The sequence below is a fragment of the Falsiroseomonas sp. genome (assembly GCF_051860665.1).
In the GTDB taxonomy this organism is placed as follows: Bacteria; Pseudomonadota; Alphaproteobacteria; order Acetobacterales; family Acetobacteraceae; genus Falsiroseomonas.
The window spans coordinates 1-54,504 of sequence record NZ_JBHYDM010000002.1 but is presented as its reverse complement, the minus strand read 5'-3'; the positions used below and the strand labels follow the sequence as shown (position 1 = coordinate 54,504).

At 70.6% G+C, this 54,504-nt stretch carries 57 protein-coding genes (1 of these 57 only partly in view); 27 read left to right on the top strand and 30 right to left on the bottom strand.

The genetic code is table 11. From position 1 onward, the window contains the following. From ACTIF1_RS02075 to ACTIF1_RS02065, 3 genes are all read left to right on the top strand, one after another. A protein-coding gene (locus ACTIF1_RS02075) for a GNAT family N-acetyltransferase (RefSeq protein ID WP_439594713.1) crosses the window boundary here: on the top strand, positions 1–234 show its 3' portion. The gene continues 198 nt to the left of window position 1, outside the view; 234 of the gene's 432 nt are visible here — the last part of the coding sequence; its start codon lies beyond the left edge, outside the window; it ends in the stop codon at positions 232–234. Continuing rightward, the gene (locus tag ACTIF1_RS02070; RefSeq protein ID WP_439594712.1) at positions 231–1,556 is read left to right on the top strand and encodes a tetratricopeptide repeat protein; all 1,326 of its coding nucleotides are present in this window, start codon (positions 231–233) and stop codon (positions 1,554–1,556) included. The genes ACTIF1_RS02075 and ACTIF1_RS02070 overlap by 4 nt, the downstream gene beginning before the upstream one ends. 71 nt (positions 1,557–1,627) lie before the next feature. Further along, on the top strand, positions 1,628–1,765 hold the full coding sequence (locus ACTIF1_RS02065) for a hypothetical protein (RefSeq protein ID WP_439594711.1): 138 nt from the start codon (positions 1,628–1,630) through the stop codon (positions 1,763–1,765). Here ACTIF1_RS02065 and ACTIF1_RS02060 read toward each other — a convergent pair. Together ACTIF1_RS02060 and ACTIF1_RS02055 are read right to left on the bottom strand one after the other, a co-directional pair. After that, a complete protein-coding gene (locus ACTIF1_RS02060) occupies positions 1,731–2,237 on the bottom strand; it encodes a MaoC family dehydratase (protein WP_439594710.1) in 507 nt (168 codons plus the stop codon). The genes ACTIF1_RS02065 and ACTIF1_RS02060 overlap by 35 nt on opposite strands. Before the next feature lie 5 nt (positions 2,238–2,242). Further along, the gene (locus ACTIF1_RS02055; RefSeq protein WP_439594709.1) at positions 2,243–3,163 is read right to left on the bottom strand and encodes a DMT family transporter; all 921 of its coding nucleotides are present in this window, start codon (positions 3,161–3,163) and stop codon (positions 2,243–2,245) included. Between the two features lie 37 nt (positions 3,164–3,200). Here ACTIF1_RS02055 and ACTIF1_RS02050 point away from each other — a divergent pair, with 37 nt between their 5' ends. From ACTIF1_RS02050 to metC, 4 genes are read left to right on the top strand one after another with little or no spacing between them, the layout of a single operon-like run. Further along, the gene (locus tag ACTIF1_RS02050) at positions 3,201–3,869 is read left to right on the top strand and encodes an NUDIX domain-containing protein (RefSeq protein ID WP_439594708.1); all 669 of its coding nucleotides are present in this window, start codon (positions 3,201–3,203) and stop codon (positions 3,867–3,869) included. Next, the gene (locus tag ACTIF1_RS02045) at positions 3,869–4,588 is read left to right on the top strand and encodes an alanyl-tRNA editing protein (protein ID WP_439594707.1); all 720 of its coding nucleotides are present in this window, start codon (positions 3,869–3,871) and stop codon (positions 4,586–4,588) included. Before ACTIF1_RS02050 ends, ACTIF1_RS02045 begins: the two co-directional genes overlap by 1 nt. A 5-nt stretch (positions 4,589–4,593) precedes the next feature. Then, positions 4,594–5,439, top strand: a complete 846-nt coding sequence (locus tag ACTIF1_RS02040; RefSeq protein ID WP_439594706.1) for a sulfurtransferase — start codon at positions 4,594–4,596, stop codon at positions 5,437–5,439. Further along, positions 5,439–6,641, top strand: coding sequence for a cystathionine beta-lyase (metC, locus tag ACTIF1_RS02035; RefSeq protein ID WP_439594705.1), 1,203 nt, complete (start codon positions 5,439–5,441; stop codon positions 6,639–6,641). Before ACTIF1_RS02040 ends, metC begins: the two co-directional genes overlap by 1 nt. Before the next feature lie 24 nt (positions 6,642–6,665). Here metC and ACTIF1_RS02030 read toward each other — a convergent pair whose 3' ends face one another. Both ACTIF1_RS02030 and ACTIF1_RS02025 read right to left on the bottom strand, forming a co-directional pair. Further along, the gene (locus ACTIF1_RS02030; RefSeq protein WP_439594704.1) at positions 6,666–7,025 is read right to left on the bottom strand and encodes a hypothetical protein; all 360 of its coding nucleotides are present in this window, start codon (positions 7,023–7,025) and stop codon (positions 6,666–6,668) included. 95 nt (positions 7,026–7,120) lie between these two features. Next, positions 7,121–7,651 (bottom strand): Fur family transcriptional regulator, encoded by a 531-nt coding sequence (locus ACTIF1_RS02025; RefSeq protein WP_439594703.1) that lies wholly within the window; start codon positions 7,649–7,651, stop codon positions 7,121–7,123. Positions 7,652–7,692: 41 nt separating this feature from the next. On the opposite strand from ACTIF1_RS02025, the gene hisI reads away from it, so the two are divergent. From hisI to ACTIF1_RS02000, 5 genes are all read left to right on the top strand, one after another. Then, positions 7,693–8,145, top strand: a complete 453-nt coding sequence (gene hisI, locus ACTIF1_RS02020) for a phosphoribosyl-AMP cyclohydrolase (protein WP_439594702.1) — start codon at positions 7,693–7,695, stop codon at positions 8,143–8,145. Then, positions 8,142–9,185: a CobW family GTP-binding protein gene (locus tag ACTIF1_RS02015; RefSeq protein ID WP_439594701.1), complete on the top strand. Its 1,044-nt coding sequence runs from the start codon at positions 8,142–8,144 to the stop codon at positions 9,183–9,185. The genes hisI and ACTIF1_RS02015 overlap by 4 nt, the downstream gene beginning before the upstream one ends. Before the next feature lie 97 nt (positions 9,186–9,282). Next, positions 9,283–9,933: a GOLPH3/VPS74 family protein gene (locus ACTIF1_RS02010; protein ID WP_439594700.1), complete on the top strand. Its 651-nt coding sequence runs from the start codon at positions 9,283–9,285 to the stop codon at positions 9,931–9,933. Between the two features lie 41 nt (positions 9,934–9,974). Beyond that, positions 9,975–10,307, top strand: coding sequence for an STAS domain-containing protein (locus ACTIF1_RS02005; RefSeq protein WP_439594699.1), 333 nt, complete (start codon positions 9,975–9,977; stop codon positions 10,305–10,307). Between the two features lie 98 nt (positions 10,308–10,405). Then, positions 10,406–10,930, top strand: a complete 525-nt coding sequence (locus tag ACTIF1_RS02000) for a GNAT family N-acetyltransferase (RefSeq protein ID WP_439594698.1) — start codon at positions 10,406–10,408, stop codon at positions 10,928–10,930. 44 nt (positions 10,931–10,974) lie between these two features. Here the strand turns inward: ACTIF1_RS02000 and ACTIF1_RS01995 are convergent, their stop codons facing one another. Further along, a complete protein-coding gene (locus tag ACTIF1_RS01995) occupies positions 10,975–11,226 on the bottom strand; it encodes a SemiSWEET family sugar transporter (protein ID WP_439594976.1) in 252 nt (83 codons plus the stop codon). A 51-nt stretch (positions 11,227–11,277) separates the two neighbouring features. On the opposite strand from ACTIF1_RS01995, the gene ACTIF1_RS01990 reads away from it, so the two are divergent. Genes ACTIF1_RS01990 through ACTIF1_RS01975 form a run of 4 tightly spaced genes read left to right on the top strand, consistent with a single transcriptional unit; the run spans position 11,278 to position 14,328 of the window. After that, positions 11,278–11,874 carry a GNAT family N-acetyltransferase gene (locus ACTIF1_RS01990; protein WP_439594697.1) on the top strand — a complete coding sequence of 199 codons (597 nt, stop codon included), beginning with the start codon at positions 11,278–11,280 and terminating at the stop codon, positions 11,872–11,874. Then, positions 11,871–12,767 carry a carbon-nitrogen hydrolase family protein gene (locus ACTIF1_RS01985; RefSeq protein WP_439594696.1) on the top strand — a complete coding sequence of 299 codons (897 nt, stop codon included), beginning with the start codon at positions 11,871–11,873 and terminating at the stop codon, positions 12,765–12,767. The genes ACTIF1_RS01990 and ACTIF1_RS01985 overlap by 4 nt, the downstream gene beginning before the upstream one ends. Further along, positions 12,764–13,915 (top strand): lipid-A-disaccharide synthase, encoded by a 1,152-nt coding sequence (gene lpxB, locus ACTIF1_RS01980; protein ID WP_439594695.1) that lies wholly within the window; start codon positions 12,764–12,766, stop codon positions 13,913–13,915. The genes ACTIF1_RS01985 and lpxB overlap by 4 nt, the downstream gene beginning before the upstream one ends. Continuing rightward, on the top strand, positions 13,912–14,328 hold the full coding sequence (locus tag ACTIF1_RS01975) for a GNAT family N-acetyltransferase (protein ID WP_439594694.1): 417 nt from the start codon (positions 13,912–13,914) through the stop codon (positions 14,326–14,328). Before lpxB ends, ACTIF1_RS01975 begins: the two co-directional genes overlap by 4 nt. Before the next feature lie 56 nt (positions 14,329–14,384). Here ACTIF1_RS01975 and ACTIF1_RS01970 read toward each other — a convergent pair whose 3' ends face one another. Further along, on the bottom strand, positions 14,385–15,323 hold the full coding sequence (locus ACTIF1_RS01970) for a Gfo/Idh/MocA family protein (RefSeq protein ID WP_439594693.1): 939 nt from the start codon (positions 15,321–15,323) through the stop codon (positions 14,385–14,387). 153 nt (positions 15,324–15,476) lie between these two features. Here ACTIF1_RS01970 and secD point away from each other — a divergent pair, with 153 nt between their 5' ends. From secD to ACTIF1_RS01950, 4 genes are all read left to right on the top strand, one after another. Then, a complete protein-coding gene (gene secD / locus ACTIF1_RS01965; protein ID WP_439594692.1) occupies positions 15,477–17,060 on the top strand; it encodes a protein translocase subunit SecD in 1,584 nt (527 codons plus the stop codon). A 22-nt stretch (positions 17,061–17,082) separates the two neighbouring features. Next, positions 17,083–18,033: a protein translocase subunit SecF gene (gene secF / locus ACTIF1_RS01960; protein WP_439594975.1), complete on the top strand. Its 951-nt coding sequence runs from the start codon at positions 17,083–17,085 to the stop codon at positions 18,031–18,033. Further along, complete coding sequence (locus ACTIF1_RS01955; protein ID WP_439594691.1) at positions 18,030–19,022, top strand: tripartite tricarboxylate transporter substrate-binding protein; 993 nt, start codon at positions 18,030–18,032, stop codon at positions 19,020–19,022. Before secF ends, ACTIF1_RS01955 begins: the two co-directional genes overlap by 4 nt. 209 nt (positions 19,023–19,231) lie before the next feature. Beyond that, positions 19,232–20,392 carry an EAL domain-containing protein gene (locus ACTIF1_RS01950; RefSeq protein WP_439594690.1) on the top strand — a complete coding sequence of 387 codons (1,161 nt, stop codon included), beginning with the start codon at positions 19,232–19,234 and terminating at the stop codon, positions 20,390–20,392. Here the strand turns inward: ACTIF1_RS01950 and ACTIF1_RS01945 are convergent. The 9 genes from ACTIF1_RS01945 to ACTIF1_RS01905 are packed head-to-tail and all read right to left on the bottom strand — an operon-like array spanning position 20,380 to position 30,739. Continuing rightward, entirely contained in the window at positions 20,380–21,549 is a 1,170-nt protein-coding gene (locus ACTIF1_RS01945) for an iron-containing alcohol dehydrogenase (RefSeq protein ID WP_439594689.1), read from the bottom strand. The genes ACTIF1_RS01950 and ACTIF1_RS01945 overlap by 13 nt on opposite strands. A gap of 53 nt (positions 21,550–21,602) precedes the next feature. Beyond that, a complete protein-coding gene (locus ACTIF1_RS01940; RefSeq protein ID WP_439594688.1) occupies positions 21,603–22,670 on the bottom strand; it encodes an ABC transporter ATP-binding protein in 1,068 nt (355 codons plus the stop codon). Further along, a complete protein-coding gene (locus ACTIF1_RS01935; protein ID WP_439594687.1) occupies positions 22,667–23,659 on the bottom strand; it encodes an ABC transporter ATP-binding protein in 993 nt (330 codons plus the stop codon). The genes ACTIF1_RS01940 and ACTIF1_RS01935 overlap by 4 nt, the downstream gene beginning before the upstream one ends. Then, positions 23,656–25,086, bottom strand: a complete 1,431-nt coding sequence (locus tag ACTIF1_RS01930) for an amidohydrolase family protein (RefSeq protein ID WP_439594686.1) — start codon at positions 25,084–25,086, stop codon at positions 23,656–23,658. Before ACTIF1_RS01930 ends, ACTIF1_RS01935 begins: the two co-directional genes overlap by 4 nt. Before the next feature lie 14 nt (positions 25,087–25,100). After that, positions 25,101–25,712, bottom strand: coding sequence for a LysE family translocator (locus ACTIF1_RS01925; protein WP_439594685.1), 612 nt, complete (start codon positions 25,710–25,712; stop codon positions 25,101–25,103). Between the two features lie 4 nt (positions 25,713–25,716). Continuing rightward, positions 25,717–27,306: an ABC transporter substrate-binding protein gene (locus ACTIF1_RS01920; RefSeq protein ID WP_439594684.1), complete on the bottom strand. Its 1,590-nt coding sequence runs from the start codon at positions 27,304–27,306 to the stop codon at positions 25,717–25,719. A gap of 18 nt (positions 27,307–27,324) precedes the next feature. Further along, the gene (locus ACTIF1_RS01915; protein ID WP_439594683.1) at positions 27,325–28,176 is read right to left on the bottom strand and encodes an ABC transporter permease; all 852 of its coding nucleotides are present in this window, start codon (positions 28,174–28,176) and stop codon (positions 27,325–27,327) included. 8 nt (positions 28,177–28,184) lie between these two features. After that, positions 28,185–29,126, bottom strand: coding sequence for an ABC transporter permease (locus tag ACTIF1_RS01910; protein WP_439594682.1), 942 nt, complete (start codon positions 29,124–29,126; stop codon positions 28,185–28,187). Continuing rightward, positions 29,120–30,739, bottom strand: a complete 1,620-nt coding sequence (locus ACTIF1_RS01905) for an amidohydrolase (protein ID WP_439594974.1) — start codon at positions 30,737–30,739, stop codon at positions 29,120–29,122. Before ACTIF1_RS01905 ends, ACTIF1_RS01910 begins: the two co-directional genes overlap by 7 nt. A 160-nt stretch (positions 30,740–30,899) precedes the next feature. Here ACTIF1_RS01905 and ACTIF1_RS01900 point away from each other — a divergent pair, with 160 nt between their 5' ends. Further along, complete coding sequence (locus ACTIF1_RS01900) at positions 30,900–32,471, top strand: ABC transporter substrate-binding protein (RefSeq protein ID WP_439594681.1); 1,572 nt, start codon at positions 30,900–30,902, stop codon at positions 32,469–32,471. Between the two features lie 3 nt (positions 32,472–32,474). Here the strand turns inward: ACTIF1_RS01900 and hflX are convergent, their stop codons facing one another. The 10 genes from hflX to ACTIF1_RS01850 all read right to left on the bottom strand — a co-directional run bounded on the left by hflX (position 32,475) and on the right by ACTIF1_RS01850 (position 41,400). Then, a complete protein-coding gene (gene hflX / locus ACTIF1_RS01895; RefSeq protein ID WP_439594680.1) occupies positions 32,475–33,824 on the bottom strand; it encodes a GTPase HflX in 1,350 nt (449 codons plus the stop codon). A 41-nt stretch (positions 33,825–33,865) separates the two neighbouring features. Next, the gene (locus ACTIF1_RS01890) at positions 33,866–34,228 is read right to left on the bottom strand and encodes a DoxX family protein (protein WP_439594679.1); all 363 of its coding nucleotides are present in this window, start codon (positions 34,226–34,228) and stop codon (positions 33,866–33,868) included. A gap of 11 nt (positions 34,229–34,239) precedes the next feature. Continuing rightward, on the bottom strand, positions 34,240–34,716 hold the full coding sequence (locus ACTIF1_RS01885; RefSeq protein WP_439594678.1) for a cupin domain-containing protein: 477 nt from the start codon (positions 34,714–34,716) through the stop codon (positions 34,240–34,242). A 103-nt stretch (positions 34,717–34,819) separates the two neighbouring features. Continuing rightward, entirely contained in the window at positions 34,820–35,725 is a 906-nt protein-coding gene (locus ACTIF1_RS01880; RefSeq protein WP_439594677.1) for a helix-turn-helix domain-containing protein, read from the bottom strand. A gap of 85 nt (positions 35,726–35,810) precedes the next feature. Beyond that, on the bottom strand, positions 35,811–36,596 hold the full coding sequence (locus ACTIF1_RS01875; RefSeq protein WP_439594676.1) for an ABC transporter permease: 786 nt from the start codon (positions 36,594–36,596) through the stop codon (positions 35,811–35,813). Further along, positions 36,593–37,435, bottom strand: coding sequence for an ABC transporter permease (locus tag ACTIF1_RS01870; RefSeq protein ID WP_439594675.1), 843 nt, complete (start codon positions 37,433–37,435; stop codon positions 36,593–36,595). Before ACTIF1_RS01870 ends, ACTIF1_RS01875 begins: the two co-directional genes overlap by 4 nt. Then, a complete protein-coding gene (locus ACTIF1_RS01865; RefSeq protein WP_439594674.1) occupies positions 37,432–38,523 on the bottom strand; it encodes an ABC transporter ATP-binding protein in 1,092 nt (363 codons plus the stop codon). The genes ACTIF1_RS01870 and ACTIF1_RS01865 overlap by 4 nt, the downstream gene beginning before the upstream one ends. After that, positions 38,523–39,293: a class II aldolase/adducin family protein gene (locus tag ACTIF1_RS01860; RefSeq protein ID WP_439594673.1), complete on the bottom strand. Its 771-nt coding sequence runs from the start codon at positions 39,291–39,293 to the stop codon at positions 38,523–38,525. The genes ACTIF1_RS01865 and ACTIF1_RS01860 overlap by 1 nt, the downstream gene beginning before the upstream one ends. Then, positions 39,294–40,235 carry a 2-hydroxyacid dehydrogenase gene (locus ACTIF1_RS01855; RefSeq protein WP_439594672.1) on the bottom strand — a complete coding sequence of 314 codons (942 nt, stop codon included), beginning with the start codon at positions 40,233–40,235 and terminating at the stop codon, positions 39,294–39,296. It lies immediately after the preceding gene. A gap of 58 nt (positions 40,236–40,293) precedes the next feature. Next, positions 40,294–41,400 carry an extracellular solute-binding protein gene (locus ACTIF1_RS01850; protein WP_439594671.1) on the bottom strand — a complete coding sequence of 369 codons (1,107 nt, stop codon included), beginning with the start codon at positions 41,398–41,400 and terminating at the stop codon, positions 40,294–40,296. Between the two features lie 106 nt (positions 41,401–41,506). Here ACTIF1_RS01850 and ACTIF1_RS01845 point away from each other — a divergent pair, with 106 nt between their 5' ends. The 4 genes from ACTIF1_RS01845 to ACTIF1_RS01830 are packed head-to-tail and all read left to right on the top strand — an operon-like array spanning position 41,507 to position 47,158. After that, positions 41,507–42,829, top strand: coding sequence for an NAD(P)/FAD-dependent oxidoreductase (locus tag ACTIF1_RS01845; RefSeq protein ID WP_439594670.1), 1,323 nt, complete (start codon positions 41,507–41,509; stop codon positions 42,827–42,829). Next, complete coding sequence (locus ACTIF1_RS01840) at positions 42,826–44,433, top strand: amidohydrolase (RefSeq protein WP_439594669.1); 1,608 nt, start codon at positions 42,826–42,828, stop codon at positions 44,431–44,433. Before ACTIF1_RS01845 ends, ACTIF1_RS01840 begins: the two co-directional genes overlap by 4 nt. Next, positions 44,430–45,296: a DMT family transporter gene (locus ACTIF1_RS01835; RefSeq protein WP_439594668.1), complete on the top strand. Its 867-nt coding sequence runs from the start codon at positions 44,430–44,432 to the stop codon at positions 45,294–45,296. Before ACTIF1_RS01840 ends, ACTIF1_RS01835 begins: the two co-directional genes overlap by 4 nt. Then, positions 45,293–47,158, top strand: coding sequence for an ABC transporter ATP-binding protein (locus ACTIF1_RS01830; protein WP_439594667.1), 1,866 nt, complete (start codon positions 45,293–45,295; stop codon positions 47,156–47,158). Before ACTIF1_RS01835 ends, ACTIF1_RS01830 begins: the two co-directional genes overlap by 4 nt. A 47-nt stretch (positions 47,159–47,205) precedes the next feature. Here ACTIF1_RS01830 and ACTIF1_RS01825 read toward each other — a convergent pair whose 3' ends face one another. The 3 genes from ACTIF1_RS01825 to ACTIF1_RS01815 are packed head-to-tail and all read right to left on the bottom strand — an operon-like array spanning position 47,206 to position 48,748. Then, the gene (locus ACTIF1_RS01825; RefSeq protein ID WP_439594666.1) at positions 47,206–47,649 is read right to left on the bottom strand and encodes an acyl-CoA thioesterase; all 444 of its coding nucleotides are present in this window, start codon (positions 47,647–47,649) and stop codon (positions 47,206–47,208) included. Between the two features lie 2 nt (positions 47,650–47,651). Further along, positions 47,652–48,044, bottom strand: a complete 393-nt coding sequence (locus tag ACTIF1_RS01820) for a hypothetical protein (protein WP_439594665.1) — start codon at positions 48,042–48,044, stop codon at positions 47,652–47,654. After that, positions 48,041–48,748, bottom strand: coding sequence for an RraA family protein (locus ACTIF1_RS01815; RefSeq protein ID WP_439594664.1), 708 nt, complete (start codon positions 48,746–48,748; stop codon positions 48,041–48,043). Before ACTIF1_RS01815 ends, ACTIF1_RS01820 begins: the two co-directional genes overlap by 4 nt. A 193-nt stretch (positions 48,749–48,941) precedes the next feature. Between ACTIF1_RS01815 and ACTIF1_RS01810 the strand changes: the two genes are divergently transcribed. Then, a complete protein-coding gene (locus ACTIF1_RS01810; protein ID WP_439594663.1) occupies positions 48,942–50,585 on the top strand; it encodes a methyl-accepting chemotaxis protein in 1,644 nt (547 codons plus the stop codon). Next, complete coding sequence (locus ACTIF1_RS01805; protein WP_439594662.1) at positions 50,582–51,763, top strand: PP2C family protein-serine/threonine phosphatase; 1,182 nt, start codon at positions 50,582–50,584, stop codon at positions 51,761–51,763. The genes ACTIF1_RS01810 and ACTIF1_RS01805 overlap by 4 nt, the downstream gene beginning before the upstream one ends. A gap of 49 nt (positions 51,764–51,812) precedes the next feature. Here ACTIF1_RS01805 and ACTIF1_RS01800 read toward each other — a convergent pair whose 3' ends face one another. Together ACTIF1_RS01800 and ACTIF1_RS01795 are read right to left on the bottom strand one after the other, a co-directional pair. Further along, the gene (locus ACTIF1_RS01800) at positions 51,813–52,382 is read right to left on the bottom strand and encodes a fasciclin domain-containing protein (protein WP_439594661.1); all 570 of its coding nucleotides are present in this window, start codon (positions 52,380–52,382) and stop codon (positions 51,813–51,815) included. A gap of 131 nt (positions 52,383–52,513) precedes the next feature. Then, the coding region (locus ACTIF1_RS01795) for a chemotaxis protein CheA (protein WP_439594660.1) at positions 52,514–54,504 on the bottom strand (1,991 nt) is incomplete at its 5' end.

The window sequence follows — 54,504 nt, the reverse complement described above, 5'->3', positions numbered from 1 at the left end:
CTTTTCGTGGATTGGCTCTGGCTGTCGCGCGACCTGCGCGGCAAGGGCGTGGGCTCCGAACTGCTGCTCCGCGCCGAGGCCATTGCGCGGGAGCGCGGCTGCGCCCAGGCCTATACCGATACCTTCAGCTTCCAGGCGCCGGATTTCTGGCTGCGCAACGGCTACACGGAATTCGGCCGGCTGGAGGGCATGCCCGCCGGCCATGCCCGCATCTGGTTCAAGAAGACGCTGTGACCGCCGCGAAACCCGAATTCATCGTCCATATCGGCCAGTCGAAGACCGGCACCTCCTCCATCCAGCGGGTGCTGGGCGGGCAGCGGAAGGCGCTGGAGCAGCTCGGCATCTGCTATCCGCTGAGCCCCGGCTGGGCCAATCACGGCATGCTGCCGGCCTCCCTGGTGCCGCTGTCGCGCCTCGGCCATTTCAACCCGGCGCTCTGGGACGGAATCGGGGCGGAGGCGCGGCTGGCGCAGTTCCGGCGGGAATTCGCCGCCGAGATGGCGGCGCTGCCCGCCGGCACGCGGCTGGTGATCCTCTCGGCGGAGCAATGCGGCGGGCTGCTGGGCAACCAGGCGGAGATCGCGCGGCTGCGCGACCTGCTGGCGCCGCATGCCAGCCGCATCCGCATCGCCATCTATCTGCGCCGGCAGGACCAGCACGCGGCCAGCGGCTATACCCAGGGCCTGCGCGTCGCCGGCATCCGCCCGCCCGAATTGCCGAAGCTGGGGCCGGACCGGCTGCCGCAATACGATTATGCGAAGCTGCTGGACGACTGGGCCGCGGTCTTCGGCGCGGATGCCATGATGATCCGCATCTTCGAACGCGCCGAGATGGTGCATGGCGATGCGGTGGACGATTTCCTCGACCTCTGCGGCGTGCCGCTCGCGGTGCCGGCGGATCACCCGGACCGCCAGAGCAACCTCTCCCTCACGCCCGCCGCCATCGACCTGGCCCGCAGCATGGGGGAACGGATGAAGGCGCGGCCGGAGGGGCTGAGCGCCGCCTCCCTGCCCTGGCGCCGCTTCATGGCCGCGCTCTCCGACGCCCTGCCCGGCCGCGGCTGGAAGCCGCATCCGGCGGAGGCCGCCGCCTTCCTGGCCCGCTACGCCGAGGTGAACGAGGCGGTGCGCCGCCGCTGGTTTCCGGACCGCCCAAGTCTCTTCGCGCCGCTCGAGCCCGCCGCCGTCGACCCCTCGCAGGGACCCCCCCCTGGCCCGCCGCCGATCGACCGCGGCGCGGCGCTGGAGGCGGCGATGGACCTGCTGGAGGACCAGCTCGGCCGCGCTGCGCAGCGGGAGGCGGACCAGCATGTGCTGGCCGGGCGGCTGCATGAACGTCTGGGCGAACAGGGCCCCGCCCGGAACGCCTTCCGCGCCGCGCTGCGCGCCGTGCCGGACCATCCGCTGGCGCAGCAGCACCTGGCGGAAGCGGCGCTGCGGGAGGGCAACCGCACGGCGGCGGAGGCGCATCTGGCGGTGCTGCGCCGTGCCCATCCGGCGCATGCGGCGACGCAGCGGATCGAGCGGCTGATGGCGGCGCCGAAACCCGGCGGATGAAGGCGGAACGGCCCTGAACCCCGGGGGGGTCGCGCAGGGCGTTCCGGACGGGTTCAGGAGGAGACGCCAGAATGGCCCGCCCGATCCATCCGCGGACCGCTCAGGAGCTGGAGCGCCTGGGCCACCCCTATGTCGTCCCGGCCCTGGCCGGCACCGCCATCGCGCGGGTGCCGCTCACGACCCTGCTGCAGAAGGCGCTGGGGAGCTGACCGGCCGCTTGCGGATCAGGTAGCGGTGGCGGCCCTCCATCACCAGCACCCCGCGCTGGTTGTGCACGGTGCTGCGCAGCCCCACCACGCCGGTGCTGCGGTTGGGCGCCAGCTCATCGACCTCCAGGCAGGGATAGACCGTGTCGCCGAGGAAGACGGGCGCCAGGAAGCGACTGGACTGTTCGAGAAAAGCCTTGAGCGAATGCTCGACCAGGTGCGGGAAGATGCCCGCCCCGGCGGCGGTCTGGATCGCCACCTGGAAGCCATGCGCCAGCATCCCGGGCAGGCCGCGGGCGCGGCAATGCTCCTGGTCGTAGTGGATCGGGTGGTTGTCGCCGCTGGCGGCCTGGAAGGCGGCGAAGATGCCGCTGGTCATGGTGCGGCTGGGCAGCGGGAAACGCTCGCCGAGGCGGAAATCCTCGAACCAGCGCTGCTCGGCCAGCATGCGATGCGCGGCGGGGTCGAAGGGCATTCCGGTCATTTCCGCGCCTGCGCCGCGCGCATGACCTCGCGCCGCCAGATATAGAGGCCGGCGCCGACCAGCACGCCGAAGCCCACCAGCTCATAGGCATCCGGCCATTCGGACCAGATCAGGATGCCGACGAACATGGTCCAGATCAGGCCGGAATACTCGAAGGGCGCCAGCAGCGTGGTCTCGCCCCGGCGATAGGCCGCGGTCATCAGCAGCTGCGCCACGGCGGAGACGCAGCCGATGCCCGCCAGCAACAGCCATTCCCGCGGCGATGGCGTGACCCAGAACGGGATGGTGCCGATCCCCGCCAGGGTGGCGGAGGCGACGGCGAACCAGAAGACGATGGAAACGCCCGGCTCCCCGGCCTCCCCCATGCGGCGGATGCTCATCATCGCCATGGCCCAGCCGAAGGCGCCCAGCAGCACCAGGCCGACGCTGAAGACCGGCAGCGCGGCGCCGCCGAAGCCGGGACGGACCATGATGAGCACGCCCGCAAACCCCACCACCACCGCCGACCAGCGCCGCCAGCCCACCTGTTCGCGGTTCAGCACCACCGACAGGGCGGTGAGGAACAGCGGCATGGTGAAGCCGAGCGCCGTCGCGGTGGCCAGCGGCAGGTGCACGAAGCCATGGAAGGCGCCGACCATGCCGCACATGCCCCAGAAGGTGCGCTCCGCATGGCGCCAGGGCAGGCGCGTGCGCAAAAGATGGAAACCGCCTGCCTGCACCACCATCACCAGCAGCAGCGGCAGGGCGAAGAAGTTGCGGAAGAGGATGATCTGCGGCAGCGGAATCGCCGGCCCGATCGATTTGACCAGCGCGGCCGAGACGACGAAGGCGGCGGAGGCCCCCAGCACGAGAAGGATGGCGCGGCGCCGTGCGGCAATGACCGCGGGAGGGGGTGAGCTGGCCGAGGTGGGGGACATGGACGTTCCTGGTGCCCAAGGGTAGGGTCCGCCGGGCATGAGCGCCAGCCCGCCCCCCGCCGAAGAAGCCGCCCCCCGCCATCCCAAGGCCCCACCCATCCCCCCCTGGCCAGGGCTGGAGGTGCTGGAGGATGAGGTGGTCTGGGGCCAGCGCTTCGCCCTGCAGCGGGTGCGCTTCCGCTACGCCCGCTTCGATGGCACGCCGTCCGGTATCCTCACCTGGGAATTGTGGCGGCGCGGCCAGGGCGTGGTGATCCTGCCCTATGACCCCGTCACCGATCGCATCGCGCTGATCGAGCAGTTCCGGCTGCCGGCGCTGGCCGCCGGCCTGCCGCCGGTGATGACCGAATGCCCCGCCGGGCTGCTGGAGGAGTCCGAGGATCCGGAGGCCTCCGCCGCCCGCGAACTGGCGGAGGAAACCGGTCTCTCGGCGCGCGCCATGCAAAGGATCGGCGCCTTCCTGCTGATGCAGGGTGGCTGCGACGAGCGGGTGCATTTCCTCTGCGCCTGCGTGGATCTCTCGGAGACCGGCGCCACCACGCATGGCCTGGACACCGAGAACGAGGAAACCCGCGTGCTGGTGCTGCCGGCCGAGGAGGTCTTCGCCATGGTGGCCGACAACCGCATCCAGAACGCGCCGGCCGCGCTCGCCCTGCTCTGGCTGCAGGTGAACCGCGCGCGGCTGCGAGACGAATGGACCCGATGATGACGACCGAAACCCTGTTCACCGAGGATGCCTATCGCCGGGAGGTGACGGCCCGCGTACTCGCCGCCGATGAGCGCGGCGTGGTGCTGGACCGCACCGTCTTCTACGCCCGCAGCGGCGGCCAACCCGGCGATGCCGGCACGCTGCGCTGGGACGGCGGGGAGGCTGCCGTCCTGGAAGCGACCAAGGGCGAAGCCGGCGCCATCCTGCATACCCTGGCGCCCGGCGCCGCCCTGCCGCCGCCCGGTGCGGAGGTGGAGGCGACGCTGGACTGGGCGCGACGCCACCGCCACATGCGCATGCACACCACGCTGCACCTGCTGTGCAGCGTCCTGCCGGGCATCTACGCCACCGGCAACCAGATCGGCGCGGAAAAATCGCGACTGGACTTCGACCTGCCGGACCCGCCGGCCAAGGAATGGTTCACCGAGCGGCTGGCCGAGCTGGTGGCCGCCGACCACCCGGTCGGCATGTCCTGGATCACCGAGGCGGAGCTGGACGCCAATCCGCAGATGGTGCGCACGCTCTCCGTCCAGCCGCCGCGCGGCGCGGGGCGCATCCGCCTGGTCCGCATCGGGCCGGAGACTGCGCCGGTGGATCTGCAGCCCTGCGGCGGCACCCATGTCTGCAGCACCGGCGAGATCGGCCGCGTCGAGGTGGTGAAGCTGGAGAACAAGGGCCGGCAGAATCGCCGCATCCATATCGTGCTGGGGGATTGAAGAAGATGGACCTGCTGGTCTCCACCGAATGGCTGGCCGCGGAGCTGGGCAAGCCGGATCTCGTGGTGCTGGACTGCACCACCTATCTGCCGACCGAGCAGGGCAATGCGCCGGACGGTTTCCGCGCCGCCCATATCCCGGGCGCGCGGCTGTTCAACATCGACCAGGTGGCGGACCCGGACAGCAGCCTGCCGCATATGGTCCCCACGCCGGCGCGCTTCGAGAAGCTGATCGGCGCGCTGGGCGTGGGCAATGACACGCGCGTGGTCTTCTACGACCAGCACGGGCTGCGTGCCTCCCCGCGCGGCTGGTGGATGATGCGGCTGTTCGGGCATGAGAGGGCGGCGGTGCTGGATGGCGGGTTGCCGAAATGGCAGCGGGAGGGTCGGCCGGTGGAAACGGGCGAGGCGCCCCCCGCCCCGGCCACCACTTTCGTCGCGGACCTGATCGCGCGGCGGCTGGCCGGCATCGGCGATATCAAGCGCATCATCCGCCAGGGCGGCGGCGAGGCGCTGATCCTCGATGCGCGGTCCAAGGCGCGCTTCGACGGCACTGCGGCGGAACCCCGCCCGGGCCTGCCCTCGGGTCACATGCCCGGCGCGATGTCGCTGCCGGCGGCCGACCTGGTGGGACCGGACGGCGTGATGAAGGATGCGGCGACATTGAAGAACATGTTCGCCGAGCGCGGCGCGGACGATACGCGCCCGATCATCACCTCCTGCGGCACGGGTGTGACCGCCTGCGTCGTGGCGCTCGGCGCGCTGCGCGCCGGGCTGCCGGAGCCGGCCGTCTATGACGGGTCCTGGACCGAATGGGCGAGCCGCCCCGAAACCCCCAAGGAAACCACCTGATGCCCGACGACGCGAACCCCAGCGGCCAGCCGAAGCACGGCTTCGCCACCCGCATGTCGCATGCGGCGCGGCCGCCGATCCGCGCCCTCGGCTTCGTCAACCCGCCCGTCCATCGCGGCTCCACCGTCACCGCGCAATCCTGCGAGGCGCGGCGCGAGAATGCGAAGCACCGCTTCAACCGGGTGATGACCTACGGCACCCAGGGCGGCCCGACCCACTACGCGCTGGAAGACGTGGTGGCGGAGATCGAGGGCGGCACGCATTGCACCATCACTGGCACGGGGCTTTCCGCCGTGACGGCGCCGCTGATGGCCTGGCTGAAGGCGGGCGACCGCTGCCTGATGCCGGACAGCGTCTATGGCCCCGCCCGCAACCTGGCGGAGACGGTGCTGCCCGGCTGGGGGATCGAGACGCAGTTCTACGACCCCTGCATCGATGCCGCGGGGCTTGAGGCGCTGTGGACGCCGAATACCCGCGTCCTCTACCTGGAAAGCCCCGGCAGCCACACCTTCGAGGTGCAGGACGTGCCGGCGCTGACCGCGGTGGCGAAGCGCCACGGCGCCATCAGCATGATCGACAACACCTGGGGCATCCACAGCTTCCAGCCCTTCCTCCATGGCTGCGATGTCTCGATCCAGGCGCTGACCAAGTATGTCGGCGGGCATTCGGACATCCTGCTGGGCTCCATCACCGTGGCCAGCGAGGCGCATCACCACATCGTCCGCAACATGACCTCGGCGCTGGGCCATTACGCCAGCCCGGACGACTGCTGGCTGGCGCTGCGCGGCGTGCGGACCATGGCGGTGCGGCTGGAGCGGCAGACGGCAAGCTCCCTGGAGGTCGCGGCCTGGCTGGCGCAGCGGCCGGAGGTGATGGAAGTGCGCCACCCGGCGCTGCCCGGCGCGCCGGGGCATGAGATCTGGAAGCGCGACTTCGCCGGCGCCTGCTCGCTCTTCGGCATTGTCTTCCAGCCGCGCTACACGGAAGCGGATATCTTCCGCTTCATCGACGACCTGAAGCTGTTCGGCATCGGCGCGAGCTGGGGCGGCTATGAATGCCTGGCGCTGCCGACCAATGGCATGCTGGTGCGCCGCGTCACCCCGGCGCTGCCCGGCCAGGCGGTGCGGCTGCATATCGGGCTGGAGGAGGTGGCGGATATCATCGCCGACCTCGAACAGTCCCTGGCGCTGCTGCCGCAATAGGGGCCCGACCCGGGCGCCCGCCCCTCAGGGCGCCCGGAAGCCGAGGATGGCCTCGACATAGCCATCGAAGCCGGCGATGCCGGCGGGGGTCATGGCATAGAGTTGCGTCTTGCCCAGCCGCCGCGCCGGCGCCACGGTGCCGGCGGCCAGCAGGCGCTTGAGCACCAGCCGGATGGTGGGCCCGCTATAGCCGCTGGCGGCCGCGATCTGGTCCACGGAGAGCTCGGGCACCGCCTCCCCCACCGCCTGTTCGTAGAAGAGCATGGAGACGTCGAAGGCGATCCGGCTGTTCTTCACGCCCGCACGCGCATCGACTCCCCGCAGATCCCGCAACAACCGCAGGGCGGCAAAGCGACGGCCGGGTACATCCAGGCAGATGTTCATGGAACGCTTCTGCCAGACCGGAACAGGGATGCAACGTTCTCAAATCAATTAAATATACTTTTCGTCCCCCTGTGGCCCGCCGCCCACCCCTGCCGTCAGGAGGCTTCGGCCCTGGCGGGCGCCGCGGCCTCGGCGCAGCGGGCGCACAGACCCTCCACCTCGATGGTGGTGCGATGCGGCACGAAGCCGGACCGGCCGGCGGCGGCGGCGATGGCGGCGATGGTGGCGGAGTCGCAGATCTCCGCGGTGCTGCCGCATTGCCCGCAGATCAGGAACTGGTGTGGGTGGTCCGATCCATGGGCGTGGCCGTGGCCGGTCTCGTCGCAGCCGATGAAGGCGTTCAGCCGCTCCACCTTGTGGATCAGGCCCTGGGCCAGCAGGAAATCCAGCGCGCGGTAGACGGTGGGCGGCGCCGCGCCGCGCCGGGCACCGCGCAGCTGGTCGAGCAGCGCATAGGCGCCGATCGGCTGCGCGGATTGCAGCACCAGGCGCAGCACCTGGCGGCGCAGCTCCGTCAGCTGCGCGCCATGCCGCAGGCAGGTGGCGGCCGCGCGGTCGAGCGCCAGCTCCAGCGCCGCCTCGGGCGGCCGTGCCGTGGTCTGCTCCGCCTGCATCCGCTCCGCCATCTCTGTCCCCCAACCCGCTGCCGACCATATAATGCGCCGGCATGACCGACACACCCCTCAGCTACCTCCCTCCGCCTGCCGCCGGCATCGCCGCGCTGGCCGACGCCGTGCATTTCAACGCCGATGGCCTGGTGGCCTGCATCGCCCAGCAGCATGACACGGGCGAGGTGCTGATGATGGCCTGGATGAACCGGCAGGCCGTGGAGGAAACGCTCGCCACCGGCCGCGTCTGCTATTTCAGCCGCTCCCGCCAGGGGCTGTGGCGCAAGGGCGAGACCTCCGGCCAGGTGCAGCGGCTGGTGGAGCTGCGGCTGGATTGCGATGGCGACACGCTGCTGGCGCTGGTCGACCAGCTCGGCGTCGCCTGCCACACCGGCCGGCGCAACTGCTTCTTCCGTGCCATTCGGGGGGAGGAGCTGGCGGTGATCGCGGAACCGCTGATGGACCCCGCCGCGCTTTACGGAGAGGCCCATAAGGGTCACAGCCACGGATGAGCGGCCCGATCCCCGTCACCGTCCTGACCGGCTTCCTCGGCGCCGGCAAGACCACGCTGCTGAACGCGCTGCTGAAGCAGCCGGCCATGGCCAGGACCGCCGTGCTGATCAACGAATTCGGCGAGATCGGGCTGGACCACCTGCTGGTGGAGCGGCTGGATGGCGACACGGTGCTGCTGAATGCCGGCTGCCTTTGCTGCACCATCCGCGGCGACCTGCTGACCGCGCTGGACGGCGTCTGGGACCGCATGCTGGCCGGCCAGGCGGTGGCGCGGGTGGTGGTGGAGACGACGGGCCTCGCCGACCCCGCCCCCATCCTGCATACGCTGATGGCGGACCCCCGCCTGGCGTGCCGCTTCGTGCTGGATGGCGTGGTCACGCTGGTGGATGCGGCCACCGGCATGGCCACGCTGGATGCGCAGCCGGAGGCGCTGCGCCAGGCCGCGGTGGCGGACCGCATCGTGCTGAGCAAGACGGACCTGATGCCGCCGGCGCAGGTGGCGCTGCTGGAGGAAAGGCTGCGCGCGCTGAACCCCATCGCACCTATCCTGGCCGCCGTGGCGGGTCAGATCGACTCGGCGCGCCTGCTGGACGCCGGGCCATACGATCCCTCGGTGAAGGCGCCGGATGTCGCGAGCTGGATCGGCGCCGCGGCGCCCCACGACCATCACCACCATCACCACCACCACGACATCAACCGGCATGACCCGCGCATCCAGGCGCTCTGCCTGGATTTCGACCGCCCCCTGCCCTGGACCGGCCTCGCCAGCTGGCTCGAAATGCTGGCGATGACGCGCGGCGCCAGCGTCCTGCGGATGAAGGGGCTGCTCGACCTGCAGGGGGAGGAGCGGCCCGTGGTGATCCACGGCGTGCAGCACCTGTTCCATCCGCCGATGCGCCTGGACTCCTGGCCCGCCGGGGAGCCGCGGCGGTCCCGCCTCGTCTTCATCCTGCGTGACCTGGAGCCCGAGGTGGTGCGCAGCGGCCTCGCCGCCTTCCTGGCGGCGGCGGAGGCGGAGAAGGCGCTCGGCGCGGCCTGAATCCTCACCTGCCCGCGCGTTGACTCGGCCCCCGGCCCGCGCTTCCCTGGGCGCCGCCGGGACGCCAGCCGGCCTGTGTGAGGGAGCCTGTGACGCCATGCCGTTGACGATGCCGGAGGAGATCCTCCTCCTGATGCTCGATGATGAAAGCGGGCGGCTGCAGGAGCGTGCGGCCCCCTCGGGCGATTATGCGATCGCCGGCGCCGTGCTCGCGGAGCTGGCGCTGGAAGGCCGGATCGACACCGACCCAACCCGCCTCTATGTGGTGAACCCGGCGCCGACCGGCGATGCGCTGCTGGATCGCGCCCTGGCGCAGATCGTCGCCGCGCCGGAAGCCGGCGACAGCCGCTACTGGATCGAGACCCTGGCGGCGGATGCCGATTCCTATCGCGATGCGCTGTTCGAGCGCCTGGTCGCAAAGGGCATCCTGAAGCGCGTCGAGGGCCGCTTCCTCTGGGTCTTCCCGGAGCGTCGCTACCCCGTGGTCTCCGACAAGGAGGAGCGCGAGGTGAAGGCGCGCATCATGGGCGTGCTGTTCCAGGACGACATCCCCGACCCGCGCGATTCGATGCTGATCGGCCTGTGCCGTGCCGGCGGCCTGTTCTCCCTGATCCTCTCCAACCAGGAGTTGGACAAGGTGCAGCCGCGCATCGACCAGGTGGCGGATCTGGAGGAGCTGAACCGCTCCCTGGCGGATGCCATCCGCGAAATCTACGCGCAGATCGCGCGCTACGCGCCGATGGTCTAAGCTGTATTCCATCGCAGGCGAGCTAGGACAGGACAGGCTTCATGGATATTTCTGAAAGCACCGACCAGGGCGTGAAGGTGGCTGCCCTCAAGGGCCGGCTCGACACCGCCACCGCTCCGGCCGCCGAGGCCAAGCTGCTCGGCCTGCTCGAAGGCGGCGCCAAGGTGGTGGCGGAGCTGGCGGAGGTGCACTACGTCTCCTCGGCCGGGCTGCGCGTGCTGCTGAAGGCCGCCAAGCAGGCCAAGGCCATCGGCGGTAGTTTCGCCGTCGCCTCCCCCCAGGCGCCCGTGCGCGAAGTGCTGGAGATCAGCGGCTTCGACAAGATCCTGGCGATCCACCCGAGCCGCGAGGCCGCGGTGTCCTCGCTGGCCTGAGACCTCAGGGGCGCCCCGTTTCGGCGGGGCGCGCCACCGTCCCCAGCCGGGCCTGCGCCGGATCGGAACGCGAACGGGAGCTGACCGGACCCATCGTCATGTTTCCGAACGGCTTGCAGACGCCGCGCCTTCGCCTCCGCCCCATCGGGCTGGCCGATGCAGCGCCGATCTTCGACGGCTATGCGCAGGATCCTGAAGTAAGTCGCTACCTGACCTGGCGGCCGCACAGCGAAATCGGACAGACGCGGGCCTATGTGCAGGCCTGCATGGCGGCGACCAAGTCCAGGACCTACGTCCTCATCCGGCGGACGGATGATGCAGTGGTTGGCGCCTTCGACCTCCGCCAGACGACGACGACGTGTCTTGGCTACGGCTATGTCCTGGGCCGCCCCTTCTGGGGCCATGGTCTGATGACCGAGGCCCTGACGACGGTGGTGGAATGGGCGCTTCGGCAATCCGCAATCTGGCGGATCGGCGACGTCTGTGACGTCCAGAACCTCGCCTCGGCGCGTGTGATGGAAAAAGCCGGCCTGGAACGGGAAGGTATCCTGCGACGCTGGATGGTCCATCCCAATCTCGACCAGGCTCCCCGGGATTGCTTCAGCTTTTCGAAGGTTCGCTGAGGGCGGCAACGCCGCGGGCTCAGCGGAAGTGCCGGCTGTCGGCCTCACCCGCGCCGCAGCTTCACCCACAGGATGGAGGCGGTGAGCGGCACCGTGATGATATTCGCCACCACCAGCCCCGTGGCACCCTTCAGCACCCCATAGCCCAGCCACAGGCTGTTGCCGGCCACCAGCAGCACCAGCAGCGCCAGGCTGAAATCCTGCGCCGATCGCGTGCGCCAGGTCTTCCACGCCTGCGGCACGAAGGCGGCGGTCGTCATCGCCCCCGCCACCAGCCCCACGGCCTCCACCCCCATATCCACGCCACGCTCTTTCCTGCCGTCACGCGGGGACCTATGCATCCCGGCATGGCGGAAATCCATCTGCGCTTCGAGACTGTTTCGGGCCCCGCGCTGCACCCGCTGCTGCCGGAGCTGGCCGCGCTGCGCATCGCCGTCTTCCGGGAATGGCCCTACCTTTACGAGGGCGATGGCGGCTACGAGCAGGGCTATCTGCGCGCCTATGCGGATTCGCCAGGTGCTGCGATCGTCGTCTGCCGGGATGGCGAGCGCGTCGTCGGCGCCGCCACGTGCCAGCCCATGACCCAGGCGCATGCGCCGGTGCAGGCCTGTTTCCGGGCGGCGGGGCTGGACCCCGAACGCTTCTGCTACTTTGGCGAATCGGTGCTGCTGCCGGCCTGGCGCGGCCAGGGCGCCGGGGTGCGCTTCTTCACGGAGCGGGAGGCGCATGCCCGCCGCCTCGGCCTTCCGGAGGCCGCCTTCTGCGCGGTGGTCCGCGACCCCGCCGATCCGCGCCGCCCGGCCGACCACATTCCCCTGGATGCCTTCTGGGGCAAGCGCGGCTATGCGCAGAGGCCGGATCTGCGGGTAAGCTTCGACTGGAAGGAAATCGGCCAAACCACTGCAATACAACACGAATTGGTCTTCTGGACCAAGGCGCTTTGACCCCGCCGCCGCCCCGGCCCCTCCGCCTCGGCCTGCTGGCCTGGGAGGTCGGGCACCCCACCAGCGTCGCGGATTTCGCCTCGCGCCTGGACCAGCGCCTGGCCGAGGCGCGCGGCCGCGCCGATCTCTGCGTCCTGCCCGAATATGCCTGCGTCGAGCTCGGCGCCGCGCTGGCCGGCAATGCCGCGCCGGATGAGGCGACGGAGCTGGCCGCCATGGTGGCCCATGCCGAGGATATCCTGGCCGCCATGCGCCAGGCGGCGATGCGCGCCAGGGTCTGGCTGCTGCCGGGCACGCTGCCCATGCGCGCGGGCCAGCGAATCATCAACCGCGCCCCGCTGATCGCCCCGGATGGCCGCCTCGCCTTCCAGGACAAGACGGCGATGACGCGCTTCGAGGCGGAGCGCTGGGGCGTCTCGGCCGGCGCCGGCCCCTCGGTCTTCGACACGCCCTGGGGCCGCATCGGCATCTCCATCTGCTACGATATCGAATTCCCCAAGCACGCCCGCGCCCAGGTGGAAGCCGGCGCCTGGCTGATCCTCGCCCCCTCCTGCACCGACAGTCTTTCCGGATTCGCCCGGGTGCGGATCGGGGCTGCGGCGCGGGCGCTGGAGAACCAGTGCTTTGTGGCCGTCACCCCGACCCTGGGCCTCGCCCCCTGGTCCGCGGCGCTGGACGAGAACCATGGCCAGGCCGCGGTCTTCGGCCCGCCGGATCGTGGTTTTCCCGTGGATGGGGTGGTCGCGGCCGGGGCCATGGATGTGCCGGGCTGGGTCTTTGCCACGCTCGACCCGGACCTGGTGGAGGAGGTGCGCGCCCATGGCGCAGTCCGCAACCACCGCGACTGGCCGCGCCGGCCCGTCCCCGCCCCCAAGCCTGCGATCTTCGCATGACACTGATCTACCTGGTGGCCGGCGAGGCCTCCGGCGACGTGCTCGGCGCCCGGCTGCTGGCGGCGCTGCGGGCCCGGGACGCCTCCCTCGCCTTCGCCGGCATCGGCGGCGAGCGCCTGGCCGAGCAGGGCATGCCCAGCCTCTTTCCCATGCGCGAGCTGGCGCTGATGGGGCTGATCGAGGTCCTGCCCAATATCCGCAGGCTGGCGCGGCGGCTGGATGAGACGGTGGCGGATATCGCCACGCGCCGCCCGGCCGTCGTCGTCACCATCGACAGCCCCGGCTTCACCCTGCGCCTGGCCCAGCGCATCCGCCCGCTCGGCATTCCCGTGGTGCATTACGTGGCGCCGCAGATCTGGGCCTGGCGGCCTGGGCGCATCAAGAAGATCAAGGCATCGGTGGACCACATCCTCTGCCTGCTGCCCTTCGAGCCGGTGATCTTCGAGGCCGCCGGCATCCCTGCCAGCTTCGTCGGCCATCCCGTGCTGGAATCGGGCGTCGATGCCGGCGATGCCACGCGCTTCCGGGCCGCGCATGGCCTGGCGCCGGACGCGCCCGTGCTGGTGGTGATGCCCGGCAGCCGGCGGATGGAGGTGAAGCGCCTGCTGCCCGTCTTCGGGGAGGCGCTGCGCCTGTTGGCGCCGCGCCTCCCCGATCTGGCGGTGGCGCTGCCGGTCTCCCCGGTGGTGGCGGAGGCGGTGCAGGCGGGCGTGCGGGACTGGCCGGGCCGCACCATCCTGGTGACCGATTTGGCGGGAAAGCACGATGCCTTCGCCGCGGCGCGCGAGCATGGGGCGGGGCTGATCAAGTCCGGCACCTCCTCGCTGGAAATGGCGGTGGCCGGCGTGCCGCATCTGGTGGCCTACAAGGTGAACCCCATCACCGCCGCCATCGTCCGCCGCCTGGTCCGCGTGCCCTTCGCCAGCCTGGTGAACCTGCTGGCCGAGCGCGAAGTGGTGCCGGAATATCTGCAGGAACGCGCGACGCCCCAGGCGCTGGCCGAGGGCCTGGCCGGGCTGCTGCTGGACCCGGCCCCGGCGGCGGCGCAGCGCGCGGGCTTCGCCGAGATGCTGCAAAAGCTGCGGCCGGCCGAAGGGCTGCCCAGCGCCGCCGCGGCCGCCGTGGTGCTGCGGGTGCTGGCGCCATGATGACCATCCGCCCGCCGAAGCCCGAGGACATCCCGCAGATGCGCGCCCTGCTGGAACAGCTCGGCTATGCGGTGACTGAGGCGGATCTGCGGGCCCGGCTGGCCGCCCAGGCGCCGGAGGATTGCGTGCTGGTCGCGGCGGAAGGCCCGCGGCTGCTCGGCGTGATGGCGCTGCATCGCGCCACCATCCTGCATATCGGGCCGGTGGCGCGGATCATGACGCTGGTGGTGGATGAGGCGGCGCGCAGCGGGGGCGTGGGCCGCCGGCTGGTGGAGGCCGGGGCGGATTGGGCGCGGGCGGCGGGCTGCGCGACGCTGGAACTCACCTCGGGGAAGCAGCGGCTGCGGGCGCATGCCTTCTATGAGGGGATCGGCTTCGTCGCCCAGGGGCTGCGGCTGCATCTGGCGCTGTAGGGGGGGCGCCAGCCCGCCCACCCCGACCCTCCCCCCTCAGAAGGGGGGAAGGAGAGTCAGCCGATTGCGGCTTCCACCGCCAGGGCGACGCGCAGCGCGGCGATGCCCTCGGCGGCGCCGACCTCGGGCGCAGCGCCGGCGCAGGCGGCGGCAAAGCCGGCCTGCTCGGCTTCCAGGCTGTCATGGTCCGTCCAGCCGGCGCGGTCGATGCCATAGCCGGGCATGGTCGCCACCGCCTCCGCCCCGCCGCGGCGCAGCTGGGCGAGTGAGCGGTTCAGGAAATCGACCGTCATCTCCCCCTCCCCGCCCAGCACCCGCAGCCGGCGCTCCATGGCCAGGGACACGCGGGAGGCGGTGATGGTCGCCGCCCTGCCGCCGCGGAAGCCGAGGCGGGCGACCGCGAAATCGGCGTGGTCCGACATCACCCGCGCTCCCACCGCCTCCACCGTCTCGGGCGGCCCGCCGGCCAGCTTCAGCACCAGGTCGATGTCATGGATCATCAGGTCCAGCACGACCGAGACGTCCAGGGAGCGCGGCCGGAAGGGGGCCACGCGCACCGCCTCCCAATGCACCGCGCGGCCACCCTCCTGCGCCGCGACCACGGCCTGGAAGGCGGCGGAGAAGCGCTCGATATGGCCGACCTGCAGCACCCGGCCGCGCGCGGCGGCCAGGGCGGCGAGGGATTCGGCCTCCGCCAGCGTGGCGGCGATCGGCTTTTCCATGAAGAGATGCCGCCTCGCCTCCAACACCTGGCGGCCGAGCGCGGCATGGAAGCGGGTGGGGGCGGCGACGATCACGGCCTCCGCCGCCGCAATCGCCTCCGCCGCCGGCAGGGCCGGCACGCCGCATTCGGCGGCGACGGCGGCGGCGCGGGCGGGATCGGCATCGTGCAGCGCGACCAGCCGCAGGGGATTCGCGGGCCCTGGCCGGCTGGCCTTCAGCGCGTGGAAACGGCCAAAATGCCCGGCACCGAGCACCGCGACGCGGAGCGACATCGAGAAAAACCCTTCTTTCAAGCCTGGCGGTGATACTGCGTCCCGCGCGGGCTTGCATCAGGGGGGGCCGCGCCGCATCTTCCGGCCCGGTGGCATCGCCCCCCGCATGGGGTAATAGGGCCGCTCCTTCACATCCGGGGTCTGGCTGCTTCCATGATGTATTTCGCCCGCTGGAAGGTGTTCGCCATCATCGGCGTCTGCCTCCTCGGCATCCTGGTCTCCCTGCCCAACCTGTTTCCGCGCAGCGCGCTGCCGGATTGGGCACGCCAGATCAGCCTGGGCCTCGACCTGCGCGGCGGCAGCTACCTGCTGCTGGAGGTCGATACCTCCGCCATGGTGCGCGAAAGGCTGGAGGCGCTGGTGGATACCGCGCGCCGCGGCGCCGCCGCGGCCAATCCGCGCATCCTCTATACCGGGCTGAACGCGACGCCGGCCGAGCGCCGCGTCTCCGTCCGCGTCTCCGACCCCGCCCGCGCCGCCGACATGGCCCGCATCCTGCGGGAGGCCGCGATCGTGGTGCCGGCCGGCGCCGGGGCGCAGCAGCCGGATATCGAGGTCACCACCTCCCCGGACGGGCTGGTCTCCGCGACGCTGACCGAGGTCGCGCTGCGCGCCAAGGCCGGCAATGCGGTGGAGCAGTCGCTGGAGATCGTCCGCCGCCGCGTGGACGAGACCGGCGTCGCGGAGGCGCTGATCGCCCGCCAGGGCGCCAACCGCATCCTGGTGCAATTGCCCGGTGTCGAAGACCCCGCCCGCATCAAGGACCTGCTGGGCCGCACCGCCCGCATGACCTTCCATCTGCTGGACGAGAGCGCCAATCTTCAGGCGCCGACGCCGCCGCCGGGCACCATGTTCCTGGCCGGCGACCGGTTCCAGGAACGCTACGCGGTTCGCCGGCGCGTCGAGGTGGATGGCGCCAATCTGACGGATGCCCGCGCCGGCCAGGACCAGAACGGCCAGTGGGTGGTGAACTTCACCTTCGATTCCATCGGCACGCGGCGCTTCGCCGAGGTCACCCGCCAGAATGTGGGCCGCCCCTTCGCCATCGTGCTGGATGAGCGGGTGATCACCGCGCCGAATATCCGGGAGCCGATCACCGGCGGCCGCGGCCAGATCTCCGGCAATTTCGACGTGCGCGGCGCCAATGACCTGGCCGTGCTGCTGCGCGCTGGCGCCCTGCCTGCGCCGCTGACGGTGGTGGAGGAACGGACCGTGGGGCCGGAGCTGGGGGCGGATGCGATCCGCGCCGGCATCATCTCCCTCGCGGTCGGGGCCAGCTTCGTCTTCCTCTATATGGGCCTGGCCTATGGCTTCCTGGGCTGGCTCGCGAATATCGCGCTATTGGCCAATCTGGTCATCATGGTCGGCGTATTGTCGGTCATGGGCGCCACCCTCACCCTTCCCGGCATCGCCGGCATCGTGCTGACCCTGGGCACGGCGCTCGACGCCAATATCCTGATCAATGAAAGGGTGCGGGAGGAGGTACGCAACGGGCGAACACCGATCTCGGCGCTGGAGCTGGGCTTCACCAAGGCCTCCGGCACCATCATGGACAGCAACCTGACCAATCTGATCGCCATGGCCTGCCTCTACGGTTTCGGCAGCGGGCCGATCAAGGGTTTTGCCGTCACGGTGGCGGTCGGCACGGTGGTGCAGATGTGGACCGCGACCGTGGTGGTGCGGCTGATGGTGGCAAGCTGGTATCGCCGGCGCCGCCCCCAGACGCTGCCGGTCTGAGGATCGAAGAAGAATGTTTCGCCTGCTCTCCCGCCCGTTGTTCCGCATCGTCCCGGACGATACGCGCATCCCCTTCATGAAGGGAGCGGTCCCGGGGCTGATGCTCTCCGCCTTCCTCTCCATCGCCTCCGTCATCCTGGCCTTCTACCCGGGGCTGGAGCGCGGCATCGATTTCCGCGGCGGCATCGTCATGGAGGTCCGCACCCAGGGCGAGGCCGATCTGGCGCGCCTGCGCGCCGCCGCCTCCGGCCTCAATCTCGGCGATGTCGGCCTGCAGCAATTCGGCGCGCCGGATACCGTGCTGATCCGCCTGCCCGTGCAGGGCGACGAGGCCGGCACCCAGCGCGCGGTGAATGCCGTGCGTGGCGCGCTGGAGGAAGCCAGCCCCGGCACCCGCGTGCTTCGGGTGGAGGCGGTGGGCGAGCGTGTCTCGGGCGAGCTGTTCCGCGGCGGCATGATCGCGCTCGCCATCAGCCTGCTGGCGATGCTGGTCTATATCTGGTTCCGCTTCGAATGGCAGTTCGGCCTCGCCGCCATCATCACGCTGATCCTGGACACCACCAAGACGGTGGGCTTCCTGGCCGTCACGCAGATCGAGTTCAATCTGCAGACCATCGCGGCGATCCTGACCATCGTCGGCTTCTCGGTGAACGACAAGGTCGTGGTGTTCGACCGGATGCGGGAGAATCTGCGCAAGTTCAAGCAGATGCCACTGCGCGACGTGGTCGACCTCTCGATCAACGAGACGCTGAACCGCTCCATCGGCACCTCGATGACGCTCTTCCTCTCGGCCCTGCCGCTGGCGCTCTTCGGCGGCGACGCGCTGGCCGGCTTCGCCTGGACCATGCTCTTCGGCATCGTCCTGTCCACCTCCTCCTCCATCTTCATCACGGCGCCGCTGGTGCTCTATACCGGCGCCAAGTCGCTGCGGCCGAAGGATGTCGCCGCCGCCCCGCAGGCCCAGGCGACGTGACCGGCCCGCGGCCCGGCGCGGCGGCGGTGCCGCCCCTTCGGCGGCGCGGCCTGCTCGGGCTGGGCGCCGCGCTGTCCCTGCCCGGCCTGGCCCTGCCCAGCCTGGCGCAGGCGACCCGCCGAAATCCGGCTGAGCTTCTGGTGGGCGCGCCCCCCGGCTCGGCGGTGGATCTCTGGGCCCGCGGCGTCGCCCCCTTCCTGGAACGCGCCCTGCCGCGGCTGACCCTGGCGGTGCGCAACCATCCGGGGCGCTCCGGCCTCGATTCCGTCAGCGTCCTGGCGGAGTCCGACGCGTCGCGACGGGTCATCGGCGTGGTCACCACCCCCCTGCTGCTGGCGCGCGCCGTGGAGAATGGCGAGCCCTTCCCCGGCACGCGCATCGCGCCCCTGGCCGCGGTGGTGGAGGAAAGCATGGTGCTGGTCGGCGCCCATGGCGGGCCGGCCGATGTGGCGGCGCTGCGGGAGCTGGGCGACCGCGGCACGCTGGGCACGCCGGCCCCGGGCAGCGCGGCGCATTTCGCCGCCTCCCGCCTCGATGGCCGGCTCGATCTGCCGCGCTTCGCCTTTCCCTCCGCCGCCGCCGCCAGGCAGGCGGCGATGGCGGGCCATGTGGCGGCGGCCATGCTGCCGCTGCCGGATGCGATCGGCTTCCTGCGGGAGGGAAAGCTGCACGGCATCGGCATCGCCGCCGCCCGCCGCAGCCCGCTGCTGCCGGATCTGGCGACGCTGAAGGAACAGGCGGTGGACCTCGTCGCTTCCGCCCAGCGCGGCTTCGCGCTCAACCCCGAGGCGCCCGAGGCGTTCCGGGAGGCGCTGCTGCGCGGCCTGGAAGGCGTCGCCGCCGACCCCGACTTCGCCGAGCAATGCGCCAATCGCGGCCAGACCCCGCGCTTCCTGGGGCCGGAGCCCTGGGGCCGCCTGCTGGCCCGCGCCGATGCGGAGCTGCGGCGGCGTTGGGCCGAGGAACCCTGGCTGCCGCGTCGCGCCTGACGCCCCGTCCTCACACGTGACTGTGTTCCGGATGAACCCGATGCAGGCTCCAACTTCGGGCATCCTCCGGGCGTGACTGAAAAGCCTGACGCCAGATCGAACCGGATGCGGCCGCGACGGACCTTGCCTTCTTATCACAGACTCGTGATAAGCGACGGCCGGTATGCGCGGTGTCGGTCCGCGGCACAGGGCTGGAGGAAGTTCGCACCATGCTGAGGCGCCCGCGGCGCGCCGTGTCGGAGCCCGGCATCGTCCTGCTGGTGGCCAGCGACCCTCTCGTCATCGCCGCAACCCGCGACGCCGCGCAGCGCATGGCCGGCCCCCCGCCCGTTCTGGTCACCACGGCGGCCGAAGCCCTCAGCCACATGGTCGGTCCGGGCGATGCGCCGCGCCACCTGGTGGTGGAGAGCGGCGCCGGCAGCAGCGCCCTGCTGAGCGCGGCGCGGGATCCCTTCAACGGCACCGGCGTGGTCATCGTCAGCCGTCCTGGCCTGGCGCCACCTGCCGGGCTGCGCGAAGTGCCGGCGGAGCCTGCGCAGCTGGCGGCGGCGCTGGCGGATGGCCAGGCGCGCGGAACGCCGCCCGGCGATGCCGCGGCGCTGGCCACCGGCCTGGCGCGCGGCGAGATCACGGTCCGCTTCCAGCCCATGGTCCGCCTGGCCGACCGCCGCCTGGTGATGGTGGAGGCGCTGGCCCGCTGGGAAAGGCCGGGGGCGGCGCTGGGCGCCAATGCCTTCGTGCCGCTGGCCGAGCGCGCCGGCCTGGCCGGCCTGCTGACCCTGGCCGTGGCGCGACGCGCCATGCGTGAGCTGGCGGCGAATCGTGCCGGGCGACGCATCCGCCTGTCCTTCAATATCCCCCTGGCCGAGCTGGTGCGGCCGGACCTGCCAGCGCGGCTGCTGCGGCTGGCGGCGGAGGCCGGCCTGGCCCCTGCGGACCTGCTGCTGGAACTGACCGAAAGCACCCAGGTGCGCGACCGCGCCCTGCTGCGCCGTGCCCTGTATCGGCTGGACCGGGCGGGCTTCGGCGTGCTGCTGGACGACCTGGCGCTGGATGACGGGCGGGGCTTCCTGCTCGACCTGCCCTTCGCCGGGGTGAAGCTGGATCGCCAGCTGGTCGTCGCCATGCCGCAGGAACGCCGCGCCCGGGCGGAGGTGGAGCGCATCGTCCGCCATGCCCGCCGGCGCGGCATGGTGGTGATCGCGGAGGGGGTGACGGATACCCATGTCTGGCGCGCGGTCGCCGCCGCCGGCTGCGACCTGGCCCAGGGCTTTGGCGTCGGCCGCCCGCTGCCGCCGGCCGCGCTGCCGGCCTGGATCGCCGCATGGTCGGCGGCAGCCATGCCGGAGCGGCAGGGTCAGGCGGCGTAGCTGGCCTGGTAGAGGGCAATGATCTCCGCCGCATCGGGCACGCGGGGATTGTTGCCGGGGCTGCCGGAAGCCAGCGCCTGCTGCGCCATCAGCGGCAGCAGCCCCTCCCACCTTTCCGCCTCGATTCCCCACTTCGCGGGGCTCGGCACGTCGAGGTCGCGGTTCAGGGCGCGCAGCTCCTCCACCAGGCGCGCTGCTGCGGCCTGGTCGCCCTCGGCCTCGCTGGCCAGGCCCATCACGCGCGCGGCCTCGGCATAGCGCGGCCGCGCCGCCTCCAGCCCGAAGGCGGTGACGGCGGGCAGCAGCATGGCGTTGGACAGGCCGTGGGGGACGTGGAAATGCGCGCCGATCGGCCGGCTCATGCCATGCACCAGGGCCACGCTGGCATTGCTGAAGGCGAGGCCGGCGAGCGTCGCGCCGCGCATCATCGCCTCCCGCGCCGCGGCGTCGCGGGGATCGGCCCAGACGCGGCGGAGATTGGGTGCGATCAGCCGCATGGCGCTGCGGGCGTAATCGTCCGAGACGGGGTTCGCCTTCGCGGAGACGAAGGCCTCCAGCGCATGGGTCAGGCTGTCGATGCCGGTATCGGCTGTGATGCGCGCGGGCAGGCCGAAGGTGAGCTCGTAATCCACAACGGCCGCCAGCGGCAGCGCGCCGAGGCCGGCGATGAGCATTTTCTCGTCGGTCTCGGTATCGGTGATGACGGTGAAGCGCGTCGCCTCGCTGCCCGTCCCGGCGGTGGTGGGGACGCAGATGATGGGCACGGCACCGCGGTTGGCGGCGGCCGGCACCTTGAAGTCCCGCATCTTGGCGCCCGGCGGGGCGGCGGCGAGGATCGCCATGGCCTTGGCCGTATCCATCGGGCTGCCGCCGCCGAAGCCGATGAGGCAGTCGTAGTCCCCGGCCGCGAGCACGGCGACGCCGGCGGCGATGACGGTATCCGTGGGGTCCGGCACCGTCTCCGAGAAGACCGCGGGCGCCATCCCCGCCGCGCGCAGTGGCGCGAGCGCCCGTTCCAGCAGGCCGGAAGAGACCATGAAGGGGTCGGTGACCACCAGGGGCCGGGACAGGCCGAGCTGGCCCAGAACATCCCCCAGCCTGGCCACGGCACCGCCGCCCATCGCCATCAGCCGCGGTGCCACCAGTGACATGATCATTGCGCCCTCCCCTCGTCTTGAAGGCGAAGGGTAGGACAGGACGGCGCCCTGCGTCAGGCCCTCTGGGCCGCCTTGCGCGCCTTGGCGGCAGCATAGAGGGCGAGCCGCTGCGCCGCGACGGGCGACATGCCGTTCTCCACCACGCCGGCATGCGGCGGCAGCACCTCCGCGAAATGGCAGGCCACCTGATGGCCGGGGGCGAGGTCGCGCAGCGCCGGCGCCTCCGCCTTGCAGCGGTCCTGTGCATGCGGGCAGCGGGTGTGGAAACGGCAGCCGGCAGGCGGGTTCATCGGGCTCGGCACGTCGCCGCCAATGGGCTTCACCAGGCCGCGGCGGCGCGGATCGGGATGCGGAATCGCGGAGAGCAGCGCGCGCGTATAGGGATGCGCCGGCGCGTCGAAGATGGCGCGCTTCGGCGCCGTCTCGACGATCTGGCCGAGATACATCACCGCCACGCGGTCGGCCATGTGGTGCACCACGGCCAGGTCATGCGCGATGAACAGGTAGGAGAGGCCGAAGCGCCGCTGAAGGTCCTTCATCAGGTTCACCACCTGCGCCTGGATCGAGACATCCAGCGCGGAAACCGGCTCGTCGCAGATGATGAGCTCCGGCTGCACGGCGAGCGCACGGGCGATGCCGATGCGCTGGCGCTGGCCGCCGCTGAACTCATGCGGGTAGCGCTGCGCGTGGAAGGGCGCGAGGCCGACCAGGCCCAACAATTCCTTCACGCGGGCGGCGCGGGATTCCGGCGTGCCGATGCCATGCACCTCCATCGGCTCCGCGATGGTATCCGCCACGCGCAGGCGCGGATTGAGGCTGGCATAGGGGTCCTGGAAGACCACCTGCACGCGGCGCCGCAACGTGCGCAGCGCGGCCCCCGAAACCTCCTGCCCATCGAAGCGCACGGTGCCGGCGGTGGGCTCGATGAGGCGCAGCACCAGCCGGGCGGTGGTGGACTTGCCGCAGCCGGATTCGCCCACGATGGCCAGCGTCTCGCCGCGCTCGATGCGGAAGGAGACGCCATCCACGGCGCGCACCGTGCCGACCTGCTTCGCCAGCACGATGCCCTTCTTCACCGGGTAGTGCTTGGCGAGGTTCTCGACCTCCAGAAGCGTCGTCATGCCACGAGGTCCAGGCTGTTCTCGACCGGCGCGCGGATGCAGGCGGCCAAATGGCCGGGCGCCACTTCCAGCAAGGGCGGCGGCGCGCTGCGGCAGGCGGCGATGGCAAAGGGGCAGCGCGGTTCGAAGCGGCAGCCCTTCGGCAGCGCGAAGGGCGGCGGGACCGCGCCTTCGATGGCCAGCAATTCGTCGCGCGTTTCGTCCAGGCGCGGCACCGAACCCAGCAGGCCGAGGGTATAGGGGTGTTGCGGGCTGGCGAAGAGTTCGGCGGCGGTGCCGCGTTCGGCGATGCGGCCGGCATACATCACGGCGACCTCATCGGCCATCTCCGCGATCACGCCGAGATCGTGCGTGATCAGCACGATGGACATGCCGGTTTCCGCCTGCAGGTCCTTCAGCAGGTCGAGGATCTGCGCCTGCACCGTGACATCCAGCGCGGTGGTCGGTTCATCCGCGATCAGCAGCTTCGGCCGGCAGGCCAGCGCCATGGCGATCATCACGCGCTGACGCATGCCGCCCGAAAGCTGGTGCGGGAATTCGTCGAAGCGGCGCGCGGCGGCCGGGATGCGCACGCGGTCCAGCGCGGCGATGGCGCGCGCCCGCAGTTCCGGGTTGCTCGCCTTGGTGTCGTGCGCGCGCATCGCCTCCACGATCTGCAGGCCGATGGGATGCACCGGGTTCAGGCTGGTCATCGGCTCCTGGAAGATCATCGCCACCTGGCCGCCGCGCACGGCGCGCATGCCGGCCTCCGGCAGGTCGAGCAGGTTCTTCCCCTCCAGCAGCACGCGGCCGGCGGCGATGCGCCCCGGCCGCGGCACCAGACGCATGACGGACAGGGAGAGCATGGACTTGCCGCAGCCGGATTCACCGACGATGCCGAGCGTCTTGCCGCGCGGCACCGCCAGGTCGACACCATCCACCGCGGGAATATCGCCATTGGCGCTGCGGAACACGGTCCGCAGCCCCTGGATCTCGAGAAGAGGGGTCATGACCACCGGAATGTGGGGGGCGAGGAGACTTCGACGGGGCGATGCGCCCAGTCCTGCGAGGGCGCCTTCTCGATGATGCGCTTCTGGGCCTCGTGCAGATGCGCGGCGGCACCGTGGTAGTCCATGGTCGTGACCTTGCCGTCCGACACCACCTTGTTGCCATCGACATAGACATCGCGCACCGCGCGATCGCCCGCCGCATAGACCAGGCTGCGCACGGGATCGCGGCCCGGGCGCATCATCGGATGCGTCACGTCGACCAGCACGAAGTCGGCGCGCGCGCCGGCGGCGAGGCGCCCGATATCCTCGCGGCCCAGCGCCTTGGCACCGCCGATGGTCGCGGCGTCGAAGAGCTCGGTCGTCGTCATGCTGCGCGGATCATTCGCCTGGGTGCGGGCGAGATAGGCGACCAGCCGCATCTCATCGAGCATGTTGTGCGGATAGGTATCCGTGCCGAGGCCCATGTTGACGCCGGCCCGCTTGTAGCGGCCGAAGTGCTTCAAGGTGATGCCGCGGCGGGCGAAGACGGTGGGGCAATGCGCGACGGTCGTGCCGGTTTCCGCCAGCCGCCCCATGTCGCTATCCGTCCACCACTTCGTCGAGGGATGGTCATCGAGGAAGATGCCATGGCCGATGATGCTGCGGTCGCTCAGCAGGCCCATGGAATCCAGCCAGCCGATCGGCGTCTTGCCGTGCCGGCGGGTGATCTCGTGGAACTCGACCACCGACTGCGCCGCATGGATCTGCCAGGATAGGCCGCGCTTGCCCGCTTCCGCAAAACTCTCCTTCAGCAGGGTGTCGGTGCAGGTATCGATCTGCGCCGGCACCACCATGCCAAACAGGCGGCCGCTTTCGTGCTGCTCCGCACGCTCGATCAGCGACAGGGCCTCCGCCATCGCCTTCTCGCCGGCGGCCTCGTCCCATTCGTATTCGACGACATGGCCATTCCTGGTGAACCACTTGGCCGACTTGAACATGGGCGCGATGCAGACGCGCATGCCCGATTCCGCCAGCAGGTCCATCCAGCCCGGATGCGCCATGGACAGATCGGCCACCGTGGTGACGCCGGAGAGCAGCAGTTCGGAAAGGGCAACGCGCACGCAGCTCGGCACCGCTTCCGCGTCGGCGCGGAAGATCGGCATGAATTCATAGAGTGAGGAGTTGTAGAGGCCGGGCGAGCCGATCTCGTCGATCAGCCCCTTGTTCATCGGCTCGCTGGAGGGGTGGGAATGGATATTCACCAGACCCGGCATGACCATGAGGCCGGAGCCGCTGATCTCCTCCTCCACCGGCCCGTCATAGCCGCGGCCGACGAAGGCCAGCGTGCCGCCGGTGAAGGCGACATCGGCATCGGGCAGGTAGATGTGCTGCTTGGTCGATGCGTCCCAGGCAACCACCAGGTCGGCATTGCGGATGACGGTAGCCATCGTGTTTCCCCCTGTTATCTCTCGCTCAACGCCAGGCGGCCGCCGAGTGCCACGAAGGCGGCGGCAAAGCCGCGGCGCATCCAGGCCAGCACCGAAGGCCGCGACAGGATATGCCGCCGCGCCGCCGCGGCGCAGCAGCCATAGAGGACGAAGACCGAGAAGGTCATCGCCATGAAGACGCCCGAGAGCATCAGCATGGTGGCCACCGGCTGCGGATCCTGTCGCGCGACGAATTGCGGCAGGAAGGCCACGAAGAAGATCGACAGCTTCGGATTCAGCAGGTTCGCCGCCATGGCGGCCAGGATCACGTCCCGGTCGCGTCGTGGCGCGGCATCGGTACGGATGGCAAGCGGCCCATCCGCGCGCAGGCTGGACCAGGCCATCCAGAGCAGATAGGCGATGCCGGCCCAGCGCAGGGCCTCGAAGGCCAGGGCGCTGGCATGCAGCAGCGCCGCCAGACCGGTGATGGCCGCCAGCATATGCGGCAGGATGCCGAGCGTGCAGCCCAGCGCCGCGACGATGGCGGCCCTGCGCCCCTGCGACAGCGCCGCCGCCAGCGTGATCACCACGCCCGTGCCGGGCGAGGCGACCACGATCAGCGAGGTCAGCAGGAATTCGGCGCCCATCGCGTCAGCGCGTCGTGCGCATGTCGAGCGCCTTGTAGATGCCGGCGCCGTAGAGGCCATGCGCGCGGAGCCCGGTGACGCGGTTGGAGACCGCCACATAGAGATTCTCGCGCGCCGTGGTCAGCCAGGGCGCTTCTTCGGCCAGCTGTCGCTGGATATTGGCGAGCGCGGTGCGGCGCACGGCGGGATCGGTCGCGCTGCGCGCCTCATCCAGCCAGGCATCGGTCTGCGGGTTGTTCCAGTTCATCCGGTTGGGCGTCGGCCGCGCCCGGCTGTGCCAGTAGAGGCTGAGCGCATCGCCCGCGGAGAAATACGGATAGGACAGGAACAGCGCATCGAATTCCTGCGTCGCCATGCGGCCCCAGGCGACGGTCGCATCGAAAAGCTGGATGCGCATCTCGATGCCGACGCGGCGCAGCGCCTGCTGGATGATCTCGCTCTGCCGCTGGTTCTCCAGCGTATTGATGCCGTAGGTCAGGAAGGTGGCGCGCTGGCCGTCCTTCACGCGGACACCGTCGGGACCCATCACCCAGCCGGCTTCTTCCAGCGTGCGCTGCGCGGCGGCGGGATCGAAGCGCGGCACCATCGCATCCGACTGCGCGTCATAGTCCAGCGTATTCGGATTGACGATGTTCAGCGCCGGCTGCGCATGACCGAACCAGACGGCTCGCACCAGTGCATTGCGATCCACCGCCTGGTGGATGGCGCGGCGCACGGCGCGGTCATTCATCACGGGCTTGTCGACCTTGAAGCCCAGATAGTAGTCCCAGAAATAGTTCGGCTGGGTCAGCAGCGTCACGGTGGGCACGCGGCGCAGGCTGTCGATCGCGACCGTCGGGACATACTGCGTGACATCCGCGGCGCCGGTCTGGATGGCGGCGAGGCGCGCGGAGGGTTCCGGCACCACGCGCCAGACGATGCGCTCGACATGCGCCGGGCCCTGGTTCTGGTACATGGGCGGGCCCCAGCGGTAGTTCGGGTGGCGCGTCAGCACCAGCTCGTTCCGCGGGGTCCAGGACTGCCAGCAATAGGGGCCGGTGCCGTTGAAGCCCTGGCTACCGAAATTCGCACCGAGGCGATCCACCGTCGCCTTGTCGATGATGCCGGCGAAGAACAGCGTCAGCTGCGACAGCAGTTCAGAGAAGGGCGCATTCAGCTCATATTCGATCGTATAGGCATCGACCGCACGGATCTCCTTCACCGGCCCGGCGCGCCAGGCCACGGGGCTGCGCGTCTCAGGCGAGATCCAGCGGTTGATGGAATAGACCACATCTTGCGCGGTGAATTCCTTGCCGTCGCAGAAGGTGACGCCGCGGCGCAGGTGGAAGGTATAGAGCTTGCCGTCCGGCGAGACGGTCCAACGCTCCGCCAGGCCGGGGCGGATGGTCTGGCCGTCGAAATCCATGGTGACCAGCGTATCGGTCATCATGCCCACCACCTCACCCGCGCTGCGCGCGGTGGAGCGGTGCAGGTCGTAGCGGTCCGCATCGATCTCGCGCAGGAACACCACGGTGTTGCGCGGCGTCTGGGCCATGGTGGGCAAGGCCGTCATCGCGGCAAGCGCCGCGACCATCGCACCCTTGAGGAATCGCATGTTCTTCTCCCTGCCTGACTAGATGCGCAGCCGGGGGTCGAGCGCGTCGCGCAGCGCATCCCCCAGCACGTTGAAGGCCAGCACGACGACGAAGATGCCGACGGCCGGGATGACGGAAATATGTGGCGCGAAGAACAGGAAGGTGCGCCCCTGCGCCGCCATCGCGCCCAGCTCCGCCACCGGCGGCTGTGCGCCGAGGCCGAGGAAGGACAGCGCCGAGCCCAGCAGGATCACCTGGCCGAAGCGCAGCGTGGCGAAGACCAGGATCGGGCTGGCGCAGTTCGGCATCAGGTGCCGCCAGATCAGCCGCGCATCGCCCATGCCCTGGGCGCGTGCCGCCTCTATGTAATCCAGCCCCAGCACCACCAGCGCGGTGGAGCGCGCGATGCGCGCCATCAGCGGGATGGTGGCGACCGCCAGCGCGATGACCACCGCCGTCACGCCCGGGCCGAAGATGGCGGCGATCGCCAGGCCGAAGAGGATGGCCGGGAAGGACAGCATGATATCGGCCAGCCGCATCAGCAGCCCGTCGATGCGCCGGTAATAGGCGGCCGCGAAACCCATCGCCACGCCGATGACGCCGCCGATGCCGAGGCTGAGCGCGCCCATGGCCAGCGTGACGCGCAGGCCGAACAGCATGCGCGACAGCATGTCCCGTCCCTGCCCGTCCGTGCCCAGCAGGTATTTCTCGTCCGGCGGCTGCATCACCGCCATCAGGTCGGTCTCGAAGGGATCGTAGGGGGCGATCCAGGGCGCCAGCAGCGCCGCCAGGACCACCAGCACGACGACCGCCAGCGAGACGGCGGCCGCAGGTTCCCGCACCAAAATCTTCAGCGTGCCGGGGCGTGCCGGCGGGACCACTTCTGTCACGCTCGCGCTCATCCGGCCCTCACCCGCGGATCGAGCACGCCATAGAGAAGATCCACCGTCAGATTCACCAGGATGAAGCCCATGGACAGGACGATGATGGTGCCCTGCGCCATCGGGAAGTCGGAGGAGAGGATGGCGCCCACCGCCAGCCGCCCCACGCCGGGCCAGGAGAAGACGGTCTCCGTCACCACCGCGCCGCCCAGAAGAAAGCCGATCTGCAGGCCGATCAGCGTGACGACCGGGACCATGGCATTGCGCAGCGCATGCCGCGTGACCACCAGCCGTTCCGTCAGCCCCTTCGCGCGTGCCGTGCGCACATGATCCGCGCCCAGCACATCCAGCACCGCCGTGCGCGTCATGCGCGCCACGGGGCCGACGAAGACACCGCCCAGCGTCACCGCCGGCAGGATCACCGCGCGCAGCCCCTGCCAGGTCCAGAGCGGCCCCTCCCGCCCCGTGAAGGGCAGCCACTGCCATTGGAAGCCGACGAACCAGATCAGCACCAGGCCGAGGAAAAAGACCGGCACGGAAACGCCGGCGACGCTGAAGGCCATCACCACGCGATCGATCAGCGAACCGCGCCAATAGGCACCCACCGTGCCCATGGCGATGCCGAGCGGGATGGACCAGACCAGGCTCGCCACCATCAGCTCCAGCGTCGGGCCGATGGTGGAAGCAAGCTCACCGGCGACGGGCACGTTGTTGATGATGGAGACGCCCAGATCGCCCTGCGCCAGGCGCCAGACATAGAGCGCGAATTGCACATAAAGCGGCTCATCCAGGCCCAGATCGGTGCGGATCTGCGCGATGACCTCGGCGCTCGCATTCGGTCCGGCGCGCACCACGGCCGGATCGGTCGGCACCACCTGCATGAGAAGAAAGCCCACCAGCAGCACGCCGAACATCACCGGCACCGCCAGCAGCAGGCGCTGCACGGCATGCCTCAGCATGGGGCGAGCGCCCCGTGCCGGTCGAAGATCACCTCGCCACCGCGCAGAGTCAGGTCGGCCCGCGTATCCTTCAGGATCAGCTCCGGGTCACAGTCAAAAATGTCGCGCGAGAGCACGGCGATATCGGCCTGCATCGCCGGCTCCAGCGTGCCGCGGCGATCCTCGGCGAATTGCGTATAGGCGCCGCACCAGGTCTGGCAATGCACCGCCTGTTCCGCCGTCAGCGTCTGGTCCGGGCCCAGCACCGTGCCGCGATTGGTCTTGCGCGTCAGCATGGTGAAGAGATTGGCGAAGGGATCGACGGAGGAGACGGGGCAGTCGCTGGACGCAGCCGGATGGTGCCCCTCCTCCAGCCAGGTCCGCATCGGATAGGCTTCCTCGCTGCGCGCGCGGCCGAGGTTGCGGATATAGAGGTCGCCGAATTCATACATGAAGGCCGGCTGCGGCACCGGCAGGATGCCGCGTGCCAGCATGCGCTTGCGCTGATGCGGCGTCAGGAAGCCGCAATGCTCGATGCGATGGCGCCGGCCGAGGAAGGGATGCGCTTCGCTATCTGCCATCTCCATGCCGACCAGCACCTGCTCGATCGCCGCATCGCCGATGGCATGGATATCCAGCTGCCAGCCCTGCTCGTGAAACAGTTTCAGCAATGCGTGGATCTTGTCGTCCGGGAAGGTGAAGACGCCCGTGCCGCCACCTGCCGACTCAAGGTAGGGATCGAAAAAGGCGGCCGTCAGGCCACCGGCCGAGCCATCGGCAAAAACCTTCACCGCGCCCCAGCGCAGCATGTCGTCGCCCTGCATCGGCCGCAGCCCGGCCTCCCAGGCCTTCAGCGCGATGCCTTCCGGATTGCCGGCGAGCACGTTCCACATGCGCATCAGGGAGCGCCCCTGCGCGACGGCGCTGCGGAAGGCCGCGACCTCCGCCATGCCGGCCGTCATGCCCACGTTCATGTCGGTGGCGGAGGCGAAGCCGAGCGAGGCCAGGTGGCGGCCCGCGCGCTCGATCGCATCCACCAGCGTCGCCTCATCCGGCTCCGGCACCACGTCGCGGATCAGCCGCATGGCGCGTTCCTGGAACAGGCCGGTCAGCGCGCCGCCCTTGCGCTCCACCACGCCGCCCTCCGGGTCCGGCGTATTGTGGCCGACACCGGCGGCGCGCATCGCGGCGGTATTCGCCACGCCCATATGGCCGCAGGTACGCACGATGAAGACGGGATTGTCGGGCGAGACGCGATCCAGCTCCGCCGCCGTCGGATGCCGGCCGATATCCAGCTCCGCATGATCATAGCCGCGGCCGAGCACCCAGGCGCCCTTCGGCGCTTCCTTCGCCGCCTTGCCGATTCGCGCCAGCACCTCATCCAGGCTGCGCACTTCCTCGGCGCGCAGATTCACACCCGCCAGCGCCAGGCCATAGGGCAGGAGGTGCATATGCGCCTCGTTGAAGGCCGGGATCGCCACGCGCCCCTCCAAGGCGACCTCCCGCGCCTGCGGCGCGGCGGCTCTCACCTCGGCCTCCGGCCCCACCGCGAGCACAAGACCGTTCCGCACCGCGAGCGCCTCGGCAAAGCCGCCTGAAAGGCCGCGAAACACGCGTCCGCCGGTCAAAATCACATCCTGGCTCATCAAGCGGCCAACCCCGTTCGCGCGTCGTCGTATGACCGGACTGTCATGCGGCGATCTGCGCCCGTCAACCCGGTGATGGCGCAACAACATTGCACAACGGCCGGTCCGCGGAGATGATCCGCTTCTTCCCTAGGCAGGATGACACAAGATGCGCAGACCTTGGCTCGGTTTGGCGGCGGCGGCCGCCCTGGCCCTCAGCTCCGGCATGGCCGCCGCGCAGTCCACGCTGCGCGTGGTGCTGATCAACGACCTTGCGAGCCTGGACCCGGTGAATTCCACCGCCGCCTTCGTCCGCAACCACGGCTTCATGGTCTACGATCAGCTTTTCGCGCTGGACAGCCAGGGCGTCGCGCGGCCGCAGATGGTGCAGGACCATGTGGCGAGCGCGGATGGTCTGGAGCATCGCTTCACGCTGCGGGACGGGCTGGCCTTCCATGATGGCACACCGGTGCGCGCCGCGGATGCCGTGGCCTCCATCCGCCGCTGGTCGCAGCGGGATATCGTCGGTCGTGCGCTGGCGGCCGCCACAGCGGCGATGGAGGTGGTGGACGACAAGACCTTCACCATTCGCCTCTCGCGCCCCTTCGCGCTGGTGACGGAGGCCCTCGCCCGCCCCACGGCGAGCGCGCTGTTCGTGATGCCGGAACGCATCGCGGCCACGCCGGCCACCACCGCCATCACGGACGCCACCGGCAGCGGCCCCTTCATCTTCCAGCCGCGCGAATGGCAGGCCGGCAATCGCGCCGTCTATCTCCGCAACCCGGCCTATCGGCCGCGGCCGGAACCGGCGGATGGCCTGGCCGGCGGCAAGGTGGTGAACATCGAGCGCCTGGAATGGGTCGCGATGCCGGACCCGGCGACGGCCGCCGCCGCGCTGCAGGCGGGCGAGATCGACTTCATCGAACAGCCCTCCCCGGACCTGATCCCGGTGCTGGAGCGCAACCGCGCTATCCGGACCTTCGCGCTGAACCCCGTGGGCTTCATGGTCTGGCTGCGCCTGAACCACACGCAGCCGCCCTTCGACAAGCTGGAGGCGCGCCAGGCGCTGCTGCACCTGATCAACCAGCAGGATGTGCTGAATGCGGTGGGTGTGCGGCCCTCCGAACAGGTGCCCTATTGCCCCGCCTACTTCTTCTGCAACACGCCGCTGCAATCCGATGCCGGCGCCGAGGGCCTGCGCGCGGAGAATCTGGACCGCGCCCGTGCCCTGCTGCGGCAGGCCGGGTATACCAACCAGCGCGTCGTCTTCATGAACGCCGCCGACAGCCCGATCAACAACGCGGCCACCCTGACCATGGCCGCCGCCTTCCAGCGCGGCGGGCTGAACATGGACGTCCCCAGCATGGACTGGGCCACCGTCACCCAACGGCGCAACCGGCGCGAGCCGGTGGACCAGGGCGGCTGGAACATGTTCGTCACGGTGGCGAATGTGCTGGACGGCCAGAACCCGCTGACCAACCTGTATCTGGCCAGCCCCTGCGAGGGCGGCCTCACCGGCTGGCCCTGCGATGCGGAGCTGGAGGCGCTGCGCCGGTCCTGGTGGGAGGAGAATGACGCGGCGAAGCGGCAGGAAATCCTGCACCGCGTCCATGCCCGCGCCTACCAGGTGCTGCCCTATATCAATGCCGGGCAGTTCCGCACGCTGGCCGCGCATCGCAGCAATATCGAGGGGCTGCGGCCGACGACGGTGCCCGTCTTCTGGGGCGTGACGAAGCGGTAGTGCTTAAGCGAGGCTGCGTCGCAGCCTCGCAATCGCACCCGGCAGGCCGCGGATGCGCAGCACGCGGCCTGTCTCGTCGTAATCCTCCGAGAGAACGCGGGCGCTCTCGTAGACCTCGCCGATCAGCCCCTGCTTCGCATAGGGCAGGATGAGCTCCTCCTCCTCCATCTGCGCCTCGAAAAAATCGATCAGCGTCTGGCGCAGCGCGGCGACATCGGCGGGCGCATGGGCCGATAGCATGATGGCATCGGGGTGCTTCGCCGCCAGTGCGGCGCGCGCTTCCGCATCCACGCGGTCCATCTTGTTCAGCACCAGGCGCGACGGCACCACATCCGCGCCGATCTCCCGCAGCACGCTGCGGCTGACCTCCAGCTGCGCCTCATAGGTCGGGTCGGAGGCATCCACCACGAAGAGCAGCAGCGAGGCCTCCAGCGCCTCCGCCAGCGTCGAGCGGAAGGAGGCGACGAGGTCGTGCGGCAGCTGCTTGATGAAGCCGACGGTATCGGAGACCAGGATGCGCGGCCGGGTCTCCGGCTGCAGGATGCGCACGGTGGTATCCAGCGTGGCAAACAGCTTGTCCTCCACCAGCACCTGGCTGCCGGTCAGCGCCCGCATCAGCGAGGATTTGCCGGCATTGGTATAGCCCACCAGCGCCACGCGCAGCTGGTCGCGCCGGGCGGAGCGGCGATTGTCGGCGTCCCGCTGCACCGCCTCCAGCTGGTCCTTCAGCTCCGAGATGCGATCGCGGATCTTGCGGCGGTCGAGGTCGAGCGTCGTCTCGCCGGCGCCCGGCCCCTGCTGCCGCCCACCGCCGCCGGAGGATTCGCGCAGGCGCGGTGCGACATATTTCAGCCGCGCCATCTCCACCTGCAGCTTCGCCTCCCGCGTATTGGCGTGGCGATGGAAGATCTCGACGATGACACCGGTGCGGTCCAGCACCTGGGCGCCCGTCGCACGCTCCAGGTTGCGGATCTGGCTGGGCGAGAGCTCGTGGTCGACGATGACGAATTCCGGCCTCGGGGCCGGGGCCTCCTCCTCCGCCGGCTTGCCGGCTGGCGCCTCCGGCGCGGTCTCGAAACGCTGGCGCGCCTTGGCGGTGGGCTTCGGCGCCATGGTGCCGATCTCGCCCGTGCCGCCGGTCAGCGCCGCCAGCTCCGCCAGCTTGCCGCTGCCGAGCAGCGAGCCGGCGCCCGTACCCTCCCGCCGCTGGGTGACCTCGCCCACCACCTCATAGCCCAGGGTCTTCACCAGCCGACCCAGCTCCTCGAGGCTGGCGGCATGGGCGATGTCGTCCACCTCCGGCGTCTGGATTCCGACGAGGACGGCGCGCGGGGTGGGGGCTTTGGTCTCCATGGCGCGGGCCTAGCACGGATCGCGCCGGAACCCAGCCTGGATCAGGCCGGCCGGCCCCGCCGGTGCAGCGCCGCCAGCCCCGCCAGGATGGCCAGCGAGACCAGCGCCGGCAGCGCCATGGGCAGCGGGTCACCCACGCGCAGATGGCTGGCCACCGCCCCCACCAGCACCAGGCCCAGCAGCGCGGCCGCGGGCAGCAGCAGCCTGCGGTGCAGCAGCGCGAAGCCGCCGGCGAATTCGATGATGCCGATGGCATACATGAACCACAGCGGATAGCCGAAATGGGCAAAGCCGTGCAGTTCGAAGGGATGCGCCGTCAGCTTCATGGCGCCGGCGATGGTGAAGAGCACCACCATCAGCCCGCGCAGCACCCAGTCCAGCCGCTGGAAACTGGTCTTCGACATGGCCATGCCCCTCACGTCGCCTCGGCCATAGCTGTCATCGGCGGACCGAGGACGATGGTGCCATAACCGGCCGCCAGCGCCGCCATCTCCTCCGGCGGCAGGCCGCCCAGGCGGGTGAACAGGGTCTCGACCCCGCCCGGCGCGAAGGTGGCGAGCATGCGGCAGGGTCCGTTACCGGCATTGATCCAGGCATGCGGGGTGCCGGCCGGGATCAGCACCAGGTCGCCGGGACCGGTCGCGAAGACCTTGTCGCCGAGGCGAAAGGTCGGGCGCCCCTCCAGCACATAGAAGGTCTCCTCCTCCGCATGCCGGTGCAGGGGGGTGGCGCAGCCGGGCTCGGAGAGGCTCTCCATCATGGAAAAGCGCCCCTGCACCTGCGCGGCATGCAGCCGGATGGCGACGCGCTCGCCGGGGATGGCGGAGAACCATTCGGCGGCGTCCTGGGCCAGGACGCGGGCCTCCACCGGGGTGGTCGGGGTTTGGGTCATCTGCGGGCTCCAGCTTCGATCAGGGGCGCCCTCTACCCGGCCAGGAGGCGGCGGGATTGTATCCGGCGCGCATGGATGGATGGATCCTGCGCCCGGCTGCGCGCTACGCCGCCCGCCGCTGCTGCCGCCGCCACAGGCCGGGCGTCTCCCCCTCCTGCCGGGCGAAGACCCGCGTGAAATGGCTCTGATCCGCAAAGCCGCAGGCCAGCGCGATCTCCGCCAGGGTGAGCTCCGGACGGGCGAGCATCTGCCGGGCCCGTGCCACCCGGCAGGCCTGCAGATAGCCATGCGGCGTGGTGCCGGTGGAGGCCTTGAAGGCGCGGGAGAAATGCGCGACGGAGAGCCGGCACTGCCGCGCGATCTCCGCCAGCGAAGGCGCCTCCGCGATATTCTCGGCGATCAATTCGCGCGCCAGGCGAAGCTGCCAGGGCGCCAGGCCACCGCCGCGCAGGCGGCCGGGTTCCGGCATCCCGCCGTAGCGCTGCACGAGGTGGGCGCAGAGACCCAGCACCAGGTGGTCGATCAGCAGCTGGCTGGCTTCCTCCGGCCGCTCCAGCGCCGCCAGCATCAGCGGGCGCAGCCCGTCCACGATCGGGTCCTGCGTGTTCCAGCCGTCGGGCGTCCGCAGGGCCCGGATCAGCGGGACCTCGGCCTCATCCGCCAGGTCATCCAGCGCGGCACGGGGGATATGCAGGTGCAGGCTGTCGAAGCGGCCGATGATGCGGCAGCTGGGGGCGGCATTGAGATCCGTGAGGTTGAAGGCGTCCGCCGCGTGGAAGACCTCCGCCATCCGCCCGGGGCCGGTGCTGATGTGGTTCCGCGGCGCGGGGCCGACATGCATGATGGCGAGATGCGCATCGTGGCGGAAAGACTGCAGGACGACCTCCCCCTCCTCCTCCTGCCGCAGTCGGCCGAGGGTCAGGGTGGCGTTGTGATAGCGGGTGCGGAAAAGCGCCTCCGGCCGCCGCCCCTGCTTCACCCAGGAGAGGGATGTGTCGCGTCCATGCATGGCGCGGCAATCTGCCGAAGTCCTGACGCCCCCGCAACAGATTGCGGCGCGCGGCCCGATCATCTCCTGGCGAGCTTGGCCGCGGCTATTCCGCCCGGCGCCGGCGCAGGGCCAGGTCCAGCAGCAGCAGGCCGGTGGTGAAGACCACCAGCAGCACGGCCACCGCCGCCATGGCGGGGTCCAGGTTCTCGTTGATGCCGTCCCAGATCCGGCGCGGCAGGGTGAAGACATCGCGGGAGGCGATGAACAGCACGATCACCAGCTCGTCCCAACTGTGGATGAAGGCGAAGATGGCGCCCGAGAGGATACCGGGCGCGATGCGCGGCAGGATCACCCAGCGCAGGGTCTGGGACAGGCTGGCCCCCATGCCCCGCGCCGCCTGTTCCAGCCGCGGGTCGAAGGCCGCCAGCGCGGTGGAAACCGTGATGACGACATAGGGGATGCCCGTGACCCCATGCGCGATGGCCACCCCCATGAAGCGGTCCAGCAGGTCCAGCCCCGCGAAATAGCGGTAGAGCCCCACGGCATAGACGATGGAGGGGATGATGATGGGCAGCAGCATCAGCGCCCGCACCAGGTTGGTGGACCGGCTGGCGACCCGCCAGCAGCCGATGGCGCAGAGCGTGCCGGCCGCGACCGCGATGCCCGTTGCCACCACGGCGATCAGGAAGGATTGCCAGATCGAGGCCAGCCATTCCGGCGAGCCCAGCACCGTCGCGTAATGCCGCAGCGACAGCGCCTCCTTCGGCAGGGAGAGGAAGCGCTGGTCGGTCATCGAGACCGGGAGGATGATGCTGATCGGCAGCAGCAGGTAAAGCGCCACCGCCCAGGCGGCGCCACGCGCGAAAATGCCGGGCCTGTGCGCCATCATGCGCCGCCACCCCCGAACACGCGCTTCATATCCACGAGGCGGGAGAAGATCGCCAGTGTCGCGAGGATGGCCACCACCAGCACGGTGGCCATCATGGTGCCGAGCCCCCAGCGCAGCAGGTCCAGGATCTGCAGCCCGATCCACTCCGCCACCATCAGCGTCTTGCCCCCGCCCAGCAGCGCCGGCGTGATGTAGAAGCCGAGCGAGAAGATGAAGACCAGTACGCCGGCCGCCAGCAGCCCCGGCAGCGACAACGGCAGGAATATCTTGCCGAAGATGGTGATGCGGCTGGCGCCCAGCCCGCGCGCGGCGGCCAGCAGGCGCGGGTCGATCTCCCGCATGCTGGCCAGCATCGGCAGCACGGCGTAGGGCACCATGTAGTGCACCATGCCGACGACGATGCCGAATTCGTTCCAGACCAGCTGCAGCGGTTCGGTGATGAGGCCGGCGCCGATCAGCGTCTCATTCACCAGCCCCTGGCGGCGCAGCAGCGTCACCCAGGCGAAGGCGCGGACCAGAACGGAAATCCAGAGCGGCACCAGCACGGCGAGAATCCACCAGCGCTGGGCGGAGGGATTGGCCAAGGCGATGCGGTAGGACAGCACATAGCCCAGCAGCAGGGACAGCGCGGTGGTGAGGACGCAGATGCGCAGCGTGGTGAGGATGACCCGCTGCACGCTCTCGCTGGTGAAGAGCCGCTCGTAATTGCCGAGGCCCGGCGAGGGCTCGGTGAAGGAGATGGCCAGCACCTGCGCGATGGGCGCGACATAGAAGGCCGTCATCAGCAGGAAGGCCGGCAGGATCAGCAACCACCATCCGAGATCCTGCCGGCGGATCATGCGGCGTCTTCCAGCACCGGGACGCTCGCCTTTGCGCTCCATCCGAGGCGGACGGGCAGGCCCTCGCGTGGCGCGATGGGCGCGTTCCAGCTCGGCAGGGTGATGCGCAGCGTGCCGAAATCGGGCGTCGCGACGTTAAGCGCATAGCCGGCGCCGAGATAGGACCAGCTTTCGATGGTGCCGGCGACGCTGTTCTGGGCCGCCTCGCCCTCCGCCAGCAGCGCCATCTTCTCGGGGCGCAGGCTGAGCAGCGCCGGGCTGCCGAGGGCTGGCGCTTCCGTGGCTGCCGTCACCACCCGCGTCGTCCCCGCGCCGATGGCGAAGCCGCCGGCAAAAACCTCCTGCACCGTGCCGGCGAGGAAATTGGACTTGCCGAGGAAGTCGGCGACGAAGCGCGTGCGCGGCGCCTCGTACAGTTCCGCCGGCGCGCCCTGCTGCACCAGCCGGCCGTGGTTCAGGATGGCCACGCGGTCCGAGAGCGACAGCGCCTCCTCCTGGTCATGCGTGACATTGACGAAGGTGCGGCCGATGCGGCGGTGGAGCGCCTTCAGCTCGTCCTGCAATTCCGCGCGCAGCTTCTTGTCCAGCGCCGAGAGCGGCTCGTCCAGCAACAGCAGCGCGGGCTCAAAAACCAGCGCGCGGGCCAGGGCGACGCGCTGCTGCTGGCCGCCTGAGAGCTGCCGCGGCAGGCGTTCGCCGAAGGCGGAAAGCTGCACCAGGTCCAGGGCCGCGCGCACCTTGGCCTCGCGCTCCGCAGCCCCCAGCTTGCGGACGCGCAGCGGGAAGGCGACGTTCTCCGCCACCGTCATATGCGGGAACAGCGCATAGCCCTGGAAGACCATGCCGAAGTCGCGGCGTTCCGGCGGCAGGGCGGTGATGTCCCGGCCATCGAGCAGGATGGCGCCCTCGCTGGGTTCCACGAAGCCCGCGATGCACATCAGGATGGTGGTCTTGCCGCTGCCGGAGGGGCCGAGCAGGGTCAGGAATTCCCCCTGCCCCACCGCCAGCGACACATCCGCCACCGCCGTGAAGCTGCCGTAGCGCTTGCTCAAGCCGCGCAGGGCGAGCGCATGTCCCGCGGCCGACATCAGGCGCGATAATCCGGCTGCTCGCGATCCAGTTTTCTGCGCAGCGCCTGCCAGGGCAGCCAACCCTTGGTCGGCCCCGTGCTGAACTGTTTTCTTGTGCGCTCCACGGTGGCGTCGGAGGCCACAGCCAGCGGCGCACCGGAGGATTGCGCCGCGATCTGGACGCGGCAGGACTGTTCCAGATACCACATCCAGTAGAAGGCCTCCGCCACCGTATGCCCCACGGTGAGCAGGCCGTGATTCCGCAAAATCATCGCGGGCTTGTCGCCGAGGTCCTGCACCAGGCGCTCGCGCTCCGAGAGATTGTCGTCATCGGCGACGCCCTCGTAGTCGTGGATCGCGACGCGGCCGATGAACTCCATCATCATCTGGTTCAGCGGCAGCAGCCCGCCCTGCTGCGCCGCCACCGCCATGCCCGCCAGGGTATGCGTGTGCATCACGCAATTCGCATTGTCGCGGCCGCGATGCACGGCGGAGTGGATGACGAAGCCGGCCGGATTCACCGGCCAGGTGGTCGGCTGCCGCGGCTCCCCATCCGCATCCACCAGCACGAGGGAGGAGGCGGTGATCTCCTCAAAGAGCAGGCCGTAGGGGTTCACGAGGAAGCGGTGCCCCTCCCCGGGCACGCGCACCGACAGATGGGTGAAGACCAGATCCGTCATGCCGTGCAGTGCGATCAGGCGGTAGGCGGCGGCGAGGTCCTCGCGCAGCTCCTGCTCGGTCGGCACATGGTCCGGGTCGGGCCGGACAGGCGGCGGGGGGAGAGCCATTCAATAGCCTCGCGCGTGGTCGTAGAGGTTTGCAAGGGGACGGCCCGCCGCGAGATCCGCGATCGCCTGCGCCACGTAATGCGCGCGTTCCCGCCGGCTCGGCAGGCTGGCCATATGCGGCGTGACGATCGCCCTGGGATGCGCCCAGATCGGGCTATCGGGCGGCAGCGGTTCCGTCTCGAAGACATCGAGCACCGCCCCGCTGAGCTGGCCGGACTCGAGCGCGGCGATGATGTCGTCCAGATTCTGATGGCTGCCGCGCCCGACATTCACCAGCCCCGCCCCCTTCGGCAGTTTTGCGAGGAGCGGCGCGGAAAGGATCCCGCGGGTCTCGGAGGTCGCGGGCAGCAGGCAGACGAGGAGGCGTGTCTCCGACAGGAAGGCGTCGAATTCCTCCGGCCCCGCAAAGCACTGCACGCCCGGCAGCGCCTTGCGCGAGCGGGACCAGCCGCGCACGGGAAAGCCCAGCCCCTGCAGCATCGCCGCCGCGCGGCTGCCCATATTGCCGAGGCCCATGATGCCGACCGGCGCCTGCGGCGCGGTGTAGTCCGGGTCGAGAAACTTCCATTTTGCCTGCGCCTGGTTCAGCGCGACCTGCCGCGCATCCTTCAGCAGCGACAGCACCGCCCAGCAGACGAATTCGCCCATGCGCTGCGTGGCGCCCGCTGGCCCCATACGCATCAGCGGCACGTGCTTCGGCAGCGTCGGATCGGCGGTGATGAAGTCCACGCCCGCGCCGGCGCCGAAGATCACCCGAAGGTTCGGCAGCGCCGCCAGCCGGCCCGGCTCCGGGTCCCAGGCCAGCACATAGTCCACATCCTCCGGCGCCACGCTGGAGTCATCCCACCAGCGCACCGCGAGCCCCGGCGCATATTCGGCGAAATACCGCTGCCATTCCGGCATGGCGGCTTCGCCACCGGATTTCACCAGGATCGTCGGCATGGAATCCCTTGTCGGCCTGCTTGCGGCGCGGTCATGCCGCGCCGCAGCAAAACTGCCCTCAGCCGGTGACCATGTCGATATAGTCCGCATTGGCCTGGGCATAATTCTGCCCCCACCAGCGGCCATCCTGCGCCACCTGCACCCGCGCATTGGCGGGCTCGGTCGGGTTGTACTTCTTGAACTCCTCGGGCACGAGCGCCGCCGCATCCGGATTGGTCGGGCCATTGCCGAGGAACTTCAGCAGCTCCACCTGCGGCGCCGCATTGGCCAGCATGGAGGCCAGCAGTTTCTGCACCAGCGCGCCGCCGGGATTGCCGCGCGGGCTGACGAAGATGCCCGGCTGCAGGATGCCCTGGTTCCAGATGAACTTGAAGCGGCCGTTGCTCTCCTGCTCCAGCACCTTGGCGCGGGTGTGCCAGAGCATGCCCATCACCGCCTCGCCGGTACGGATGAACTGTTCCGATTCCGACCCGCTGTTCCAGAAGACCAGGCTGCGGCGGATCTCGCGCACCCGCGCGAGGCAGGCGCGGATATCGAGCGGGTAGAGATTCTCCGGACTCTTGCCGAGGGAAAGCTGCGCCACGTCCAGCGCGCCGGCGGCATCCCGCCGCAGCAGGCGCGTGCCGGGGAATTTGCGCAGGTCCCAGAAATCCGCCCAGCCGGTCGGCGCCTCGGCGAACTTGCTGCTGTCATAGACCAGCACATTGCTGAAGGAATAGGGCGCGGCGCCGTGTTCCAGCGCGAAGGTCGGGCCGATGACATGGGCGCGGTTCACCACGCTGTAGTCGATGGGGTTCAGCAGGTTCATGCCGCCCAGCAGGTAGGAGGAAGTGGCGGAGCTGTCGCAGAGGTCCCAGGTGACGCGGCGCGATTCCACCATGGAGCGGATGCGCCCGGCCGAAGGCCCGGTGCTGTCCTGCACCACCGTCACGCCCGGATTGGCATCGGTGAAGGGCTTGCCGTAGAAATTCCCAAAACCCTGGTTGGCAATGCCGCCCCAGTTCACCATCACCAGCTGCTGCGCCGCCTGCGCCTGGGCCGCATCCGGCATGGCACCGGCGACGCCGAGCGCCGCCAGCCCCGCCATCAAGCCGCGCCGGCTGACCTCGCCGCGCCGGAACTTCTGCAGCGCCAATTCGACGCAATCCTGCTGAAAGCTTTGCATACGATGTCTCCGATTTACGAAAGCCCCTGCTGGTCCCCTTGATCCGCGGCGTCTCCGGCGGGAACCTTGTTGGGACCAAGTGAACAGCGGGACGGGCGCCACGGCAATGACTGATCTTCATCCGCTCTTTGCCCCCGGCTTTCAGGCCCGCCCCTGGTGGTGGGAGGCCGCCGAGCCGCCCGACCGCGACAATGCCCTGCCCGACCATACCGCCGTCGCCATCGTCGGCGGCGGCTATGCCGGGCTTTCGGCCGCTCTGACGCTGCGCCGGCTCGGGCATCAGGTGACGGTGCTGGATGCGGAGCGGATCGGCTGGGGCGCCTCCTCTCGCAATGGCGGCATGGTCTCGGGCGGGCTGAAGGTGGCCTCGACGGGGCTTGAGGCGCAGTACGGCCCGGAGCAGGCGCAGCGCATCACGGAGACCGCGGCCGCCTCCTTCCCCTTCATCGAGGAGACCATCGCGCGGGAGGGGATCGACTGCGACTACGTCCGCTGCGGCCGCTACATGGGCGCCTGGTCCAAGGGCCACTACCGCGCCATGGCGGAGCGCGCGGAATGGATCGAGAAGGTCACCGGCCTGCCGACCGAGATGGTGCCGAAGGAACGCCAGCGCGAATTTTTGGGGAGCGACCACTACCATGGCGGCATGGCGGCCGCGGCCACCGGCAGCCTGCATCCCGGCAAATATGCGCGTGGCCTGGCGGCGGCGGCGGAAGGTGCGGGCGCAAGGCTGGTGGACGGCGTGCGCGTCGCCGGCGTGAAGCAGGAGGGCAGCGGCTTTCGCCTGGCGACCGACAAGGGCGAGCTGCGCGCCGATGCGGTGCTGGTGGCCACCAACGGCTATACCAAGGACGCCCGCGGCACCGCCTTGCCCTGGCTCGCGCGCCGGCTGGTGCCGCTGAACTCCTACATCATCGCGACCGAGGAACTGCCGCCGGAGACCATGGACCGGCTGTTCCCTGGCCGCCGCATGATCTCGGACAGCAAGCGCGTGCTGAACTATTTCCGGCCCTCGCCGGACGGCAAGCGCGTGCTCTGGGGCGGCCGCGCGAGTTTCCGGGCGGCGACCGCGGAGCAATCCGCGCCGACGCTGCACAGCTACATGACGGCGACCTTCCCGGAACTGGCCCAGACAAGGATCACCCATGCCTGGACGGGCTATGTCGCCTTCACCTTCGACTACCTGCCGCATATCGGCGTGCAGGATGGCGTGCATTTCGCGGCCGGCTGCCAGGGCAGCGGCGTCGCCATGGCCACCTGGCTCGGCCACAACGTGGCGCTGAAGCTGGCCGGCGCGGCGAATGAGCGCTTCGCGCTCGACGGGCTGAATTTCCCGTCGCGGCTGACCTATACCGGCACGCCCTGGTTCCTGCCGTTTGTGGGCGGCTGGTACCGGCTGCGCGACCAGATCGACCGGATGGCGGCATGAGCCCGGATTTTCTGCTCCTCAACGGCCACATCGCCACGATGGATGCGGCCGGCACCGAATGCACGGCGCTGGCGGCCCTCAACGGCCGCATCGTTGCGCTGGGCGATGACAGCCTGCGCGACCTCGCCGGGCCAGGCACGAAGATCCTGAACGCCGAGGGCCGCCGCGTGCTGCCCGGTATCGTCGACAGCCACGCCCATCCGGATGCCTATGCGCTGCGGCTGCGTGCCTGGACGCTGGTCTCGCCGGAGCATGTGGCGACGCGGGACGCGCTGCTCGCCCGCATCCGCGCGCGCTGCGCGCAGGCAGCGCCTGGCCAGTGGTGCGCCTTCTACCGCCTGAACGAGCGCGCCTCCGGCGGCTACCCGACGCTGGCGGAGCTGGATGCGGCGAGCCTCGGCCGCCCCATCTTCATCCTGCGCACCGATGGCCATCTCGGCCTCGCCAATTCCGCCGCCTTCGCCGCCTGCGGCGTCACCCGCGAAACGCCCGACCCCGCCTTCGGCCGCTTCGACCGCCTGGCCGATGGCAGCTTCACGGGGCTGGTGCGGGAGACGGCGGCGCATGTCTTTCTCAATGCGGTGCATGGCCAGGATAGCGAGGCCGATATCGCCGAGGGCATGGAGCAGGTGCAGGACCAGTGCCTGGCCGCGGGGATTACCTCGGTCGCCAATTCGCTGACGCCGGCCAAGGCGATCCGCGCCTATCAGAAGATGCGGCGCGACGGAAAATGGCGGATGCGGATGGGCATCATCGCCTCAGGCCGCGACGAGCCGCTGATCCCCGCCTTGATCGGCGCCGGCATCCAGTCGGGTTTCGGCGATGACTGGCTTCGGCTGATCGGCGTGGAATGGTGCCCGGATTGCTCCACCAGCGGCCGCACCGCCGCTTATTGGGACCCCTATCTCGGCACGCCCGTGCCCGGCGAGCCGGTGCCCAATACCGGCATGCTGCTCTATGAGAAGGAGGATCTGACGCAGCGCGCCACGGCCGCGCATGCGGCGGGATTGCAGGTGATGATCGAAGGCGTCGGCGACCGCGGCATCGATTTTGCCCTCGATGTCATGGAAGCCGCGCTGGCCGCGCATCCCTTGGCCGATCACCGCATGCGCGTCGAGCACTGCTGCTACGTTACGCCGCCCATCCTGGCACGACTGAAGCGCGGCGGCTTCGTGGACAGCTCCGCCACCGGCTTCATGGACGAACTCGGCGAAGCCTATGTCGCCAATCGCGGGCAGGAGGCGATGCGCCACATGTGGCCGCATCGCGCGCTGATCGATGCCGGCATCCCCGCCCCCGGCCATTCGGACTTCGCCGTCTGCCGCGTCTCCCCCTGGACCGCGCTGGCCGCCATGGTCACCCGCCGCACCACCACCGGCGCGGATCTTGATGCCAGCCAGGCCGTCACGCCGCTGGAGGCCGTCCGCGCCTACACCACCCTCGGCGCCTGGGCGCAGCGGGAGGAGGCCGAGAAAGGCTCGCTGGAGATCGGCAAGCTGGCCGACCTCATCGTGCTGGATCGCGACGTGCTGAATGGCGAGGGCATCGCGGAGACCCAGGTGAAGGCCACCGTCGTCGGCGGCGTGCTGCGTCACCAGGCGTGACGGCGCGCCTCAGCCCGGCCGATATCGCGCTGCTGCTGCTGCTCTGCGCCAGCTGGGGCTTTGCGCAGGTGGCGATGAAGCTGGGCGGCGAGGGGATTTCGCCGCTGGTACAGGCGGGGCTGCGCTCCGCGCTCGCCGTGCCGCCGCTGCTCGCCTGGTGCTGGTGGCGCGGCGTGACGCTGGTGAAGCGGGACGGCACGCTGGCGGCGGGGCTGCTCTGCGGCGCGCTCTTTGCGCTGGAATTCTACGCCATCTTCGCGGCGCTGGAGCGCACCACGGCGGCGCGCGTTGGCGTGCTGCTCTATACCGGGCCCTTCTTCGCCACCCTCGGCACGCATTTCCTGCTGCCGGATGACCGGCTGACGCGGCGCAAGCTGGCCGGGCTGCTGCTCGCCTTCTGCGGCCCGCCGCTGATTTTTGCGGATCGGCTCGGCGGCATGCAGCTGGCGGGCGATGCGCTGGCGCTGCTCGCCGGCCTCGCCTGGGGAGGCACCATCGCCACCATCAAGGCGAGCGGCCTGACGCGCATCGCGCCGGAGCGCACGCTGCTGTATCAGCTTCTGGTGTCCTCCCTGCTCATCCCCCTCGGCTTCGCACTGGGCGAGGCCGGCATCTTCGCGCCGAGCGCCGTGGTCTGGTGGTCGCTGGCCTATCAGGTGCTGGGCGTCGCCTTCGCCAGCTACGTCGCCTGGTTCTGGCTGATGGCCCGCCACCCGGCCTCCCGCCTCGCCCCCTTCCTGTTCCTGACGCCCGCCTTCGGCGTGGTTTTTGCGGCCCTCATCCTGGCGGAGCCGATCACCCCGGCCCTGGTTGGCGCGCTGCTGCTGATCGGCGCCGGCATCTGGGTGGTGAACCGCGCATGAGCGGCCGCCGCCCGCCGCCGCCGCGCGCGGCAAAATCCTTCCGCGAGCGCTGGGGCGCGCTGCGCAACCTTGGCCCCTTCCTGGCCCTGGTCTGGCGCACCAGCCCCTGGCTGACCACGGCCTCCCTCGCCCTGCGCCTGGTGCGCGCGCTGCTGCCGGTGGCGGCGCTGTTCCTGGGAAAACTGATCATCGACGATGTGGTGGCGCTGCTCGGCGAGCAGCCGCGGCCGGACAGCCCCTGGGCCTGGTATGAATCCGGCCGGCTAAACTGGCTCGGCTGGCTGGTGCTCGCGGAGTTCGGCCTCGCCATCCTGGGCGACCTGCTGGGCCGCATTGTGGGGCTGGTGGATACGCTGCTGGGGGAGCGCGTGGCCAATGATGCCTCCATCCGCCTGATGCGCCATGCGGCGACGCTGGACCTTGCGACCTTCGAGGATGCCGCCTTCCAGGACCAGCTCGACCGCGCCCGCCGCCAGACCAGCGGGCGGATGCAGTTCCTCGGCTATCTGCTCAACCAGGTGCAGGACCTGCTGACGGTGGCGAGCTTCGCCGCCGGCCTGCTGCTCTATGCCCCCTGGCTGATCCTGCTGCTGCTGGTGGCGCTGGTGCCGGCCTTCCTCGGCGAATCCCACTTCAATGCGCAAAGCTATGCGCTGGACTATTTTCGGGCGCCGGAGCGGCGGGAGCTGGACTATCTGCGCGCCACCGCCGCCAGCGCCGAGACGGCGAAGGAGGTGAAGGTCTTTGGCCTCAACGGCTTCCTGATCGACCGCTACGCTGCCCTCTCCGCCGCCTTCTACGCGGGCAACCGCAGGCTGGCGCAGCGCCGCGCGGGATGGGGCGGCGCCTTCACCGCGATCGGCACCGTGGGCTACTATCTGGCCTTCGCCTTCATCGTCTGGCGCACGCTCGGCGGCGCCTTCAGCGTCGGCGACCTGACCTTCCTGGCCGGGTCGTTCCGGCGGCTGCGGCAATTGCTGGAAGGGCTGCTGACCGGCTTCTCCACCACCGCCAGCCAGGCGCTGTACCTTGATGACCTGTTCCGGTTCTTCGAGGTGAAGGCCGAGATCCTCTCGCCCGAAGACCCGCTGCCGGTGCCCTCCCCCATCCGCCAGGGTTTCGTCTTCGAGGATGTGGGCTTCCGCTACCCCGGCGCCGAGCGCTGGGCCGTGCGCCACCTTTCCTTCACCCTCAGGGCCGGCGAGGTCGTCGCCCTGGTCGGCGAAAACGGCGCCGGCAAGACCACGCTCGTCAAACTGCTGACTCGGCTCTACGACCCGGATGAGGGCCGCATCCTGTTGGATGGTCGGGATCTGCGCGACTACGACCTGGACGCGCTGCGCGGCAGCATGGGCGTCATCTTCCAGGACTTCGTCCGCTACAACTTCGCCGCCGCCGACAATATCGCGGTCGGCCGCATCGAGGCCCGTGACGATACCGCGCGGATCGAACGCGCCGCCCGGCGCAGCCAGGCCGATGCGGTGATCGCCCGCCTGCCGGAGGGCCTGGCCCAGATGATCGGCAAGCGCTTTCGCAACGGCGTCGAGCTCTCGGGCGGGGAGTGGCAGAAGATGGCGCTCGCCCGCGCCTATATGCGGGAGGCGGAGGTGCTGGTGCTGGACGAGCCCACCGCCGCGCTGGATGCGCGCGCGGAGTATGAGGTCTTTGCGCGGTTCAAGGAACTCAGCGAGCGGCGCACGGCGGTGCTGATCTCGCACCGCTTCTCCTCCGTCCGCATGGCGGATCGCATCCTGGTGCTGGCGGATGGCCGGGTGGAGAGCCAGGGGACGCATGAGGAATTGCTGGCGGAAGGCGGCCGCTATGCGGAGCTGTTCGAGCTGCAGGCGGCGGGATATCGCTAACAGGCCGCGGAATAAGCCCTCTCCACCCGCAGGGGGGAGAGGGCGTTTTAGCGAATTTTCACAGCCTGGTTACGCTTCAGCGCCAGCCGCTGCGGCGCCTCCGCCACCTTCACCTCCCCAAACCGCGCCAGCACATCCGCCGGCCACTGCGCCACCTTCCGCGTCGCGAGATCGACGCAGAGGAACAGCACCTCGTTCTCCGCCGACAGCCACCCCTCCTCGGCATGGTACAGCCGGTGCCGCAGCAGCAGCCGCTTGGCATCGAAGGCCAGCAGCGCGCTTTCCGCCGCCAGCGGCGCGTCCAGCACCACCTCCCGCCGATAGGCCTGCCAGGATTCCACGGCGAAGGTGCCCAGCCCCCGCGCCCGCAGCGCCGGGCCGAGGCCCCATTCCGGCCAGACCTCATCCGTCGCGAGGTCGAAGACCACCAGGTAATAGGCCAGGTTCATATGGCCATAGTGGTCCACCCATTCCGGGCGGACTTTCCCCAATCCTACCCGCATCCCGGATATGCCAGCCACCCCAGCTCCCTTCCCGCCCCGTCCACCACGCGCCAGGCATCCACGCAGCGCCGCTCCGGCATGAAGGCGCGCAGCGCCTCATCCGGCCGGCGATCCGCTTCCGCCACCGGGGCGCGGCGCTCCACCAACATGCCATTCGGATGCGCCAGGCAATCCTCCCGCGCCCCGCCTGGCAGCAGCAGGCGGGCCATGGTCAGGCCGCGTTCGCCCTCCCAGGCCGCCACCACCATGCCGCCGGGACGGGTGGCAAGGCAGGCGCGCAAGGCGGGCGCCAGCTCCACCACCCGCGTCTCCCAACCGGGTGCCTGGGCCAAGGCCAGAACCGGCCAAAGGGCCAGCAGCCAGCCGGCCCGGCCCGGGATCAATGGATCTCGTCCGCCTGCGCGATCGCGGCCGCCAGCTTCGCCGCGCTGAAATCCGGGTCCTTGCAGAGGTCCAGGATCACCTTCTCCTTCCGCGCGCCCAGCTCGATCGCGGCGGGAATCTTGCGGACGGCGTCGTGCGGGATCACCACCGCGCCGTGGTGGTCGGCATGGATCACATCCTCATGCTGCACATGCATCCCGTGCACCGTCACTTCCTGCCCATAGGCCACCATGTGCACGAAGGCATGGCTGGGGTTCACCACGCCGGCCAATAGCTGAAAACCGGGCGCCAGCATGTCGAGGTCGCGGATCGAGCCATTGGTGATGCCGCCCTGCGCGCCCAGCGCCTTGTGCACCGCGGAATGCACCTCCCCCCAGAAGGCGCCGACGCCGGGGGTGTCGTCCAGGTCCTGCAGCACCACGATGGTGGGCAGGGAGGCGCGCTCCACATACTCGTACCAGCCGAGCCGAATCTTGCGGTCCTCCTCCTTCGGCCGGCCGGAGGGGGCGGCGGCGCGGATGGTGCCGGTGCGCGCCAGGCCGCAGATCGGCTGCAGCTTGCGGTCGGCGGCCACCAGCGGCCGCACCGTGAAGCCATGCCCGCGCCGCGCCGGGGCCACGAATTCCAGGGCGTTGCAAATGGTCGGCGTATCCCACTGCCGCAGGGTTTCCAGGTCTTCCAGCGTGAAGGGGTGCTCGGCCATGCTTCGTTTCCTCGTTCCGGGTCCTGCCCAGGGGGGTTCCCCCTTGCCCGAGCATCCAGCGGCGGGTCGCCGCCGTCAAACCGGCCGCGCTTGTTGCCGGGGGGCGCGGCCTGTAGCCTGCGGGCCAAGGTAAACAGGCCAGCCGGACCCTCGCATGCCCCGCTTCGCACCTTCCCAGGACCAGGGCTGAGCCATGCCGGACAACGCTGCCGCCAGGCCCGCCCCACATGTCGCCGGCCTGCGCGCCGGCACCGCCGCGCCCGGGGCCTCCCGATTCGGCGCCTGGCTTGGCCGCATCGGCGTCCGGGCCGGGCTCATCACCCTGCTCATGGTCCTGGTGGTGGGCCTGCTCTCCGGCGCCGCGCTGGTGGTGGTGGGCCGGCAGGTGGTGATCATCGAACGCCTGGGCCTGCGGGACCGCGATGCCGATGCGGCGGTGGATGACCTGGCGCTGAACGTGGCGGATTTCTCCTCCGCCTTCGCCAGCGTCATCGCCGGCGTGCTGCAGCCGGGGCCGAGCGCCCAGCGCATGGTCCGCAATGGCCAGCTCATCGGCGAGTCCTTCGACCGGATGGTCGCCCTGCTCGGGCCGCAGATCGACCCCATCGTGCTGGGCGGCGGCGTCGACATGGCCCGCCGCCTGCCGGACTTCACCGAACAGGTGCGCGCCGCCTTCGCCGGCCGGCAACGCGCGATGTTCGGCCCGCTGCATGAGGAATGGCTGGACTTCGCCTCCGCCTTCAACCGGGTGGCCACGGCGGCGCGGGCCGAGGTGAAGCGCAGCTCCGACGAATCGCTGGCCGCCGCGCGGCACCTGGAACAGCAGGCGCGCACCATCGTCATCGCCGCCGCCATCGTCGGGCTGGTGGGCTGCGCCCTGGTCTGGGTGGTGCTGGTGCGGCTGCTGGCGCGGCCGCTGTCGCGGCTGGCGGGTGCCATGGTCAGCCTCTCCCGCGGCGCGGTGGAGACCGCGGTGCCGGGGGCGGATCGCACCGACCAGGTGGGCGACATGGCGCGCGCCCTGCTGGTCTTCCGCGAGAACCTGGTCGCCGCCCGCAACCTGACCGAGACGGCGCTGGAGAATGCCCGCCGCACCGCCATCGCCACCACCCAGGCCTCGGATGCCATCAGCCAGGTCTCGGACGGCGCGATGACCCAGCTTGCGGAGCTGCGGCAGGTGGAGGAGGCGCTCGGCCAGACCCAGGACGCGGTGCGCGAGGTGAACCGCACGACGCAGGACAGCAGCGACCGCGCGGATGAGTCGAAAACCCTCCTGGCCGAGAATCTCGTGAAACTGCGCAGCCTGATCGAGCTGGTGGATGCGGTGGCCGAGGATACGGAGCGCGTGACCCGCATCGCCGGCACCATCGCCAAGATCGCGACCCAGACCAATATCCTGGCGATCAATGCCGCCATCGAGGCGGCGCGGGCCGGCGAGCATGGCCGGGGCCTCGCCGTGGTGGCGGAGGAGGTGCGCGCGCTGGCCGCCAGCAGCGAGAGCCTGGCGCAGGAAATCGCCGATGTCGTGCTCGTCGCCGGCCGCCGCACCCGGGAGGGCAGCGGCACCGCCGCCGCGGTGGGCGAGGCGATGGACGAGCTGGAAACCCTGGTGACGGAAAGCGCCCGGCTTGCGGGGGCCATCGCGGTGGCGATGGAGGAGCAGCAGGCCACCGTCACCTCCATCACCGACCGGGTCAGCACCCTGTCCCGCATCGGCCAGTCCAATGCGACGGCGGCCGAGGAGATCACCGTGACCATGATCGACCTGTCCAAACTGGCGGCCGAGACGCGCAGCGTGGTGGAAGCCATGGCTTCCGATCGAGGGAGCAAGGCGTGAGCGAGACCCAGTTGCAGGGCGAGGATGTCGCGATCCTCGTCGTCGACGACAGCAGCTTCAACCGGCTGGTGCTGAAGCGCCGGCTGGCGGAACTCGGCTACCCCAATGTCACCATGGCCGAGGACGGCGTGCAGGGGCTGGCGGCGCTGGAGAAGGCGCGCTTCGACATCATGCTGCTCGACCTCGAGATGCCGAATCTGGACGGCATCGGCGTGCTGGAGCAGCTGCGCGTCGTGCGCGGCGCGGCGCCGCCCGTCATCGTCATCTCCGCGCTGACGGAGATGGAGAAGATCGTCCGCTGCATCGAGCTGGGCGCCGAGGACTATCTGCCGAAATCCTTCGACCCGCCCCTGCTCAAGGCCCGCCTGGGCGCGGTGCTGGAGAAGAAGCGGCTGCGGGACCTGGCCGATGCCCGGCTGGCGGCGCTGGAGGCGGAGCTGGAATCGGCCCGCGCCGCGCAACTCTCCCTGGTGCCGCGCGACTTCCCGGGCGCGGCCACCGGGCAGCTCGCGGTGCATGCGGCGATGGTGCCGGCGCGGCAGGTCGGCGGCGACCTCTATGACTGCCTGCGGCTGGATGCGAAGCACATGCTGTTCGCCGTGGCCGATGTTTCGGGCAAGGGCGCGCCGGCGGGGCTGACCATGGCGCGCACCCTCGGCCTGATGCGTGCCGCGGCGAAGCGCATGGCGCCGACGGATGGCGCACCGGACCCCGGCGACATCCTCACCATGACCAATGACGACCTGGCCGCCGACAATGAAAGCCAGACCTTTGTGACCGTCGTGGTCGGCGTGATCGATGGCACCACCGGCGCCGGGCGCATCGCCGTCGCGGGGCACGACATTCCCATCCTGGTCGCCGCCGGCGCCGCGCCCTGGCTGATGCCGAAACTGCGGCGGCAGCCGGCGCTGGGCGTGATGGAGGGCATCCCCTATGCCTCCGACCCCTTCCAGCTCGAGGCCGGGCAGACGATGTTCTGCTATTCGGACGGCGTCTCGGAGGCCGAGGACGACAAGGGCGGCTTCTTCGGCCGCGAACGCCTGGAACAGGCCCTGGCCGGCGCCGGCACCGACCCGCGCCAGGTGGTGGATACCGTGCTACGCGCCGTGACGGCCTTCGCGAACGGCGCCCCCCAGGCGGATGACATCACCGCGCTCGCCCTGCGCTACGCGGGATAGGCGACAAGGCCCCCTCCCCCTGCAGGGTGGAGAGGGCCTCGGCCGCCTCTCAGCCCGGCAGGACCGGCGCGTTGGTCACGTGGAAGACGCCATCGGCCGCCAGCACATTGGCGCGGGTCACGGCCACCGGGGCGCGGCCGGCCACCGGGGTCACGCCCTCCCGCGCCAGGGTCGCGGTGCGGGCGCCGGTGGGCTGCACCAGCAGCCGGGCGCGGTCCCAGGTCACCACCACGTTGCGGCGGGCCGCGATATCCTCGAAGCGCAGCAGGCCGAAGGCCGCGTTGGCGAAGACCATCGGCTGCACCAGGGCGCGCTGCGCCTCGGTCGGGTTCGCGGGCGGATTGTCCAGCAGCGCCAGCACCGGCGCCGGCAGGCCATCGAAGCCCTCATTCACCGGGGCGAAGAGCGTGACCGCGCCGCTGCGCAGGCCGAGACGCGGTTCCGCGCCCGCGATCGTCAGCGCCGCCGCGAAACGGCGATGCTCCGGCTTGCCGCGCAGCAGGGTCAGCAGGTCGATCGTGCCGTCTTCCGGCAGGATGCGCGGCGGAACCACGGTTTGGCAGGCGGCCAGCAGCAGCGCGAGGCCGCCGGCACCGAGCGCATGGCGTCGGTCAATCACGGGCAAGTCCTTCCACACAACATACGGCCAAGCAGACAGCCGATCAGGAGACGAATCGCAAAACACGCGGCAGGGACCGGGCTCTAGCCTTGCCGGCGGCAAGCGTCCAGCGCTCGTAAGCCCCCGGCCCTTCACCCCGCCGCCACTTCGGGGGCGAACCCATCCGGTTCCAGAACCACCACCGGCTCCCCATTGCCCAGCACGCCGACGCCGCCGATGCCGGGCAGCGCCGCCAGCGCGGGATGCAGCGGCCGCAGCAGCAGGTCGGTGCGGCGCTGCACCCGGTCCACCGCCAGGCCGAAGCTGCGGCCGCCCGATTTCACGATGACGATGGCCCCACCCCCGGCCGGGGGCGTGCCGGCGGCGCCGACCAGCGTGGCCAGCGCCAGAACCTCGCAACCGGCGGAGGCGCCACCCTCCAGCACCGCTTCCACCCGCGCCGCCGGCAGGGCATAGGGATGGCCGCCGGATTCCACCAGCAGAACCGGCTGCACCGCGGCCGTCAGCGGCAGGCGCAGGGTGAAGCTGGTGCCCTGCCCGGGAACGCTGGCGATCTCCACCGTGCCGCCGGCGCGGCGGATCGCATCCTGCACCACATCCAGCCCGACCCCGCGGCCGGATGTCTCGGTCACCGCCTCGGCGGTGGAGAAGCCGGGGCGGAAGAGCAGGGCATGCACCTCCTCCTCCCCCATCAGCGCGGCCTGCTCGGCGGAGACCAGGCCGCGATCGATGGCGCGCGCCAGCACGCGGTCGCGGTCGATCCCCCGCCCATCCTCGGAAACCCGCACCCGCACCTGGCCGGTGCGCCGCGCGGCGGAAACCCGCAGCGTGCCGCGGCGCGGCTTGCCCGCGGCCTCCCGCGCCTCGGGCGGCTCGATGCCATGGTCCACCGCATTGCGGGTCAGGTGCAGCAGCGGGTCGGCCAGCAGTTCCACCAGGCTGCGGTCGATGGTGACGTCCTCGCCCTCCATCACCAGCTCCACCTCCTTGCCCGAGGCCTGGGCCACGGCGCGCACCACCCGCGGCAGCCGGCCGAAGAGCGTGCCCACCGGCACCACGCGCAGCTCCATCACCGCATCGTCCAGCCGGCGCATCCCAACCGCCAGGCGGTTCTCCGTGCGCTCCAGCGTCTCCTGCAACTGCCGCAGCCGGCCGAGCGCGCCGCCCAGCTCCCGCGCCGCGCCGGGCGGCAGGCGGCGCTCCAGCGCGCCCAGCACGGCCAGCGCCTCCGTCGCGCCGCTGTCGTCCAGCGCCTCGGCCAGGGCCAGGGCGGCGGCGCGCACTTCCGTCTCCAGGGCGATGATCTGGTCGATGGTCTCTTGCCGCACCCGCATGGTCACGGGCGCGCTGCGGCCGGGCGGGGTTTCGGGGGCGGGGCCGATCTCGGCCGGGGCGAGGTCCAGCACCGCGCGGCGGGCCGGATCGGCGGCGGTCAGGGCGCGGGACAGCGCCTCGAATTCCGCCGGGCCGGCCAGCAGCATGTCGAGATGTGGCGGCTGGCCATCCAGCACGGTGCGACTGGTCAGCACCTCCGCCTCCGCCGCCAGGGCGGCGGCGACCGCGGCCTCCAGCTCCGGCGGCAGGCCGATGGCCATGCGCAGCCGCACCAGCAGCCGCCCGCCCTCCACCGCCGCGACCAGGCGGCGTCGGCCCTCCGCGCCCAGCAGCGCGGCGAAGCCGGCCGGGATGCGCGGATCGCCGGCCTCGGCGCCGGGCAGCGCCTCCGCCACCCCACGCAGCGCCGGCAGCCCGCCCTCCGCCGCATTGCGCAGGCGTTCGACGATGGCGGGGCCCTGGGCGGCCAGGATCGCCGCCGCATCGGGGTCCGCGGCGCGGTCGGCCAGGTCGCCCACCGCCAGCAGCAGGTGTTCCAGCCCCTCCAGCCCGAAGGCGGCGGCGACCTCCGCCGCCTCCTCCGCCCCGGCCATGGCGGCGGTTGCATCGCCGCCGGCCAGGGCAGCTTCCAGCTGCAGCGCCAGCGCCGCCAGGCGCGGCCCCAGCGCCACGGATTCGCCGCCCGGCGGCCCGGCCAGCCGGTTGGCGCCCGCGGGCTCCCCGGCCGCCTCGGCCAGCAGGGCCAGGCCGCTCCGCAGCGCGCCCAGCGCCGGCAGCGCGGCCTGCC

Excerpts from the sequence above, each read along its gene's own strand:
- ACTIF1_RS01935 (WP_439594687.1), bottom strand. The coding sequence starts at position 23,659 with ATGACCCCTCTTCTCGAGATCCAGGGGCTGCGGACCGTGTTCCGCAGC.
- ACTIF1_RS02030 (WP_439594704.1), bottom strand. The coding sequence starts at position 7,025 with ATGAACATCTGCCTGGATGTACCCGGCCGTCGCTTTGCCGCCCTGCGG.
- ACTIF1_RS02025 (WP_439594703.1), bottom strand. The coding sequence starts at position 7,651 with ATGGCGGAGCGGATGCAGGCGGAGCAGACCACGGCACGGCCGCCCGAG.
- ACTIF1_RS01865 (WP_439594674.1), bottom strand. The coding sequence starts at position 38,523 with ATGTCGGCCGCGGGACATGCGCTCGCCCTGCGCGGCTTGAGCAAGCGC.
- ACTIF1_RS02015 (WP_439594701.1), top strand. The coding sequence starts at position 8,142 with ATGAGCGGCCCGATCCCCGTCACCGTCCTGACCGGCTTCCTCGGCGCC.
- ACTIF1_RS01815 (WP_439594664.1), bottom strand. The coding sequence starts at position 48,748 with ATGGCCGAGCACCCCTTCACGCTGGAAGACCTGGAAACCCTGCGGCAG.
- secD (WP_439594692.1), top strand. The coding sequence starts at position 15,477 with ATGATGTATTTCGCCCGCTGGAAGGTGTTCGCCATCATCGGCGTCTGC.
- ACTIF1_RS01910 (WP_439594682.1), bottom strand. The coding sequence starts at position 29,126 with ATGCTGAGGCATGCCGTGCAGCGCCTGCTGCTGGCGGTGCCGGTGATG.
- ACTIF1_RS01920 (WP_439594684.1), bottom strand. The coding sequence starts at position 27,306 with ATGCGATTCCTCAAGGGTGCGATGGTCGCGGCGCTTGCCGCGATGACG.
- ACTIF1_RS02010 (WP_439594700.1), top strand. The coding sequence starts at position 9,283 with ATGCCGTTGACGATGCCGGAGGAGATCCTCCTCCTGATGCTCGATGAT.
- ACTIF1_RS01900 (WP_439594681.1), top strand. The coding sequence starts at position 30,900 with ATGCGCAGACCTTGGCTCGGTTTGGCGGCGGCGGCCGCCCTGGCCCTC.
- ACTIF1_RS01930 (WP_439594686.1), bottom strand. The coding sequence starts at position 25,086 with ATGGCTACCGTCATCCGCAATGCCGACCTGGTGGTTGCCTGGGACGCA.
- ACTIF1_RS01925 (WP_439594685.1), bottom strand. The coding sequence starts at position 25,712 with ATGGGCGCCGAATTCCTGCTGACCTCGCTGATCGTGGTCGCCTCGCCC.
- ACTIF1_RS01990 (WP_439594697.1), top strand. The coding sequence starts at position 11,278 with ATGGCGGAAATCCATCTGCGCTTCGAGACTGTTTCGGGCCCCGCGCTG.
- ACTIF1_RS01975 (WP_439594694.1), top strand. The coding sequence starts at position 13,912 with ATGATGACCATCCGCCCGCCGAAGCCCGAGGACATCCCGCAGATGCGC.
- ACTIF1_RS01860 (WP_439594673.1), bottom strand. The coding sequence starts at position 39,293 with ATGGCTCTCCCCCCGCCGCCTGTCCGGCCCGACCCGGACCATGTGCCG.
- ACTIF1_RS01970 (WP_439594693.1), bottom strand. The coding sequence starts at position 15,323 with ATGTCGCTCCGCGTCGCGGTGCTCGGTGCCGGGCATTTTGGCCGTTTC.
- ACTIF1_RS01940 (WP_439594688.1), bottom strand. The coding sequence starts at position 22,670 with ATGACGACGCTTCTGGAGGTCGAGAACCTCGCCAAGCACTACCCGGTG.
- ACTIF1_RS01890 (WP_439594679.1), bottom strand. The coding sequence starts at position 34,228 with ATGTCGAAGACCAGTTTCCAGCGGCTGGACTGGGTGCTGCGCGGGCTG.
- ACTIF1_RS01810 (WP_439594663.1), top strand. The coding sequence starts at position 48,942 with ATGCCGGACAACGCTGCCGCCAGGCCCGCCCCACATGTCGCCGGCCTG.
- ACTIF1_RS02065 (WP_439594711.1), top strand. The coding sequence starts at position 1,628 with ATGGCCCGCCCGATCCATCCGCGGACCGCTCAGGAGCTGGAGCGCCTG.
- ACTIF1_RS01885 (WP_439594678.1), bottom strand. The coding sequence starts at position 34,716 with ATGACCCAAACCCCGACCACCCCGGTGGAGGCCCGCGTCCTGGCCCAG.
- ACTIF1_RS02040 (WP_439594706.1), top strand. The coding sequence starts at position 4,594 with ATGGACCTGCTGGTCTCCACCGAATGGCTGGCCGCGGAGCTGGGCAAG.
- ACTIF1_RS01845 (WP_439594670.1), top strand. The coding sequence starts at position 41,507 with ATGACTGATCTTCATCCGCTCTTTGCCCCCGGCTTTCAGGCCCGCCCC.
- metC (WP_439594705.1), top strand. The coding sequence starts at position 5,439 with ATGCCCGACGACGCGAACCCCAGCGGCCAGCCGAAGCACGGCTTCGCC.
- ACTIF1_RS01855 (WP_439594672.1), bottom strand. The coding sequence starts at position 40,235 with ATGCCGACGATCCTGGTGAAATCCGGTGGCGAAGCCGCCATGCCGGAA.
- lpxB (WP_439594695.1), top strand. The coding sequence starts at position 12,764 with ATGACACTGATCTACCTGGTGGCCGGCGAGGCCTCCGGCGACGTGCTC.
- ACTIF1_RS01950 (WP_439594690.1), top strand. The coding sequence starts at position 19,232 with ATGCTGAGGCGCCCGCGGCGCGCCGTGTCGGAGCCCGGCATCGTCCTG.
- ACTIF1_RS02050 (WP_439594708.1), top strand. The coding sequence starts at position 3,201 with ATGAGCGCCAGCCCGCCCCCCGCCGAAGAAGCCGCCCCCCGCCATCCC.
- hisI (WP_439594702.1), top strand. The coding sequence starts at position 7,693 with ATGACCGACACACCCCTCAGCTACCTCCCTCCGCCTGCCGCCGGCATC.
- ACTIF1_RS02060 (WP_439594710.1), bottom strand. The coding sequence starts at position 2,237 with ATGCCCTTCGACCCCGCCGCGCATCGCATGCTGGCCGAGCAGCGCTGG.
- ACTIF1_RS02055 (WP_439594709.1), bottom strand. The coding sequence starts at position 3,163 with ATGTCCCCCACCTCGGCCAGCTCACCCCCTCCCGCGGTCATTGCCGCA.
- ACTIF1_RS02005 (WP_439594699.1), top strand. The coding sequence starts at position 9,975 with ATGGATATTTCTGAAAGCACCGACCAGGGCGTGAAGGTGGCTGCCCTC.
- hflX (WP_439594680.1), bottom strand. The coding sequence starts at position 33,824 with ATGGAGACCAAAGCCCCCACCCCGCGCGCCGTCCTCGTCGGAATCCAG.
- ACTIF1_RS01945 (WP_439594689.1), bottom strand. The coding sequence starts at position 21,549 with ATGATCATGTCACTGGTGGCACCGCGGCTGATGGCGATGGGCGGCGGT.
- ACTIF1_RS02000 (WP_439594698.1), top strand. The coding sequence starts at position 10,406 with ATGTTTCCGAACGGCTTGCAGACGCCGCGCCTTCGCCTCCGCCCCATC.
- ACTIF1_RS02045 (WP_439594707.1), top strand. The coding sequence starts at position 3,869 with ATGACGACCGAAACCCTGTTCACCGAGGATGCCTATCGCCGGGAGGTG.
- ACTIF1_RS01850 (WP_439594671.1), bottom strand. The coding sequence starts at position 41,400 with ATGCAAAGCTTTCAGCAGGATTGCGTCGAATTGGCGCTGCAGAAGTTC.
- ACTIF1_RS01830 (WP_439594667.1), top strand. The coding sequence starts at position 45,293 with ATGAGCGGCCGCCGCCCGCCGCCGCCGCGCGCGGCAAAATCCTTCCGC.
- ACTIF1_RS01870 (WP_439594675.1), bottom strand. The coding sequence starts at position 37,435 with ATGATCCGCCGGCAGGATCTCGGATGGTGGTTGCTGATCCTGCCGGCC.
- ACTIF1_RS01995 (WP_439594976.1), bottom strand. The coding sequence starts at position 11,226 with ATGGGGGTGGAGGCCGTGGGGCTGGTGGCGGGGGCGATGACGACCGCC.
- ACTIF1_RS01880 (WP_439594677.1), bottom strand. The coding sequence starts at position 35,725 with ATGCATGGACGCGACACATCCCTCTCCTGGGTGAAGCAGGGGCGGCGG.
- ACTIF1_RS01840 (WP_439594669.1), top strand. The coding sequence starts at position 42,826 with ATGAGCCCGGATTTTCTGCTCCTCAACGGCCACATCGCCACGATGGAT.
- ACTIF1_RS01875 (WP_439594676.1), bottom strand. The coding sequence starts at position 36,596 with ATGATGGCGCACAGGCCCGGCATTTTCGCGCGTGGCGCCGCCTGGGCG.